The 57,671-nt window shown below is 36.5% G+C and carries 50 protein-coding genes (1 of these 50 running past the window's edge); 20 read left to right on the top strand and 30 right to left on the bottom strand.

Annotated elements, in window-relative coordinates; genetic code table 11:
• From ACFOUY_RS08435 to ACFOUY_RS08420, 4 genes are all read left to right on the top strand, one after another.
• Positions 1-1,250: the 3' portion of a TonB-dependent receptor gene (locus ACFOUY_RS08435; protein ID WP_378960066.1), read on the top strand. 1,192 nt of this gene lie to the left of the window's left edge; only the last 1,250 of its 2,442 coding nucleotides appear in the window; the start codon falls outside the window, past its left edge; its stop codon occupies positions 1,248-1,250.
• Between the two features lie 277 nt (positions 1,251-1,527).
• Positions 1,528-2,160: a thiamine phosphate synthase gene (locus tag ACFOUY_RS08430; protein ID WP_378960065.1), complete on the top strand. Its 633-nt coding sequence runs from the start codon at positions 1,528-1,530 to the stop codon at positions 2,158-2,160.
• A gap of 114 nt (positions 2,161-2,274) precedes the next feature.
• On the top strand, positions 2,275-2,835 hold the full coding sequence (locus ACFOUY_RS08425; RefSeq protein WP_378960064.1) for a thiamine pyrophosphokinase: 561 nt from the start codon (positions 2,275-2,277) through the stop codon (positions 2,833-2,835).
• Positions 2,832-3,326 carry a GNAT family N-acetyltransferase gene (locus tag ACFOUY_RS08420; protein ID WP_378960063.1) on the top strand — a complete coding sequence of 165 codons (495 nt, stop codon included), beginning with the start codon at positions 2,832-2,834 and terminating at the stop codon, positions 3,324-3,326. Before ACFOUY_RS08425 ends, ACFOUY_RS08420 begins: the two co-directional genes overlap by 4 nt.
• Before the next feature lie 157 nt (positions 3,327-3,483).
• On the opposite strand, the gene ACFOUY_RS08415 is transcribed toward ACFOUY_RS08420, so the two are convergent.
• The 5 genes from ACFOUY_RS08415 to ACFOUY_RS08395 form a co-directional block, all read right to left on the bottom strand.
• A complete protein-coding gene (locus ACFOUY_RS08415) occupies positions 3,484-4,791 on the bottom strand; it encodes a M20/M25/M40 family metallo-hydrolase (RefSeq protein ID WP_378960062.1) in 1,308 nt (435 codons plus the stop codon).
• A gap of 302 nt (positions 4,792-5,093) precedes the next feature.
• Entirely contained in the window at positions 5,094-6,920 is a 1,827-nt protein-coding gene (locus ACFOUY_RS08410) for a M61 family metallopeptidase (RefSeq protein ID WP_378960061.1), read from the bottom strand.
• A 785-nt stretch (positions 6,921-7,705) separates the two neighbouring features.
• Entirely contained in the window at positions 7,706-8,653 is a 948-nt protein-coding gene (locus ACFOUY_RS08405; RefSeq protein WP_378960060.1) for a nitrilase family protein, read from the bottom strand.
• Positions 8,654-8,718: 65 nt separating this feature from the next.
• On the bottom strand, positions 8,719-9,522 hold the full coding sequence (locus ACFOUY_RS08400) for a helix-turn-helix transcriptional regulator (RefSeq protein ID WP_378960059.1): 804 nt from the start codon (positions 9,520-9,522) through the stop codon (positions 8,719-8,721).
• Between the two features lie 169 nt (positions 9,523-9,691).
• Positions 9,692-10,816, bottom strand: coding sequence for a DUF4407 domain-containing protein (locus ACFOUY_RS08395; RefSeq protein WP_378960058.1), 1,125 nt, complete (start codon positions 10,814-10,816; stop codon positions 9,692-9,694).
• Positions 10,817-10,939: 123 nt separating this feature from the next.
• On the opposite strand from ACFOUY_RS08395, the gene ACFOUY_RS08390 reads away from it, so the two are divergent.
• Positions 10,940-11,257 (top strand): rhodanese-like domain-containing protein, encoded by a 318-nt coding sequence (locus ACFOUY_RS08390; protein WP_378960057.1) that lies wholly within the window; start codon positions 10,940-10,942, stop codon positions 11,255-11,257.
• A gap of 149 nt (positions 11,258-11,406) precedes the next feature.
• The gene (locus tag ACFOUY_RS08385) at positions 11,407-11,604 is read left to right on the top strand and encodes a DUF6358 family protein (protein ID WP_378960056.1); all 198 of its coding nucleotides are present in this window, start codon (positions 11,407-11,409) and stop codon (positions 11,602-11,604) included.
• On the opposite strand, the gene ACFOUY_RS08380 is transcribed toward ACFOUY_RS08385, so the two are convergent.
• Positions 11,570-12,613, bottom strand: a complete 1,044-nt coding sequence (locus ACFOUY_RS08380; RefSeq protein ID WP_378960055.1) for a dipeptide epimerase — start codon at positions 12,611-12,613, stop codon at positions 11,570-11,572. The genes ACFOUY_RS08385 and ACFOUY_RS08380 overlap by 35 nt on opposite strands.
• An 80-nt stretch (positions 12,614-12,693) precedes the next feature.
• Here ACFOUY_RS08380 and ACFOUY_RS08375 point away from each other — a divergent pair, with 80 nt between their 5' ends.
• Together ACFOUY_RS08375 and ACFOUY_RS08370 are read left to right on the top strand one after the other, a co-directional pair.
• Entirely contained in the window at positions 12,694-13,830 is a 1,137-nt protein-coding gene (locus ACFOUY_RS08375; RefSeq protein WP_378960054.1) for a hypothetical protein, read from the top strand.
• 229 nt (positions 13,831-14,059) lie between these two features.
• Positions 14,060-15,025: a hypothetical protein gene (locus ACFOUY_RS08370; protein WP_378960053.1), complete on the top strand. Its 966-nt coding sequence runs from the start codon at positions 14,060-14,062 to the stop codon at positions 15,023-15,025.
• On the opposite strand, the gene ACFOUY_RS08365 is transcribed toward ACFOUY_RS08370, so the two are convergent.
• From ACFOUY_RS08365 to ACFOUY_RS08355, 3 genes are all read right to left on the bottom strand, one after another.
• Positions 15,008-15,622: a rhomboid family intramembrane serine protease gene (locus tag ACFOUY_RS08365; protein WP_378960051.1), complete on the bottom strand. Its 615-nt coding sequence runs from the start codon at positions 15,620-15,622 to the stop codon at positions 15,008-15,010. The genes ACFOUY_RS08370 and ACFOUY_RS08365 overlap by 18 nt on opposite strands.
• A 5-nt stretch (positions 15,623-15,627) precedes the next feature.
• Positions 15,628-17,319 carry a M14 family zinc carboxypeptidase gene (locus ACFOUY_RS08360; RefSeq protein WP_378960050.1) on the bottom strand — a complete coding sequence of 564 codons (1,692 nt, stop codon included), beginning with the start codon at positions 17,317-17,319 and terminating at the stop codon, positions 15,628-15,630.
• Positions 17,320-17,388: 69 nt separating this feature from the next.
• Positions 17,389-18,120 carry a hypothetical protein gene (locus ACFOUY_RS08355; RefSeq protein WP_378960049.1) on the bottom strand — a complete coding sequence of 244 codons (732 nt, stop codon included), beginning with the start codon at positions 18,118-18,120 and terminating at the stop codon, positions 17,389-17,391.
• A gap of 60 nt (positions 18,121-18,180) precedes the next feature.
• Between ACFOUY_RS08355 and pepT the strand changes: the two genes are divergently transcribed.
• A complete protein-coding gene (gene pepT / locus ACFOUY_RS08350; RefSeq protein WP_378960048.1) occupies positions 18,181-19,434 on the top strand; it encodes a peptidase T in 1,254 nt (417 codons plus the stop codon).
• A 48-nt stretch (positions 19,435-19,482) separates the two neighbouring features.
• Here pepT and ACFOUY_RS08345 read toward each other — a convergent pair whose 3' ends face one another.
• Positions 19,483-19,812: a hypothetical protein gene (locus tag ACFOUY_RS08345; RefSeq protein WP_378960047.1), complete on the bottom strand. Its 330-nt coding sequence runs from the start codon at positions 19,810-19,812 to the stop codon at positions 19,483-19,485.
• Between the two features lie 225 nt (positions 19,813-20,037).
• Here ACFOUY_RS08345 and ACFOUY_RS08340 point away from each other — a divergent pair, with 225 nt between their 5' ends.
• The 5 genes from ACFOUY_RS08340 to ACFOUY_RS08320 all read left to right on the top strand — a co-directional run bounded on the left by ACFOUY_RS08340 (position 20,038) and on the right by ACFOUY_RS08320 (position 23,536).
• A complete protein-coding gene (locus ACFOUY_RS08340; protein WP_378960046.1) occupies positions 20,038-20,904 on the top strand; it encodes an aldose 1-epimerase family protein in 867 nt (288 codons plus the stop codon).
• Between the two features lie 133 nt (positions 20,905-21,037).
• Complete coding sequence (locus ACFOUY_RS08335; RefSeq protein ID WP_378960044.1) at positions 21,038-21,460, top strand: VOC family protein; 423 nt, start codon at positions 21,038-21,040, stop codon at positions 21,458-21,460.
• Positions 21,461-21,567: 107 nt separating this feature from the next.
• Entirely contained in the window at positions 21,568-22,566 is a 999-nt protein-coding gene (locus ACFOUY_RS08330) for a 2-hydroxyacid dehydrogenase (protein WP_378960042.1), read from the top strand.
• A gap of 105 nt (positions 22,567-22,671) precedes the next feature.
• Positions 22,672-23,256, top strand: a complete 585-nt coding sequence (locus ACFOUY_RS08325) for a sigma-70 family RNA polymerase sigma factor (protein WP_378960041.1) — start codon at positions 22,672-22,674, stop codon at positions 23,254-23,256.
• A gap of 10 nt (positions 23,257-23,266) precedes the next feature.
• Positions 23,267-23,536, top strand: coding sequence for a hypothetical protein (locus ACFOUY_RS08320; protein WP_378960040.1), 270 nt, complete (start codon positions 23,267-23,269; stop codon positions 23,534-23,536).
• Between the two features lie 306 nt (positions 23,537-23,842).
• Here the strand turns inward: ACFOUY_RS08320 and ACFOUY_RS08315 are convergent, their stop codons facing one another.
• Both ACFOUY_RS08315 and ACFOUY_RS08310 read right to left on the bottom strand, forming a co-directional pair.
• Complete coding sequence (locus tag ACFOUY_RS08315; protein WP_378960039.1) at positions 23,843-24,286, bottom strand: hypothetical protein; 444 nt, start codon at positions 24,284-24,286, stop codon at positions 23,843-23,845.
• Positions 24,287-24,398: 112 nt separating this feature from the next.
• Entirely contained in the window at positions 24,399-25,526 is a 1,128-nt protein-coding gene (locus tag ACFOUY_RS08310; RefSeq protein WP_378960038.1) for a sensor histidine kinase, read from the bottom strand.
• A gap of 92 nt (positions 25,527-25,618) precedes the next feature.
• Here ACFOUY_RS08310 and ACFOUY_RS08305 point away from each other — a divergent pair, with 92 nt between their 5' ends.
• Positions 25,619-25,765 carry a hypothetical protein gene (locus tag ACFOUY_RS08305; RefSeq protein ID WP_378960037.1) on the top strand — a complete coding sequence of 49 codons (147 nt, stop codon included), beginning with the start codon at positions 25,619-25,621 and terminating at the stop codon, positions 25,763-25,765.
• A gap of 28 nt (positions 25,766-25,793) precedes the next feature.
• Here ACFOUY_RS08305 and ACFOUY_RS08300 read toward each other — a convergent pair whose 3' ends face one another.
• From ACFOUY_RS08300 to ACFOUY_RS08290, 3 genes are all read right to left on the bottom strand, one after another.
• Entirely contained in the window at positions 25,794-26,540 is a 747-nt protein-coding gene (locus ACFOUY_RS08300; protein ID WP_378960035.1) for a LytR/AlgR family response regulator transcription factor, read from the bottom strand.
• A 316-nt stretch (positions 26,541-26,856) separates the two neighbouring features.
• Positions 26,857-27,468, bottom strand: a complete 612-nt coding sequence (locus ACFOUY_RS08295) for a GIN domain-containing protein (protein WP_378960034.1) — start codon at positions 27,466-27,468, stop codon at positions 26,857-26,859.
• 649 nt (positions 27,469-28,117) lie between these two features.
• On the bottom strand, positions 28,118-28,699 hold the full coding sequence (locus tag ACFOUY_RS08290; RefSeq protein ID WP_378960033.1) for a Crp/Fnr family transcriptional regulator: 582 nt from the start codon (positions 28,697-28,699) through the stop codon (positions 28,118-28,120).
• Positions 28,700-28,896: 197 nt separating this feature from the next.
• Here ACFOUY_RS08290 and ACFOUY_RS08285 point away from each other — a divergent pair, with 197 nt between their 5' ends.
• Positions 28,897-29,967: an SDR family oxidoreductase gene (locus tag ACFOUY_RS08285; RefSeq protein ID WP_378960032.1), complete on the top strand. Its 1,071-nt coding sequence runs from the start codon at positions 28,897-28,899 to the stop codon at positions 29,965-29,967.
• 424 nt (positions 29,968-30,391) lie between these two features.
• Positions 30,392-30,898, top strand: coding sequence for an RNA polymerase sigma factor (locus tag ACFOUY_RS08280; protein ID WP_378960031.1), 507 nt, complete (start codon positions 30,392-30,394; stop codon positions 30,896-30,898).
• Between the two features lie 116 nt (positions 30,899-31,014).
• Here ACFOUY_RS08280 and ACFOUY_RS08275 read toward each other — a convergent pair whose 3' ends face one another.
• The 4 genes from ACFOUY_RS08275 to ACFOUY_RS08260 all read right to left on the bottom strand — a co-directional run bounded on the left by ACFOUY_RS08275 (position 31,015) and on the right by ACFOUY_RS08260 (position 34,933).
• Complete coding sequence (locus tag ACFOUY_RS08275) at positions 31,015-32,088, bottom strand: PAS domain-containing sensor histidine kinase (RefSeq protein ID WP_378960030.1); 1,074 nt, start codon at positions 32,086-32,088, stop codon at positions 31,015-31,017.
• A gap of 34 nt (positions 32,089-32,122) precedes the next feature.
• Positions 32,123-32,770 (bottom strand): response regulator, encoded by a 648-nt coding sequence (locus ACFOUY_RS08270; protein WP_378960029.1) that lies wholly within the window; start codon positions 32,768-32,770, stop codon positions 32,123-32,125.
• Between the two features lie 183 nt (positions 32,771-32,953).
• Entirely contained in the window at positions 32,954-33,892 is a 939-nt protein-coding gene (locus tag ACFOUY_RS08265; RefSeq protein ID WP_378960027.1) for a manganese catalase family protein, read from the bottom strand.
• Between the two features lie 417 nt (positions 33,893-34,309).
• Positions 34,310-34,933, bottom strand: a complete 624-nt coding sequence (locus tag ACFOUY_RS08260; protein WP_378960025.1) for a hypothetical protein — start codon at positions 34,931-34,933, stop codon at positions 34,310-34,312.
• Between the two features lie 198 nt (positions 34,934-35,131).
• On the opposite strand from ACFOUY_RS08260, the gene ACFOUY_RS08255 reads away from it, so the two are divergent.
• Positions 35,132-35,704 carry a YciE/YciF ferroxidase family protein gene (locus ACFOUY_RS08255; protein WP_378960024.1) on the top strand — a complete coding sequence of 191 codons (573 nt, stop codon included), beginning with the start codon at positions 35,132-35,134 and terminating at the stop codon, positions 35,702-35,704.
• A gap of 103 nt (positions 35,705-35,807) precedes the next feature.
• Here the strand turns inward: ACFOUY_RS08255 and ACFOUY_RS08250 are convergent, their stop codons facing one another.
• From ACFOUY_RS08250 to ACFOUY_RS08200, 11 genes are all read right to left on the bottom strand, one after another.
• Positions 35,808-36,884, bottom strand: coding sequence for a phytase (locus tag ACFOUY_RS08250; RefSeq protein ID WP_378960023.1), 1,077 nt, complete (start codon positions 36,882-36,884; stop codon positions 35,808-35,810).
• Positions 36,885-36,886: 2 nt separating this feature from the next.
• Positions 36,887-38,149, bottom strand: coding sequence for a right-handed parallel beta-helix repeat-containing protein (locus ACFOUY_RS08245; protein WP_378960022.1), 1,263 nt, complete (start codon positions 38,147-38,149; stop codon positions 36,887-36,889).
• A gap of 24 nt (positions 38,150-38,173) precedes the next feature.
• The gene (locus ACFOUY_RS08240; protein WP_378960021.1) at positions 38,174-40,951 is read right to left on the bottom strand and encodes a TonB-dependent receptor; all 2,778 of its coding nucleotides are present in this window, start codon (positions 40,949-40,951) and stop codon (positions 38,174-38,176) included.
• A 261-nt stretch (positions 40,952-41,212) separates the two neighbouring features.
• On the bottom strand, positions 41,213-42,814 hold the full coding sequence (locus tag ACFOUY_RS08235) for a tetratricopeptide repeat protein (RefSeq protein WP_378960020.1): 1,602 nt from the start codon (positions 42,812-42,814) through the stop codon (positions 41,213-41,215).
• A gap of 335 nt (positions 42,815-43,149) precedes the next feature.
• Positions 43,150-44,391 (bottom strand): alkaline phosphatase family protein, encoded by a 1,242-nt coding sequence (locus tag ACFOUY_RS08230; RefSeq protein ID WP_378960019.1) that lies wholly within the window; start codon positions 44,389-44,391, stop codon positions 43,150-43,152.
• Positions 44,392-44,521: 130 nt separating this feature from the next.
• The gene (locus tag ACFOUY_RS08225) at positions 44,522-45,979 is read right to left on the bottom strand and encodes a SusD/RagB family nutrient-binding outer membrane lipoprotein (RefSeq protein WP_378960018.1); all 1,458 of its coding nucleotides are present in this window, start codon (positions 45,977-45,979) and stop codon (positions 44,522-44,524) included.
• A 16-nt stretch (positions 45,980-45,995) separates the two neighbouring features.
• A complete protein-coding gene (locus ACFOUY_RS08220; RefSeq protein WP_378960017.1) occupies positions 45,996-49,232 on the bottom strand; it encodes a SusC/RagA family TonB-linked outer membrane protein in 3,237 nt (1,078 codons plus the stop codon).
• 316 nt (positions 49,233-49,548) lie between these two features.
• On the bottom strand, positions 49,549-50,544 hold the full coding sequence (locus tag ACFOUY_RS08215; RefSeq protein ID WP_378960016.1) for a FecR family protein: 996 nt from the start codon (positions 50,542-50,544) through the stop codon (positions 49,549-49,551).
• Between the two features lie 101 nt (positions 50,545-50,645).
• A complete protein-coding gene (locus ACFOUY_RS08210) occupies positions 50,646-51,215 on the bottom strand; it encodes an RNA polymerase sigma factor (protein WP_378960015.1) in 570 nt (189 codons plus the stop codon).
• Positions 51,216-51,684: 469 nt separating this feature from the next.
• Entirely contained in the window at positions 51,685-52,440 is a 756-nt protein-coding gene (locus ACFOUY_RS08205; protein WP_378960014.1) for a hypothetical protein, read from the bottom strand.
• A 1,152-nt stretch (positions 52,441-53,592) separates the two neighbouring features.
• The gene (locus ACFOUY_RS08200; RefSeq protein WP_378960013.1) at positions 53,593-55,290 is read right to left on the bottom strand and encodes a hypothetical protein; all 1,698 of its coding nucleotides are present in this window, start codon (positions 55,288-55,290) and stop codon (positions 53,593-53,595) included.
• Between the two features lie 601 nt (positions 55,291-55,891).
• Here ACFOUY_RS08200 and ACFOUY_RS08195 point away from each other — a divergent pair.
• Together ACFOUY_RS08195 and ACFOUY_RS08190 are read left to right on the top strand one after the other, a co-directional pair.
• A complete protein-coding gene (locus tag ACFOUY_RS08195; RefSeq protein ID WP_378960012.1) occupies positions 55,892-57,343 on the top strand; it encodes an ATP-binding protein in 1,452 nt (483 codons plus the stop codon).
• A 28-nt stretch (positions 57,344-57,371) separates the two neighbouring features.
• Entirely contained in the window at positions 57,372-57,569 is a 198-nt protein-coding gene (locus ACFOUY_RS08190; protein WP_378960011.1) for a TOTE conflict system archaeo-eukaryotic primase domain-containing protein, read from the top strand.
• Positions 57,570-57,671 lie beyond the last annotated feature (102 nt).

The following is a 57,671-nucleotide window of genomic DNA, read 5'->3' as shown; positions in this document are numbered from 1 at the left end:
GTTATTATGAAGAATACAGAGCTGATAACAAGCTAAGCGATTATGGCTTAAACCCTGTGGTGATAGGAACAACAACAATATCAAGAACAGATTTAATTCGTCGCAGATGGTTAGACAATGATTTTTATGGTGTTACTTATGCTTTCAATTATGTCCCTGAAAAGAGCTTGAATTTTACTTTAGGCGGTGCATATAACGAGTACAAAGGTGCGCATTTTGGGCAAATTATTTGGGCACAATATGCATCTAACGGAAATATAGACAGGCATTATTACGACAACGATGGTTTTAAAACCGATTTTAACACCTATGGAAAAGTAAATTATAGTCCGATTGAGGCTTTAAGTTTATTTGCAGATTTGCAATACCGCCGCGTGTATTACGACATTGCCGGAACGGAAAATAAATTAAATACTTTAGCTATAAACGAAACCTTAAATTTCTTTAACCCCAAGTTTGGCGCAACATATTTCATTAATACGCAAAGTAATTTATACGCATCTTTTAGTGTAGCAAACAAAGAGCCTAACCGTAACGACTATACCGATGCGCCAGTTGGCGTTTCTCCAACACCAGAACGATTAAATGATGTTGAACTTGGCTATCGTTTTAAAAACACACAATTTAATTTAGGTGCAAATGCTTATGGTATGTTCTACAAAAATCAATTGGTAGAAACCGGAAAAATTAATGATACTGGCGGAAACTATCGCCAGAACGTGGATAAAAGTTATCGCTTAGGAATTGAGTTAGATGGTTCTTATACGATTAGCAAATCTTTTGCTTTAAATGCGAATGCCGCATTGAGCAGAAACAAGATTAAAAACTTTACCGAATTTTATGATGATTACGATAACGGCGGACAAGTGGTTAACAATTATGCTTTAACCAACATTTCGTATTCGCCATCGGCAGTTCTTTTTGGTGAGTTGGTTTATAAACCTGTTGCTGGCTTTGCTCTTGCTTTACAAAGCAAATATGTAAGCAAGCAGTATTTAGATAATACACAGAACAATGATAGAACCATTAACGGTTATTGGGTAAGCAATGCCCGCTTAGGTTACGACTTTAGATTTGCAGGTGTTAAAAACGTAAATTTGGGCTTACTCGTTAATAATCTTTTCGATAAGAAATATGAAAGCAATGGTTACACCTATGGTTATCTTTCTGGAGGAAGCAGAATAACCGAAAACTTCTATTACCCACAAGCCGGAACTAACTTTTTGCTAAGTTTGAATGTTAAGTTTTAATAAAGCAGAAAGATTAAAGACTAAAGCGAAAATCACACTGTCTCGTCATTGTGAGGGTTAATTTATTTCATAAAAATCAGTATAAGTGACGTTAACAGTAAGTAAACTAAGGGAATGAATGATTATGTTCTGTGAAGACACAGACCATGGAGCAGCTTAGATTTTCTTAGGTGCCTTAGATGGTTTAAAACATTATACAAAACCGTCATTGTGAGGCACGAAGCAATCTTTATTAATTGAGATTGCTTCGTGCCTCGCAATGACTATTTTTACAGCCATGAAATACATAGAAAAGCTTCAATACATCACACACGATATTCCACATTTAACCCACATTGAGCAGGTACAAAATGCTTGCGAAGCAGGTGCAAAATGGATTCAATATCGTTGTTTAAGCAAAGCTGATGATGAACTTTTAAAAGACATAAACGCCATTGCCGAAATTTGTGATGACTGGGGAACAACTTTAATCGTTACCAACCACATTCATTTAAATGGCAAAGCCGATATTCAGGGTTTTCATATTGAAGATATGACCGCAGATTTCATTGCATTGCGAAAACAAGTTGGAGAAGATATTACTTTAGGCGGATCTGCTAATACGGTAGAAAATTTAATCCGTTTAGCTAACGAAGGTGTTGATTATGCAGGACTAGGTCCTTTTTCTACAACCGAAACTAAACCCAATGATTTCCCACTTTTAGGAATCGATGGATATACTACTGCCGTAATTAAATTAAAAGAGCTGAATATCACATTACCGATTTTAGCTGTTGGTGGAATAAAAATTTACGATGTAGAAGCACTTATGCAAACCGGAATTTACGGAATAGCAGTTTCTGGATCTATAAACTTTGCAGATGATTTTATAGAAGCCTATCAGGATTTTTACGAAGCGGTGAAAGTCTAAGAATTGCTAACAAGTTTAATTACTTCAGGAGATTGATTTTTAAATCTCACAGATTAAGCATCCAAAAATCTAAAATCGTAATTCTAAAATCTGAAATTAGTTTATATTCGCAATATGTCTTCACACCATATTGTAAAAGAAAAACAAGAGCCAGCCTTATATATTGATGAGCTTGGAAATTTTAATGAGGAACTTTTAGGTCAGCTGTTAGAATGGAGCCCAACGCTTTTGGTAAGTGGCGAAAACTACGAGAAAATTATTTCTTTAGGTTTAAAAGTAGATGTTTTAGTTAACGGCAAAGAAACCGGAACCCAGGAAGACACCAAATTTGTTCATGGTTTGGTAGATGATTTAATGGTCGCCATGAATTATCTATACGAAGAGAAATTTCCGGCGGTTAATGTGATAACAACTAAATTCGACCTCGAAAAATTTGCGGGTTTTGAAGATAAAATTAATCTGGTTGTTTTTACCGAAAAATCGAAACACTACGCCATTAAATCTGGCTTTTCTGTTTGGAAACCTGCTGGAAGCGAATTTTTAATTCATGGTAACAGATATTTTGAAGTTACCAACCTAATGCAAAACGAGGAAGGTATTTTTGAAGTTGTTAATGATGGCTTTGTAGAATTCACCTTTTCAGGTCAACCGATTTTTATTAGTGAACCAATATGATTACCATTAGAAAAGCTAAAGAAGAAGATTTAGAAATCATCCGTGATATTGCTACCGAAACCTGGCCTGACGCTTATTTAGATATTATTGGGCAAAAGCAGATAGATTATATGTTAGATAAAATGTATAGTCGCGGCGAGTTACTAAAGCAATTAATGGATGGCCATATTTTCCTAATTGCAGAAGATGGTGGAAACCAATATGGATTTGCAGGTTACTCCATTATCGATCACGACGAGCGAATTTACAAACTACACAAACTCTACGTTTTACCATCATCACATGGCAAAGGCGTTGGCAAAATCCTAATCAACGAAGTATTTAATCAGGTTAAAGATGCCGGAGCTTCTGCTTTACAGCTCAACGTAAACAAAAATAACAAAGCCAAAGAGTTCTATTTAAAAGCAGGTTTTACCGTTAAAGAATCTGTAAATCTTGATATTGGCAACGGTTATTTTATGGATGATTATGTAATGGAATATAAGTTTTAGAATTCAGAGATTCACGATAAAATCGTGTTGTTGTTTATGCGCTCGGCAAAAACGAACGCAAGCTAGAAAACTCTCCTCCTGTATTCAGATAAAAGAAAGCCACAGATTATCAGATTTAAAGTAATCTGTGGCTTTTACATTTAAAACTATTTATTAATTACTGTTTCAGCTTAGGGATTCTTGTTGGCGTATCCGTTCCGTTTACAATTGAAGTTGCACTTTTTGCAATCGCTTTAATTGTAGATAAAATATTTTCTACATCTAAAGTGCTGTATTCATCTTTTACGGTATGATAAAACTTATCAATATCAATTTTATCCGTACTAATAGTATGTGCCGGAACGCCTAATGCAGCAAGCGTTGCATTATCACTACGGTAAAATAAATTTTGTTCTGGATATGGGTCTGGGTGGAAAGTAAACTCCGTTCCAGTTAAGTTTTTCTGTAAAATTTTTCCAAAATCAGAACGCTCATAACCGGTAATAAAGGCTGTATTTTTACCAAACTTGGAGTCTTTTCCAATCATCTCGATATTAAACATGGCAACAACATCATCAGGATTTAATTTTTCTGAAAAATATCTTGCACCAAAACCACCAATTTCTTCGGCGGTAAAAGCAACAAAAATTAAAGTACGTTCGTTATTTTTCTGCGCTTTGTAATATTTCGCTAATGCAATCATTGCCGTGGTTCCCGATGCATCATCATCCGCACCGTTTGCAATACTATCGCCATCAACCGACTTAGTTATCCCCAAGTGATCATAATGACCAGAAAACACCACCAATTCTTTTGCTTTTGATTTTCCGGGAATCATACCAGCAACGTTAAAAAGCGGCAATTTTTCTGTTTTGTTTTTTACCTCAACGTTAAATTCCTTCGCCTCATTTACCCCTAAAACAAAAACCATTGCATCTTGAGTAGGCGCTTGCATGTCTTTTTCATCTAAAATTGCTCCACGACCAGAAAACGATTTGTAACGTTTAAAATCAGCAGCAAATTTTTCGTTAACCAACACAATTTGCTTTTTACCTGCACGGCTGAGTGCACGATACTGAACGGCAAAGGTTTTAGCTGTATCTAATTTCACAACACCATCACCATTGGTTTGATTAAATGAAACTGAAGGCGATTTCCCCGTTACCAGAATATTTTCCTGAGAAATCGTTTGTCCATCAATTACCAGTTTTGTAGGCTCTGGACTTAATTTAATTTTGTAAAAAGTTTGACGGAAAGATTCAGCACCTGTTAGTGGTTTTAAACCAATCTTTTTAAATTCGGATTCGATAAAAGTTGCGGCTTTATCAATGCCTGGCGTAAATGTACCACGGCCTTCCATATCATCAGCACTCAACGTTTTGATTAAATGGTCGGTATATTCCCGGGTAATGATTTTATCGATGTTTTGAGCGCTCAACTGCAAAGTTGCCATGCTGGCCAGCGCAAAAAAGAAAAGTTTTTTCATTTGTTTAAATTCTATTTTTTTATTTGTGATAAATGGCTATCTCAAAAGTGATTTCTCAGATTTATTAGCAGAATAAATATTTCGACTGGCCCTCATTCCCGTAAAAACGGGAATCTTAAAGCGAAAGAAAGGTTAATATATACAGCCCAACTAAAGCACTAAGATACCCGATTAAGCTGAGCATGACGACACCGCCAGATTTAATCCCGATACAAATTTCGAATATGCTATTCTGAAACAGCTACTTCATTAATTATAAATTTAAGTTGTGCTAATTTAGGGTTTTGGTTTGGTTATTATTTTTATTTCACCTGAGAATTTAACCAGCTATCTCTAAAAGCCTGCATCTCTTTTGTTAAACTTCCTCCGGTTTTTTCTATGGAAACAATTTCCATTGCAGGGTTTTCTGCAAATGTAAGTTTTGTAGATTTTGCTTCTCCGTGGTAGCTATAATTTACATCAACTACATCACCTGGTTTATGCGAATCGGTTACTTTAGTTAACGTAGCCTGATCTTTAATTTCAACGCCATCAATTGTTAAAAGGATATTATTAAAATCTAAGCCCGCAGCGTATGCAGGCGTTCCAACGGTGGTTTGCGCCAAAATGGCCTTTCCATCTTCGAAAGACAATCTCCCTAAGCCTGTATAAGCTTTTCCGGTACTTGCCTTACGTAAAACATAACCAGCATTTCGCAAAAGCTTCGCATAATCATTCTTTTCGGTTCCGTAAATATATCTTTTAAAGAAATCGGCTGCAAAAGCAGGGTTTTTAGTTAAAATACCTAAAGTTTTCTCCAAGTCAGGAACTGTATATGCAATTTCTGGTTTGCCATAAGCTTTCCACAAGGCCCTCATGTAATCATCAAGCGTAAGCTTAAAATCAGAACGTAACCGTAAATCGAGCGCTAAAGCTGTAGCTGCACCGTAGGTGTAATAAGAAAGGAAAATATTGCCCTTGTTTGTCTGGTCGATTGCAACACCTGCATCTGCAAAAACCGCATATCGACTAGCCTCTATCGGCGAATAATTTTTTGCTCCTGGCGAATTTAAAACTGCGTTAACTAAACCGTTAAAGGTTTGTGCCGCATTATCTACTGTTTTAAAACCTGCTCTGGTTAATAGTAAAGAGCCGTAATATTGGGTAAATCCTTCGGCCAACCAAAGTTCGTTGCTAATATCAGAATGGGTAAAATTAAAAGGCTCTAAAGTTTTCGGGCGAAGGCGTTCTACATTCCAACTGTGGAAATACTCGTGCGAGAATGTGCCAAGTAAATTAGACTCGTAACCTTCGATTTTTGGTGTACGCTGAACAATCACCGTAGAATTCCTGTGTTCCATGCCATCGCCTGCATAATCGGGGTAAACATCATGAAGGAAATAATAATTTCCATAATCGTAAGTCGGAAACTCGCCCCACACTGCTAAATGCTCATCAACCATTTTCTTAAGCATTTCTGCATAATTATCAATGGTTTTCTGCTCATCTTTCGAATGGGAAATGATATGAATGGTTTGCATTTTCCCGTCTGTATTTTTAACCTGCCAACTTGCCGTTTTATAATCGGCAATTTCTGTCGGGCTATCCATAAAATACTGAAGGTTGGCCGCATAATATGTGTTTTTACCCATCGGCTTTAACTGTGTGGCAACCTTCCAATTTTCTTTTTCGTTATAATTAAATTTCACCAAACGTGGTCTGGCATCCATACCTATAGGAAAAGCAAAGGTTGCCGGAATGTTCATGTGTGCATGGGTTTCATCAAACCCTGCATAAGTTCCATCAATCCAGTTTCCGAAAAGTGTGTAGGTAATCTTTACACTTTTACCATGCTCGACAATTTCATATTCGTCGCCTGCCGGCCGATTAATTTTAAGAGCTTTGCCATTTACATCAAAGGCTTTAAGGTTGTAAACATTTTTTCCAAACTCATGTGTTGCATATCTTCCGGGCGATGAGCGGCTCATTCTAACTTTTAAAACGCCTGCCGGAACATTCGGAATTTGCATCGTTATTTCTGCTTCGTGGTGAACAGCGTTTGGGAATGAGATGCTGTAACTGATTTCATTTTGAGCGAAAACGCCAAGCGATAATAACATGACCGCAGCGGTTCCTAAAATTTTCTTCATAAAAAGGGGGTTTGATGGGCTTAAATTACAAAAAATGGAAGATGTATTATGTAATATGGTTGATGTAAATGGGATTGATTTAGAAACTATTAAATATTGGTGAATAATTCATTTCATAAAAATCATTTGTGAATGATATTCTCAAAAAGTCGTCATTGCTGAGGCACTAAGCGATCTCATTCAAAGGATATATTGAGAAGAAATTGCTTCAGCCGACAAAAAATCTGCTTCACAATGACGAGACTAAATATAGTCAATAGTGGAACGATTTATTAAATTGAAATACTTTTGAAGTATTAAATATAGTCTTACCACAATTGAATATTTAACAGCTTTAACTTTATCAAATACGCATTATCAAAAACCTAATTTCTAATTTGATTAATGAAATGGGTTTAAGAGAAATTAATAGTTCTGCTAATTTATTAAAAAGCCAGCAACCTGTTTCTAATGAATGGTTAGAAACCAATATTAATAAAGCAGGGAATAGTGATAAATTATAATTCGATCCATTTGGAAGTACTGGAACTTACGAAGAAGATAGCAGTAAAATCAAAGCAAAAGGTGCAAGTATCCACCTGGTCACCTGACTAACTGTCAAATATGATAGCGAATACCCTCCATTTTAGATCAAATAAACAATTCCGCCCAAGACATCCTGTACTACAGATTCTAAGTAGCCGCATCCAAGCCTTCATCATCTTTAAGGCATTTTATAACTAACGGATAAGCTCAATAAGATCTCCATATTCTACAATTTTAGTGTTTTGAAAAGCCACGAAGAATTACTTTTTCAGCCAGGCAACCTGCTGATCCGCGGTATGTGGTGAGGCTAATATTTCCCCGTAAAGCTCCGGCCTTCTGGCCTTTTTATATCGAAATCCACCTGACATTTTTAGATCATCTTTACACATCTCAGCGACAACGAACTCATTTTCCATTGTTCTGCATTCAGCTAAAATTTCTCCGAAAGGGTTTAGAATCATCGAGCAGCCATTTTTTAATTGGTCATCATCCATGCCTATCGGATTACAAAATATCGCATAAATTCCATTGTCGTAAGCGCGAGCAGGAAGCCATTTCATAAGCCAATTCCGCCCTTTATCACCATCAAATTCTGATCTTAGTATGGCAGCATTCTTGTCCTTTTCCTTCCAAAGGTCCGCATCTACAAATCCTGCACCAGGGCGAGGAGATGGTGTACACATTGTTACATGAGGCATAAAGATTATTTCTGCACCAAGCAAGGCCGTTGCCCTGACATTCTCTATTACGTTATTGTCATAACATATTAAAATGCCACATTTCCAACCTTTGATTTCAAAAATTGTATATGCTGTACCTGGCAATAGGTTAGAATTGATGAAAGGATGAAGTTTTCGATGTTTAGCGATGAGCCCTGTCTCATCAACGCAAACATATGCTTTAAACATATTTTCATGATCATCCTTTTCAAAAAGCCCAGCAAGAATTGTGATTTTATACTTTTTCGCCATCTCAACTAGAGCGGTTACAGAAGGGCCGTTTGGTATCACCTCTGATAAGGCAAGCATTTCGCTCCGGCTAAGTTTTCTTGCGAATGAATAGCCCGTTACAGAACATTCATGAAAGGCAATAACCTCAACCCCCGAGGCTGAGGCTTTACGAACCATTTCTTCGATTACAGAAAGGTTATAAACCTTGTCGCCGCTAGCATTCTCGAATTGGGCAGCAGCTACTTTTAAATTTTCCATTATACTTTTTGTACAAATTTACCTAGTACAAAATTACGGGTATTGGATGTTTCCGACAAAGCGAGTTAACCTCTGAAGCTAAAAAGATTTATTGCCAATGGATCAGAGGAGGCTAGATATTTTAAGGGTGAGGTACCCGTGATTTCTTTGAAGCTGTTGTTGAGGTGGGCCTGGTCATAAAATCCTGCTTCAAGTGCTGCTTGTACCTGAGTATATACCTGGTTGGGGTCTCTTAATAGTTTTAAATAATGATTTATACGCAGTATCCCACTTAGTTTCTTTGGAGAAATGCCTATAAAACGATCAAACCTCCGCTCCAATAGCCGCTCACTTACAGATAGGCCGCGCAGTAGCTCATTGATGCTGATTTTCCCATGACTCTGCTTCATAAGATATAGGCTTTCTCTCAGCAATTCATCGGTTGGCGGCAAGTTTGATAAGAGATCGAAGAAAAATTTTTCCAACTCTTTTATAATTTCATTCTCATCACTTAACCCTTCTACAGCCGTTTTTAAGATGTGAGCACTTGTACCCAACAAAGTACTTAATGGTAAGATGCAGTTTTTCAGCACGTTAGGCTTTATCCCACTCAAAAACGCGAGCGCGTAAGGCTGAAGAACAATAACTATCATTCCGCAGGCTGGCGGTGGAGGGATAATAATAGGATGCTCCATTAACCCATAAGCAACGGGTTCGCCCTTTTGAAGTTCTTGATTTTTAAGGAATGGAAGCCGGGAATAAGATAGTGGTACAACGATGCCTGGACTGCCATCCGAAAAAAATCTCATCACAGAATTGCTTATAGAAGGGTAATAGATTAAAAAATGCCTTATAATAAGCTTAAGGCCATCTGATGGAACTATTTGCATATGATAGATTAATTTTCATCACCAGGCTTGCAAAATTTTCAATTTGCTGAAGCTCTTAAGTGATTAGTAGTTTATATAGCTCAACAAAATTTCGGCCATAGTATTGTTGAGCTTCTAATTTATCAAAAAATGGTCTTTTTCTAATAATACAACTAAATATAGATTCCTACTACTCCTTATCCCAATCGTATTTCTCCAAATCCCGATATGCCCTGCCTTTTAATATTTCCTTTTGTTTTGATGACTCCGAATCAACCCGGGTTTCGTGAATGTTATCGGCAACTTCCATCCTAAAATCTTTATTTTTCTTTGATTCATAAATATCGGCTTCATCGCCATCTGCCGTAACATAATCATAAGGGCCACGAGCGCTCATCAGTTTTACAAAAACAGGCAAACATTCGAAGAAAATAAATAATAAGCCTATAAAAGTAACTGCAAGCGCTGTATTGTTATCTCTTGTACCGTCGGCATTAAATTTCAGCTGACCTAAAGCCCAGTTTCTATCTGCAAAACCAGCAATATTTGCCAAACTATCTAATTGTGGTTTTGTAAAAAGCTTTTCTGCAAACAAACCATCGAACTGTTTTCGTTTATCAATAAAAGATTCAGATTTATTGATGTTGGCTTTCAAACTATCAAGCTCTATCGTTCGTTGTTTTATTTCTTCTTCTTTACGTTTCGCAAATGGGCCATAACCCAAAACACCAGAAGTTTCGGTTGTTTTATTTCCAAAAATCTCGAAATTTAGCTTTTGTCTATCAGCCTTTATACCTTTTTCCAACGAATCTCTGGTCGCTTTTTGTTGGTTCAAACGCCCAAATTCAACCTGATACTTATTTTGAAAAGCCTTATTTAAAGTGTCAATTTTGGAACGCTGGCCGTTTAGGTAACTCACCTTTAAACGCTCTTTAATTTCTTTATCAAAAATCTTCAGCTCAATTGGCCTGGATATTACGATACCAATCATAATCGCCAGCAGAATTCGTGGTGTAGCTTGTAAAATTTGTTTATTGGTTGATGCACTTTTATTTAGGCTGGATACGATATATCTATCCATATTAAAAATTGCAGCGCCCCACAAAAAGCCAAAAATTAAAGCAAATATTACCGCTAAGTCATCGCCTTTAAAAACGAAATACATGGCATATCCGCCAGATAGAGCGGCAAATAGGCCTGTAAAGAAGATTGTGGCTCCAATGCCTGCATATTTATTTTGTTCGGTAGAATACTTTTCCAGTGTCGGGATGTGAGCGCCGGAACAAAACCAGAAAAAGCGGTTAAGTTTGTTCATAAAAATTATTTATAATTAAACGCCTGAGGATTAAATATGTTACAGAATATATTAAAATTATAAGGTGTTTTTTAATCATTTACCTTATGCTGTTTTTTCTATCTTTGTAGAAATAATTTTCACATGAAAGAAGTATCAGTACAAGAGTTAAAAGCTAAAATCGATAATAAAGAAGATTTTCAGCTGATTGATGTTCGCGAGACATTTGAATATGAGGTTTCGAACCTTGACGGAGAAAATATCCCTTTAGGTGGTATTTTAATTGAAGCTGATAAAATTTCGAAAGATAAGCCAGTTATCGTACAGTGCCGTAGTGGCAAAAGAAGTGCTGCTGCAATTATGCAATTAGAATCGCAGTACGGTTATGAGAATTTATATAATTTAAAAGGTGGTATTTTGGCTTGGCAAGAAGCTTTTGATCCAAATATGCAGGTATATTAAGAATAACCAATAAATAAATTCCAATTATCAAACTATGCAAGTTGTTAAAGTAAATTCTTAAACATTCTTTCGTTATACAATGTTTGATAATTGGTTATTTAGATTTGGTGATTAAACAATAATTTTAACACAAGATAAATCCTCTAAGTGTGGGCAAAAAATTCGCATTAAATATTTTCTACAATCTTGGTATCATCCTATCAATTTTTGGAATAATCTGGTGTTATAACAACAATAAATATCTTCCGGGTGCTTTTTTAGTAGGAACTGGCGCTTGCCTTTTCTATTTTAAAATTCAGTTAATGAAAGATATTAAGAAGTCGTATAAGGAAAAAGATCAGGACTAACCCCTTCTAACCCCAATCCGGGTAAATTTTTCAAAATATACTTGCCTTCTTCAAAAGCTGGATTAGCAAAAGGATTATTTTTGGTTAACCATGGCCCGTCCAAATCTGCCCAGTTACAAAGTGGTGCTAATGCCGCCGCTGCTAAAGTTGCACAACTGGTTTCGCTCATGCAGCCAATTAAAACTTTCATTCCGAAAGAACGAGCCTTCAAAATCATTTGATGACCTTCGTACATCCCGCAACTCTTCATCAGTTTTACGTTAATACCATGATAAGCACCTTTTAGCATATCCATATCGGCGAGTCTTTGTACAGCTTCATCTGCCAATAAAGGAATCGGACTTCGTTCCGTTAGCCAGGCATTCCCATCCAGATTATGCTTATCCATCGGTTGCTCTATTAAAACCACGCCTTTATCATGTAGCCAATAAATTAAATCAATTGCTTCAATCTTATCTGTCCAACCCTGATTGGCATCAACATAAAGCGGCACATCCGTCATCGTTCTAATGGTATCAATTATCTCCTTATCGTTATCTCTGCCTAGCTTAACCTTAATAACTTTAAAAGCCTCTGCATCCTTTAGCTTCTCTCTGATAACTTCTGGCGTATCGATACCAATTGTGTAAGAGGTAACGGGCATTTTTGCCAAATCTGCACCGTAAATTTCATAACAAGGTTTATTCAAAATTTTTCCGTTGACATCATTTAATGCAATATCAATTGCCGCTTTTATTGCAGGCTGACCAGGAGCAAGACTATCGAGATAAGAAATTATCTCCCCGAAATTAAACGGATATTGAATTTTATTCCAATCTACAAGCTTTAAAAATGCATTTGCACTCTCATAGCTTTCGCCCATATAAGGCACCATAGATGCTTCGCCATAACCAACAACATCTTCATACTGAATTTTTAAAAGCATCAGTGGTGTGCTGGTTCTGGTAAATTTAGAGATAGAAAAAGGATGTTTTAATTCTAATTCAAACTGCTTGCAACTTATCTTCATTATCAATCGTCTATTAAATAAATAAGGCGTATTACGCTTTACAAAGGTATATTTGTTTATTAACGCAAACCAATCCTGCCATGAAAAATATTTCAAGATTACGGTATTTTATTTATTTATCCTTCATAATTATTGCAGGATGTACCACAGGAAAAAAAGCCTTGCAAAAAGGCGATTATGATGCTGCTGTTTCTAAAGCAGTAAGCCGTTTACAAAGCTCACCAAAAAATAGCGAGTCGTTAGGTGTTTTACCAACAGCGTACAACTTTGCCCTGCAAGATCACCTAAGAAAAATTGACGAAGCCAAAGCGACAAGCGATATATACAAATGGGAAACAGTAATGTATAACTACCAAAAAATTAATCAGCTTGCCGATGAAATTAATAGTTGCCCAGCTTGTTTAACTGTAGTACCAGCCCCATCAAAATATGTTAGTGAGTTAGCGGAAAGCCGTTTAAGCGCTGGTGTAGCAAGGTATAATTCAGGCATAAGGCTTTTAAACTTAAATACTCGTCCCAGCGCTAAAAATGCATATTACGAGTTCGAAAAGGCTAAAAATCTGGCGCCAGATTATAAAGATTCGGAAGCTAAAATGGATGATGCTTATTGGGCAGCAGTAACCAGAATTGTAGTGCAACCCATCATCATTAATAGTAGTTATTACAAACTTAGTGGCGATTATTTTCAACAACAAATAGATAATTTTATAAGTAATTACTCCAGAAATAAATTCGTTATTTTCTATTCGGAACAACAGGCAACAAAGCAAAAAATTGTTCCAGACCAGATGCTAAGCTTAAATTTTGATGATTTTGTAGTCGGACAAACTTATGTTAAAGAACGTGTTGAAAGATTAAAAAGAGATAGCATAGTTATTGGAGAGACGCGTGAAAGAAAACCAGTTTATGGAACGGTAAAAGCCACTTTAAGCATCTTCGAAAAAAACATCTCCTCATCAGGCTTATTAGATATGACGATAACCGACTGGCAAAGCAAAAAAATAGTTCGTCAGCAAAAATTCCCTGGAACTTACGTTTGGCGAGATAGCTGGGCGAGTTATAAAGGCGACGACAGAGCGCTGAGCAAACAACAATTGGCCATGACAAGGAGAAGAGAAGTTGCCCCACCGCCACCAGATGTTCTATTTTTGGAGTTTACCAAACCGATATATAGTCAGTTGGCAGGTGATATTAGTTATTATTACAATAATTATTAGGGGAAATAACTTTATCGTTATTGCGAAGCACGATACAATCTTAAACTGTTAATATTACAGCAATAATTATAGAATTGCTTCGTGCCTCGCAATTACGAATTTTTAACCCCTCATTCTGTGTCATCACAGACAGAAACCTAAAACAAACGTTAAAAACCTTTAGTAATCCAAACGTTAAAAAAAATCATCGTTGTAAAGCCCTAAAAATATAATAGCTAATATTGCAGCGATGAACACCGGCTTATACAATCCTTTCCAGAAATTTGATTTTTTATATAAAACCTGCTTTTTAAGCGGCGAGACATTTAAATCTCCTGTCCTTCAAGTTCCACTACTACCGAAATGGCTATTGGAACAGGCAGGCTTAACAGGAGAAGAACAAATTCAGTTTTTAGATGAAAGCATCCGCTCTTATAACACCCTTGTTATCCCGGTAAACAGCGAAGTAAACGAACAATTTTTAAATCCACTGGAAGAAAAAATCGAAAATGCTTTCATCGGTGGTTACCAAGCGATTTCGTCTTTAAATGAACTGGATTTATTTAACTGGCTTGGAAAGTTTTTATACGGCTTTGTTTACATCGAAATGCATTCGGCTTTGCGCAAAGAAATGACTGCCGATGGCTTAAACATGTCGCAATCTTTAATGATGAAATTTGCAAATCTGAATTTCATGATACAGAATTTATACACCAGTTTAGTGTTTGAAGAATTCAATCCATGGTCTATCGTAGTTGTAAAGTTAGAAAATGAAGAAACACCATTTAGCTTCCGCGATGAGATTAATACCCTGACTTTTTCCTTAAAGTTTAAAGATTTTGGCATAATTGCTTGCCTGCAAGATAACGGAACCAACAAACGTTACCATCAGGACATTATTAATGAAATAAAAGGAAAAGCTTTAACAGCCGAGCAATTTGAAGAACTAACCGCTCGTTTTTACTATTCAGCTTATCTGTTTAACCGTTTACCCGAATATACCTTTATGCCTGTTGAAGGCACAATATACATCGAGGCTATGCCACTTCGCGGAAATATGAGTAAACCCCTTTTTGATATTTGGCAGCACAAAGTTTACGCACATGTTTTAGAAAACTTCTGGAAACCCTGGGGCTATGTTAAGTTCGAAATCATCAAAAACCCCGATGAGCCAATGAGCTTCTTTGAAAATCCTTGCCTACCTGCCGCCGGTTAGCATGCCAATAAAATTCTGAATTATCCCGGGAACAAAAATTATGGTGAAAATTAATCCGGTTAATGCGCCAAAAAAGTGTGCATCGTGGTTAATATGGTCTCTAGAATTACGGGATGCATACGCACAATAAATCAGATATAAAACCCCAAATACAACCGCAGGAATACCTATCGGAATGAACATGATGTAAATTTTTGACATCGGGTTAAATAAAATGTAACTGAAAAGCACAGCGCTTATCGCTCCAGAAGCACCTAAACTATTATAATGAAAATTATCTTTTTGTTTAAAAATAGTTGGTATATCACTTAAAACTAAACCTAAAAAATAAAGTAAACCAAACTGCCAGCTCCCCATTAAACGCTCTAATGTAAAAGCAAAAGCATAAAAAGTAAACATGTTAAAAAACAAATGCATCCAATCGGCATGAATTAAGCCACTAGTTATTATTGTATAAATATTGCTTCCCTTAGCAACACTGTAAGGATGCAACATAAATTTACCATAAACGCTGTTATCATAAAACGCGTAAAGACTGGTAACTATGGTAAAAACAAAAATTATTGAAGCAACTGGTGCTACGTTTAAATATTCCATTTAGTTTATTTTAAATCGAGTTTTGTATTAGCTATTAAACGCGAAATTGGGTAACGATTGTGTGTTTTTTCGTAATAATCAGAATTTTTATAAACAAATTCTAATTGTGCTGAGGCGCTTTTAGCAAAAGCACTATCCACAGATTTTTTTTCATCTAGTTTAGCCTTTAACGCTGGGTTCTTTTTCAATAATTCAGCAGCAGTATCTTCAAAAACGTAAGCAGAATAATGTTCTTTCATATCCAGAATAGAGTCGAAAAAATTCCAGTTAAAAAAAGAATCCGTTGCCTGTGGCTCTAATGTTTCTACAATATAACGATTGGTAAACTGATTAACATAAACCACCCAATCACCGGCATAATATTGCAGGGTTTGTTCAACAGGATTTACCTTAACTGCCGAATGCAAGTAATGTCCTTCGTATGGTCTGGTTCCGGTTTTAAAATCACCAATGTAATAACTTTCTACTTTAAGTTTTGCATCTGTTTTCAGTTGTTCTACTTTCACATTATTCAACTTCAGCAATGCGATAACTTTATCCCACGCTTTCGGGATAATGTAAGCAATGGGTTTCTGCACACTAACCGAAGGTTCAAACTTATTCCATTCCTTTATTTTTTTAGTAAAGGGCTTAGTCCTATTGTAATATAAACGATTTATACCGCTAATCTCACTTGGTTTTTTACCTGCTTCAAAACCTTTAAAAGGAATACTATCGCTTTCATTTTTATTTAAAGTCCATTCTAATGGAAATTCCTTTTGTATAGCAACAAATTCATCTGCTTTGTGTTTATTTTCGCCGATAACTTTTGCATCACGTTCTACAATATCGATGTAGGTTTGTAGTAACTTATAAGTTGCATCAACACGCAAATCATACGATTTTAACATGTGCGTTTCTGGCATAAAACCGATGGTATTATGTAAAGTTGTATAACCTGTGGAGTATCTTGGCGATTCGATAAAACCAGTAATTCCGGTTTCGGGAGTTTCACCAATCGAATTTACATAAGGAATCATTGGATAACCTCTCTTATCCATTTCCTTGTATAAATCTGGCACCAAAGTTTTGGTTAAATAACCCGAGAGAATATGATTTAACTTATCTTTTTGGGTAGGAATTAAAGTCATTACATATTGATAGTCGGCACCATTACTGGTATGTGTATCCACAAATATTTCGGGTTGCCAGGTATTAAAAATGAGCTGGAAAGCTGCCGAATTTTTCGAATCTGTTTTAATAAAATCACGATTCAGGTCGAGGCTTTTACTATTCCCTCTAAAGCCATAAGCAACAGGTCCGTTTTGATTGGCCCTGGAAGTTCCGGTTCTGTTAAAACTTCCATCAATATTATAAATCGGAATAATGCAGATAACCACATCTTTTGGAAGTTTATTAGCCTTTAACAAATCACGGGCAAGCATCATCGATGCATCAATACCTTCTGGCTCTCCGGGATGAATACCATTGTTAATCAGCAAAATTCTTTTATTACTTTTTCTAATTGCAGCAGGTTCAAAAACCTTATCTCTTGATAAAACCAGAAGATGTAATGGCTTCCCAAAATCAGTACTCCCATAAGTTAAAAGTTTAGATTGGGGATAGGCTTTTGCCAAAGATTTATAGTAAGAAATTGCGTCGTTGTAGGTAGTGGTTTCCTTTTTACCGCTTTTCTCGTATGGGGTTTGTTGTGCCATAATATTAAAGGTTGTAAATAGCAGAAAAAAGAACAGAATTTTTCTCATCAGATTACACAGAGCTACAAATTAAAGCGTTTTTTTATAAATTTTAACATTACCAAAATAATATTTAAAGCCAATACTGTAAACATTATAGGTATCCGGATCACGGTTTTTAAACATGGTTTCAGGGTCATTATATCCGTCCAATCCTTCGCCAAAAGTAAAGTTGCTTTGGGCATTTACATTAATAACATAACGCATATAACCCCAGCCATCATTTAAATAAAAATTAATGCCTAAATTTAAAGGAACCCAAAAGTTGGTGCTTTTATCTTCCCCTGGAAATGGGCCATAACCTCGGTCATAAGCTGCCCAAAGTGGCTTGTAGCGTACAATATCTGTAATGTTATTTTTAATAGCACCAACACCAGCACCTAAATACAGGCCCCTTATTTTGTGTAAAAAATCCGTTTTATTATAATCGACAAACTCTCCAAGCATAAATTTCATATTAAAATTTACGCCACTGTATTTATTAACAAACTGTCGGTTATGTGGGTCGGTAACAATATCTCCACCCTGAACCAATCCATATTGAGCCTCTAATCCAGCCGTAACAAAAGGCGTTAAATTATAATCTATTGAACCTGCTATTGTATGACCCCAGTCACCTTTATACACATCTGTTCTAGAAAAATTTGGCCCGCCATTTAATCCGATTGACCATTTAAAATAATTAGATTGACCGTCGGAAAATTTAGCAAGCATTAGTAAGATTATAGTTAGGGATATAATTTTCAGGCGGTTATTCTTCATACGGTTTTTTTACAAAAATAATATGTTTATTCAATATCCATAACTTTTACCTTTGTTATTATGAATACCTATCAAAACTTTAACAAGTCATTAGAGCACAGATTTATCAATTATGCAAAAATTGATACACAATCCGATCCTGAATCTCCAACCTGTCCATCTACGCTAAAACAAAAAAACCTTGGCGAACTCTTAGTTAAAGAACTTTTAGAAATTGGAATAAATGATGCTGAAATTGATGAAAATGGCTATGTTTATGCAACTATCCCATCAACAACAACTAAGAATGTTCCTGTAATTTGTTTTTGCTCACACATGGATACCTCGCCAGATTGTAGCGGAGAAAATGTAAAACCAATTATTCATAACAATTATCAAGGTGAAGATTTAGTTCTACCCGATGAGACGAGCATTGTAATTAAACTTGCCGAGCATGAAGACCTGCAACATCAAATTGGGAATGATATTATAACCGCAAGTGGTACAACGCTGCTTGGTGCAGACAATAAAGCTGGAGTTACGGAAATTATGGAAGCAGCTAATTTCCTTATTAAAAATCCGGATGTAAAACATGGTACAATTAAAATTCTATTTACCCCAGATGAAGAAATTGGAAGGGGTGTAGAAAAAGCCGACCTAAAAAAACTGGCTGCCGATTTTGCTTACACCATTGATGGAGAAACATTAGGCTCTATTGAGGATGAAACATTTTCTGCCGATGGCGCAACTTTAACCATAAATGGAGTAAGCACCCACCCTGGGTTTGCTAAAAACAAAATGGAAAATGCCATAAAAATTCTTGCAGAAATTTTAGATGCCTTACCAAAAGATAAATTAACGCCCGAAACCACAAGTGGAAAAGAAGGCTTTATACACCCTGTTAGCATTAAAGGACAGGTAGAGCAGGCAGAAGCACAATTTATTATTCGTGATTTTACCGATGAGAAACTAACCGAACATCAGAACCTTCTTAAAAAAACCACTGAAAGTATTCTAAAAAAATACCAAAATTCTACTTACATATTAGATATTAAAGAGCAATACCGAAATATGAAACAGGTATTAGACCAATTTCCCAAAATTGTTGATTACGGCGTCAAGGCGATTGAAAGAGCTGGCGTAAAAGCAAAAAAACAAAGCATTCGTGGTGGTACAGACGGCTCGAGATTATCATACATGGGCTTACCTTGTCCAAATATTTTTGCCGGCGAGCATGCATTTCATAGTAAACAAGAATGGGTAAGTGTACAGGATATGGAAAAAGCTGTTCAAACAATTATTAATATTGCTTGCATTTGGGAAGAAAATAGTTAATCAATTTTAAGCTGGTAGTTTATTTAAATTAATACCGCCAGCTTAAAATTAATACGAGGCCTGCCCAATATCCAAAAGGTTAATTTTGCCTTCTTTATTAATCCCAAACTTAAAAAAGGCTTTAAAATCGCCCCACTGATTGGAGTGAAAACCACCATAAACATCCAGGCCGTTATTTTCTACTTTGTCTATGCTTGTAAATTTTTCCTTGCCCAAAGCTTTTTTAAAAAAATTATTAAACTGCATCTGGTTTCCATCATCATACAAAACAACATCTTTGGCGAAAAGTAAAAACCAGCTTTTCTCATCTCCCTTTTGAAAAGCCTCTATAGCGGCTTTAACCTTCCTGTTTGTAAGCTTATTTAAATCGATAGCCATTGTATTTTAGATTAATATGGAGCGTAAAGTGTATAACTATAATGAGTAAAGCAAAATCAATACCTACTTTTAAAACCTAAATTTTAAAAAATAGATTTGCAGCGACATTTATCAAAAATAATTAAAAAAACCAGTTAACTAAAAACAGCATTGAGAAAATTACTTTTCTCAATTTTGATAAAAGATAATTGATTTGTTATCAACAATTACTACTTTTAAATGTAAATGATAACACTAGAAAACGACTTTATTAAAGTTAATATCGCAAATAAAGGTGCCGAGCTTCAAGGCTTATACAGTAAAGAAACCAACATAGAATATTTATGGAGTGGAGATGCAAATTTTTGGGGCAAGTATAGCCCGGTTCTTTTTCCAATTGTTGGCTCTTTAAAAAACGACAGCTACATTTATAAAGATAAAACGTATAAACTTCCAAGACATGGTTTTGCCCGCGACCATGAATTTAAAGCAGAAAAAATAAGTAATGCAGAGGCTGTGTTCACTTTAACCCATAGTGATGAAACCTTAAAAATTTATCCGTTTCAATTTGAATTAAAACTCAACTATCAAATCATCGATAAAAAGTTGATTTTGAAATATACCGTTACCAATACCGGCACGAAAAAAATGCTCTTCTCTTTAGGCGCTCACCCTGCATTTGCCGTACCAAACACACCCAACACAACTTACGAAGATTATTATCTGGCGTTTAATGATGATGTGAAACTAACCTATTGGATACTCGAAGAAGGTTTGGTTGCCAATGAAACTGAAACCATTGAATTAAGCCGACATACATTAAAATTAAAGCACGATCTTTTTTACAACGATGCATTGGTTTTTAAAACTTTGCAAAGCAATTGCATCAGTTTATTAAATACCAAAAACGATTATGGCCTGCATTTTCATTTCGATGATTTTCCATTTTTTGGCATCTGGGCTGCAAAAGACGCACCATTTGTTTGTTTAGAACCGTGGTGTGGCGTTGCAGATAGTATAAACCACAATCAAAAATTAGCTTACAAAGAAGGTATCATTAAATTAGATGCTGCCAGCAGCTGGAAGAGATGCTGGGAAGTAGAGTGTTTTTAATTGCCGCTTCAACCTCAAAACAGAACAGCCTAGTTCTGCCGTATGCTAAGTACTTATTACCCTTAATGTGTCGCAAATACACCCGTTTTTTAGCGTGTGGCTTATGTAATTTAGCTTAACAAAACTAAAAAGCATGAATAAATTCCATCCATACCTAAACTTCGATGGCCAGGCCGAAGAAGCTTTTAATTTTTATAAATCAGTCTTTGGAGGAGATTTTATATTCCTTAAAAAAATGGGCGAAGCACCGGGCTCAGAAGAGTTATGCGAAGATGAACGTAACCGGATTATGCACATTGCCTTACCAATTAATGAGCATACTATTTTAATGGCCTCAGATTGTGTACCTTCAGCAGGGCATGTACTTAACTTAGGCAATAACATGTACATCAACATAGCAGCCGAAAGTCGGGAAGAAGCCGATAGATTATTTAATGGCTTATCCGCAGAGGGTAATATTGAAATGCCCATGGAAGACCAGTTTTGGGGAGATTACTTCGGTAGTTTTAAAGATAAATTTGGAATACAATGGATGATTAATTTCGGCTCATATTAAAAGAAGAAGGCTTCCAGAAAATATTTGAAAGCCTTCTTCTTTTAAATTAATTGCAATGTTGCAACCCCCGTTTAATCTTTCCGTTTAAAATGAGTATTTTGGCTAACATGAAAATCTTATTTTTTTCTGCCAAACCTTACGATAAGGTTTTTTTTGAGCGCCATAACCACTACGCTTTTGAAATGGAATTTTGGGAAACCCATTTAGGACCTCACATTGCCAACGCGGTAAAGCCAGGTACAGATGCCGTTTGTGTTTTTGTAAATGATAAGCTCACAGCCGAAGTTATTAAAACCCTGGCAGAAAGAGGTGTTAAGGTTATCGCACTTCGGTGTGCAGGTTTTAACAATGTCGATCTCGAGGCTGCGAAAAAATACAGCATTCGTGTTTGCCGCGTTCCGGCATACTCGCCAGAAGCGGTTGCAGAACATGCAGTTGCCATGATCTTAACCTTAAATCGTAAAACCCATAAAGCTTATAATCGGGTAAGGGAACAAAATTTTTCATTAACAGGTCTTATGGGCTTTAATCTGTTTGGCAAAACGGTTGGTGTTATTGGAACCGGGAAAATAGGTACCACATTCTGCAAAATTATGCTTGGTTTTGGATGTAAGGTAATTGCTTCCGATCCTTTCGAAAACGATGAACTAAAATTACGGGGCATCCAATATTTACCATTTCATGAGGTAATTAAACAGGCTGATATTATCTCACTTCATTGCCCGCTAACGGCAGAAAACAGCTATTTGATTAACACTTCAGCTATATCTGCAATGAAAAATGGTGTCATCCTAATTAACACCAGTCGTGGTGGTTTAATCAATACTAAAGATGTTATAGAGGCCCTAAAGAAAGGAAAAATTTCGGCCCTTGGAATCGATGTTTATGAGCAGGAACAAAAACTTTTTTTCAAAGATTTATCGGGTAGCATCATTACAGATGATGATATTCAAAGGCTAATCAGTTTTCCAAATGTTTTAGTTACCGGCCATCAGGCTTTCTTTACCGAGGAAGCACTTAGCGAAATAGCAGAATCAACGCTTCTTACAGTCTCATCACTTTTATCAAACAAAGTAATTGAGGAAGATTCAGTTCTATTGGTTTAGTCTTTAAAGTTTTATTTGTTGAGTTGGACTGTAATAAGCCTATTTTAAAGATAATTTGTAAGGAAACAGGATATATCCCGACTAACACCAAAATCATTTAATATAATGCAAACCGAGCCCGAAAAATTAACGACTTGCAATCCTCGAAACTGGGTAAAGAACTATGCCGATTATCTTTATAATTATGCCATAACACGCATTAACGAGGACGAATTAGCCAGAGATTTAGTACAGGAAACTTTTTTGGCCGCATTAGAGAAAATAGAAAAATTTGAAGGTAGAAGCAACGAGCGAACCTGGCTTACTGCAATTTTAAAAAACAAAATTATCGATGTTTACCGAAAAAAATCTTCAGCACTCTTAAAGCAGGGAATTATCGAAACCGAAAACGATAATACTCAAGATTTTTTTAACCCAGATGATGGCCACTGGAATGATAAACACAGACCGCAGGCCTTCGGTATAGAAGACTTCGATATTTTAGGGAAAAAGGAGTTTAACCAGATACTTCAGCGCTGCCTATCCAAATTACCGAGCCTTTGGTTATCTGTCTTTACCATGAAACACCTTGATGATGAAAGCGCAGAAACCATTTGCACAGCACTTAAAATTTCTTCTTCAAATTTCTGGGTAATTATACATCGGGCAAAAGTAAATCTGCGATCTTGTCTACAAAAAAACTGGATATAACATTAAAGGAATGAACAAGCTAAAAAAAATACAATACAACTGCAAAAAAGCCACTTTTTTAATAGAGAAAAAACAAATTGGCAAAATTACCCTTCGCGAGAAAATTGAACTATCCATACATTTAGCAGGATGTTCAATTTGCAAAACATTCGAAAAACAAAGCCTGGTGATTAACCAAATGGTAAAATCGCTATTTAATTCCTCTATAAATCACAATCTAAAACTTGATGAAGATTTCAAAAGAGATTTACAAAAGCGCTTGGATGAAAAACTCAGCTAACTTTAATCAATTCCCGTTTGTTTTCTGCCTTTCTTAAAGAAATAACTAAAGTCAAAGCCAAACAGTAAGGCCACAATTATCGAACAACCAACTACGGTAATAATACTTAACGAATACCGATGTTTTGGAATATTAGCCTATATGCTAACCTGGAAATAAATCCAAGAAAAACTAAAGCCGGACTTTAGAAAGACCCTAATCCAACGCCATCCTGGGAATGGCGAAAAACACAGGGAATTTTAAATTTAAAAGCAGGATAGCTTTTTATAAGGCTACCCCGCTTAATTGAGGCGTATAGCGAGAGCGCTAAACACGTATATCGTTAAAACTATCCAGATATAGATTTAGTACATGCTTAATATGTGCTACTTCGTACTCCAGATGCGCCCGTTCCAAGGGCTTTTCATGAATGGTAAATAATTGCATAATAAAATCCTTATGTGCTGTTAAAAGACTAATAATTTTATCAATCTGATCGCCATTACAAAGCGGCTGTAGAGGGCCATCCACTCCTTTTAAATTCGTCCATGCCCCTTTTCCCCCTCCTGTCCAAATTGATTCGGAGCAGAACAAAAACAAAAAGTTATCAAATGCATTCAGCATGGACACATGGCGGATAAAATAAGCATGATGTGCATTCATCCGTTGGGTCTGTTCCGACTTCCAGAAAACATCAAAAGATTGGCGATATGAACGAGCTGTAATTGCAGATTCCAACAAGACTGAATATAAAGCAACACTAAACTCCATTTGGCTTTTCTTTTGAAGACACTGCTAAAATGAATATAACTGCCAAATAATAGATTATTCTTATACAGAACGGTGTATTTTCTATATAAAGTAGGGAATTTACAGGAAAAACTTAGTTTAATTCGGGCGTTAATAAGCCTTTTCTTACCAGTTGATAATTGATGCTTTGAACAGGAACCATAATTTTTGCGTTGAATATATTTCCTTCTATTCCAAAGCTGGTTTTTACTTGCTGCCCGTAAGCAAAACGTAAGCGCTCATTTATATTTCTAAGACCAGAATGATTAGAATTACTTTTAAAACCAATATTTAGTGCGTTGAAGGTTTCTATTACCAAATGATCGTGCTCTACAGCCACGTAAACCTGTACACCAACCTGCTCGTCGGCAACATTACCATGCTTAAAAATATTTTCAACCAAAGTCATAAGTACCAGCGGAATAAACCTAAGCGCTCTGGCCTCTTCAGCAAAATCGAGCACAATGTTTAGTTCCATATTTTTTCTTAACTGATATAAATAAACCAGTTTTTCTACCTGCTCTATTTCATCCGATAATAAGATAAAATCGTCTTGCTCGCTGGAATCAACTGCATAACGCATCATTTCGGATAACTTTATGATGGCATCACCAGCTTCGGGCGAATGAACATTAACGTTATGGTACACAAAATCTAAGGTGTTAAACAAAAAATGAGGGTTTATCTGCACTTTAAGAAAATCGTTATGCGCTTTAGATAAAGCACGCTTAGTCCTTTCATCTTCAATAATTAAATGTAGCCTTCGCTCTTCCAGTGCTGTACTTATGTTTTTCTGTTTAATAAAATTCATCATAAAATAATAGGCAACCGAAATGCCAAACACATAAACCCAGCGGTACAAAATTCGCGAAGTATATATACCGTTGAGCTTGGGCTCAGCCCTACCCTCCAAAAAACCGTAATGAATCAACAGGTAATCTACCGCGAAGTTTGCCAGTAGAAAAAGCATAAAAAGCGCAACCAGCGCTAAAGGTACCCGCCAGAAAGCCGATAAAAGATATTTCAGGCTCCAGGGATAAACATATTCTGCAGCCAGGTAAAACCAGCCAATAAGCAAAAAATAATGTACAGCGTAATTTAACGGTGTGCTAAAGGTACCCTGCATTCCCCAAATCACCAGAATTTCGTACGCAATAAAAAGCGCCCACACTAAAATGTGTAACCACCTTCTTTTAAACCATGCTGAAATACTTTTATTCACGTAATTAATAATTTCCAAATAGAATACCTAAAATACTGTATAACAACTTATTATCAAGCGAAATAGCGCTGTAGCTTTCTAAAAAAAAGACTATGAAACAGCCAAAAATCACTCTGAATCACAAAACTGTATTTATCTACAAATCTGTAAAAACAGCAGTTAAATCATTTCCTTCAAATCCAACCGATCCAACCACAACAACTGCTACAGTGACCACTTCTGGCATCCTGTTAAGGTAAATTAATTAACCATAAAAGCCAAACCTGGTTAGCGGCGTTTGGCTTTTAACAGTTTCGAATCTACAAACTCATTAAAATACTTTTTATAATATTCTCCAACTGTAATTTTGGTCCCATTCTGCATCTTTATGCAGTTTCCTTCCACGTATTCGATATAATCTTTAGCTAGGATAAAGCTTCGCTGAAACTGCACAAACCTATCAAAGACCATTAACTTCTTGGCTATTTCTGTGAGCGAAATATAGGTGGTTACACTTTTCTCTAACGTATGTATTTGTACATAATTTAAACGGCTTTCTACAGCCACAATATCTTTATAAAAAATCTTAAGCAACCTCAGGTTATCCTCCTTGCTCTTTACAAACATAAAATCGTCATTATCTGCCAGCTCACTCTCGCTCGCGTTCTTTGGAAAAAGCTTATTAATGGTGCTGATAAATTTACTCAACGAATAAGGTTTTAATAAAAAAGCATCAGCTTCGAGTTCAAAAGCGTCATAAGCATACTTACTATGTGCAGTAGTAAAAACCATTTTATTTGTTTTATCGCGTAACGATTTACCCAATTCTATACCACTAATACCCGGCATATCTACATCCAGTAAAATCAAATCAACAGCCTCACCCGCAACAATCTCTATCATAGCCTTAACCGGATCGGTAAATGTTTTCACCAATTCCAAATCAGGCATCGCTTCAAAATAACGCTTTAACCCATCAATGGCATGAGGTTCATCATCAACAATAATACAGCGTAACTTCAATTCCTTTTTCATCAGAGTTTAAAGATAACACGTTTCCATTTTATCAGCGTAATTTTTAATTGTTTTTCCTCAAAATTGGTCTATTTAGATAGAAAAACTGCCATTTTATCCTGAATATTTGCAAACCAGAGGAATTTATACCGCTTTAAGCCTCTATCTGCCTATCGTTACCTTTCTCCTTTAAGAGAAAGGGTTCAAGAGCGGGGTATGTTTCCGTCATCTCGGCCGTAGTGAAGAGATCTTTGTTTTATAAATTAGGCTAGAATAAATTTCCTAAACAAAAAAAGCTGCCTAAATGGGCAGCTCTGATTATCTTAAAGATAGGTTTCTATTTTGCTAAAGCCATTGCATTTTGTTCGGCTTCCATGATTGCCTGAGAGGTAAACGATGCTGATTTAAGAGCAGCAAAATCTGCCAACTTTACATTTTTCATGTTGCTTGCTATCATAGTACTTTGATCTGCAGTACCATTTAATTTCAGTACAGCATCATCGTTAACGATGGTATATAAACTGCCTGCGGTTGTTTTAATCTTCGCAGTAGCACTTTGGCTCAAAAACAATTGAAGGTATTTCACATCGAGATTATTACTGGTCACCACCACCGATTGTCCGTGAGCTTCAATTCTTTCTAAATCTTGTACGGTAATATTAAGTGTTACCTGTGCTGATTCCATCGAATTGATAAATAAGGTTTTGCCATCAGTTGATATTGAAGTTTTGGTAGCATCATAATTGCTCGTACCCTCAATATTTTGTTTGTCGCCTTGCGTTAAGATAACTTTTACATTTCCACTTACCCAAATCCTGTTGAACTTTGAGAGTGAAGAAGTTTTTGTTTCTGCTTTAACTGGCTCAGCGGCAAAAGTTGCCATTGCTGATGAAGTAAATACCACTGCTGTTAATGCTGCTGCGAATAATGTTTTTGCTAGAGTTTTCATATCTTTTATATTTTAAGTTTTTGCTATTGTTTTGTTATTAAGACGCAAAGCACCAGCAAACGTTGCAGGCAAAAACCTTGTAATATACCAGCATCGGCAACAACTAGACCAACGCCTGTAATTTCTCGACGAACTGTTGTGAATTCCCTAGCCAGATTCGCGTAAACCTATCGTTTGTGGCTATACTTATGCTTTTTATCGGCTTTTAAAAAATGTTGTGATTTTTAACATATTATAAACTGCGTGATTTTTTGAACATACCAGACTATACCCGATTGGGGAGGCTTTAGCACAAACAACGGCCATTTATACCCTATAAGGTATATTAGTTTGTTTTTTTATTATCAACATTTGTAAAAACAAGGTAAGCTAGTTAAACTTTCACAGGAAGAACTAGCATTTAAAGCGAGAGTAGGCCTTCGTTTTCACAGAGAACTCGAACAGGAAAACAGACCTTAAGGCTAGATAAGGTGAATCAGGGACTTGAATTATTTTGTAAACACGTTGGCATAACAAATATGGAGGATAGCCACGGGATTAGGTCAAAATTATTGTTGGCGATAATTGCATGGTATCCTTCAGACACCAATGGGCAGATTGGAACTAAATATTATTCAACACGGTGAAGCAAATGTTTTGAAGGATAGGACTACTTATTATGAGCCAGATTTCTCTTGATTCGGCTCAGGGTTTCGGGTGCAATGCCCAGGTAAGATGCCACCATGTTCTGCGGAATTCGACTGATGATTTCGGGGTTCGAAGCAATAAGCTGCAGGTACTTTTCAGTTGCGGTGTGGGTAATCGAACTCATCAAACGTCGCTCTTTGGTAACAAGACTGTTCTGAAACAAGATCCTAAAATAGCGGTCCATGATGGGTACTTTTATTGTCAGCGCATCATAATCAGCCCTTGTAATCATCATTACTTCCGAATCTTCGATGGCATCAATATTAAATACAGCGGGCTCTCCCGACAGGAAACTGTTAAAATCAGATAACCACCATCCCTCCCAACCGAAAATGCTCATGTGCTCTTCGCCTTTTTCATCCACATTGTAGGTTCTGATTAAGCCTTTAGCAACAAAAGAAAGATACTTGCAAACATCCCCTTCCTGAAGCAGGTATTGCTTTTTTCTCAATCTCTTTTTAACAAAAATTGTCTTTATAAATTCTTTATCAGCGCTGCTTAGCGATACCTTTTGCTCAATATGTTTAAAGAGTACTTCGATCATTATGGGTTTTATTCTAAACAAAGGTAATTTTTCAGAAGTAACTTGCCTAAGGTGTTTGCCAATAACTTAATCCAGATCAAGTGCATTATTTGACTCAAGTCATTTGCTAACCCCTAAGCCCTTGGTATTTTTGTAAAAAAAATGTAATCACTCACTATAATGCCAATAAAGTTTGGCTGATTAGAATTAAATATATTATGATGGATAAAATAGCACTAATAGTTGGAGCCAGCGGTATCATAGGAAGTAACCTGGCCGAAAAACTAATCTCTTCTGGATGGGAAACCTACGGGCTAGCCAGAACACCAAATACCGAAAATAGTGGGCTTAAGCCAATTTCGGCTGACCTTTTGGATATCGAAAGCCTTAAACTGGCTTTGGCAGCGGTTAAACCAACCCATGTTTACATTACCGCCTGGATGCGCAATGATACCGAGAAAGAAAACATTCGGGTAAATGGATTGATGGTTCGGAATATACTGGATGTGCTGTCTGAAAAAGGCTCTGTTGAACACGTTGCACTGGTAACTGGATTGAAACATTATTTAGGGCCATTTGAGGCCTACGCAAAAGCCGGTTTTTTGCCGGAAACGCCATTAAGAGAAGAGCATCCGAGATTGGATCTGGAAAACTTTTACTATGCGCAGGAAGATGAGGTATATGCTGCGGCTAAGCGGGATGGTTTTACCTGGAGCATTCATCGCCCACATACTGTAATTGGCAAAGTGACAGGAAACGCCATGAACATGGGAACTACCCTAGCTGTTTACGCAACTATCTGCAAAGAGAAGGCCCGTCCTTTTATCTGGCCTGGTTCATCGGCACAATGGAATGGTCTGTCGGATGTTACCGATGCGAGGTTACTTGCAGATCATTTAATTTGGGCATCTACTACCGATGCTGCACGTAATGAAGCTTTCAATGTAGTTAATGGAGATGTATTTCGTTGGAGTAGGCTATGGAAACGCCTAGCAACCTATTTCGACATCGTTGCTACAGGATATGATGGACAAATTCATTCACTTGAAAAAGAAATGGCCAATGATGTAGAAATCTGGCGTGAAATTGCAGAAAAACATCGGTTAAAAGAGCATGATCTGAGTCGGGTGGCTACAGCCTGGCATACGGATTTAGATCTTGGGCGGCCGATAGAGGTAATGACCAATATGTCGAAAAGTCGAAAACTTGGATTCCTGGTTTATCAGGATACTGAAGAAACATTTTACGAACTTTTTGAGCAGCTGAAGACCGCTAAAATAATCCCTTAGTACTAATTAGCGTTTTTAAATTACTGGTTGCTCTAATTATTAGGTTGAGGGGCTCGTGAATAGAATGATAATCTTCAAAGCCAATATCATTTAATGATTATGCACCTGTACCTCAGTAAAAAAGGGATTTCAATGAAATCCGCAGGTACTCTTTTTCATTCAGATATTCATTTAAACCAGCATAAACGGGCTACTGTTTGTGCTGATCTAAAAATACTTATTGTGGACAAGCCTTCAATATTCCAAAGGCCATCTGGAAACAAAAAAATCTGGGATTGAAAGTTACTGTTGCTTCAGGCAAACATCAATTTAGGTAGAAATACCCGCTATGTGAGATCTACCTGAGAGAAGTTAGTCGGGCAAAATTTTGAGGCGTAGTGGTATATGATTTGTTTTAAATGACTAACATTCTAAAACAAAATTTATGACACAGAAAGAATTTAGCGAGACCATTAATTTCCATTCGTCATCACTCCGATTGCATGCACTCAATTTCACCAAGGATCCCGAAGATGCAAATGACCTTTTGCAAGATACCCTTTTGAAAGCCACCAGGTTTGTTTCTAAGTTTGAGGATGGCACAAATATAAAGGGATGGCTTTTTGTGATCATGAGGAACACCTTTATTAACAATTATAGAAAGTGTTTAAAAACACGTGAGCACATTACTCAAGAGGAAGAAATCACATACGCTAATCTCTTTCACAGTGCTGAAACAAATGGATCTGTAGGGAATTTTGCAATTCAGGACATTAAGCGGGCCCTGGATCTTCTGCCTGAAAAATACTCTTCGTCATTCATCCGTTATTTTGAGGGATATAAATACCATGAGATTGCTGACCAAATGCAAATTCCGTTGGGTACGGTTAAAACTTATATACATGAGGCCAGACTGTTACTGAAAAAACACCTAAAACAATACCGTTCATAAACATAAAAAGAGGAAAGCTGTCCTAAAATTGCTTTCCTCTTTATACGCTAACGATATAAGAAATCTGTTTACAAAGGGGAAAACTACCTATTTTTGCAGGTAATATACCTGAAATACTATTTTTTTGGCAGTTCTATAAAAAAGGTAGTACCCAACCCCTCTTCGCTAATAAACCAGACTCTTCCGTTATGCAGATCAACAATATCCTTAATAATATTGAGCCCAAGTCCACCTGATTCTTCGCCTTCAAGGCCTTTTCTCAATACTTCCCGGCTATGTTTAAAAAGATTATTTCTAATTTCTTTAGGAATTCCTATACCATCATCACTTACAGAAATCATCACTTTGCTTCTACGTTCCTCTGCATAAACATGAATGTTTCCGCCAATACCGGTAAATTTGATGGAATTGGAAACCAGATTATTGATTACCTGTAGAAACTTCATACTATCCATGGAAAGAAAGATTTTATCTTGCGAACTGGAGAAATGAAAATTTCTAATTTCCCTTAAATGAGACCTCACATAAAATCTTACTACATCTTTCAGCTCCCAAACTATATCTGTTCGTTCTTTTTTTATGGCAACCACAGAAGATTTCAAAAATTCATGATTGACCATACTGCGCACTAATTTCAGATTGCGTTCGCACATCTCAATAATAAACTTTAGCGCACTCCTCAAATCCTTTTCTTCGGTTTTCTTGAGATTGCTTTCCAATGAGGAAGCTGCCATACGTATCATACCCAGGGGTTCTTTTAAGTCATGGGAAAGCACCTCTAATGTGATATTTTTCCGGGCGTTTATCTGCTCGATATGAATTTTGTTATGTCGTGAAACAGTGATATCTTCAATGATGGCGTAAATGTAACGAGCATCTGGCGAAACGGTTAAAGAGCTTTTCAGGTATTTTTCTCCATCCTTTAACAACAAACGGAAAACATACTTCTTTGCTCCACGATCTTCAAGAAGTTCTTGATAAAAAGATTTAACATGTTCCCTGTCTTCAGGGTGAATTTGACCCATTAATAATTCTGAGGCACTTTGTATTTCACTTACTTCAAGTCCGAAAACGCTGAATAATCCAGGGTTGGCATATTTCAATAACGATTCGGAAATATCATATACGAGATAACCATCAGATGAAACACTTCCCATTTGGCAAAAAATCTGATTTTCTATCGTCAACATTTTTAAATATTTTGAAATTTCCCGAAATTAAAGATCAGTTGATAATTCCTTTAGCGAAGGCAAAACGCATAAGTACTGCGGTATTCTTAGCTCCTGTTTTATCGATAAGGTTTTGGCGATGCCCCTCAACGGTTCGTCGCGAAATAAACAGCTTATCTGCCATTTCCGCATTGGTAAGACCTTCCCCGATGAGTTGCATTATTTCGATTTCTCTGGATGAAAATTCCAGACCATTAAATTCTGTTTGGGGTAATTTATTTGAGTTCAGCACGCCATCAACAATCTTAGTTGACAATGCTGCACATATGTAACGCTCTCCAAGAGTAACCCGTGATAGGGCAAAAAACAATTCTTCAGCATCCACAGATTTGGTTAGGAAGCCTTTAGCCCCTGCCCTTATTGCATCGAACAGATGGCTCTCATCTTCAAGCATTGACATGATAAGAACTGGAATACGGTATTCCTTATTGCTTAATTCCTTAATCAAGGCGATGCCATCTAAAATGGGCATTCCAATATCAGAAACAATTAAGTCGGCGTCTAATCCATCCTCGAGCGCATTAAGTACTTCCAAACCGTTGCTGGCGTCAAAAACAATCTTATACTCGTTCGTGGATTCCAGCAACATTTTAAGTCCATACCTGATAACCTTGTGATCTTCTGCTAAAATGATATTTTTCATTATTTGTTAGGCGTGATCAGGACAAGGCTTTTAGTCTTGTCATAATAGTCAGGCCATGAGAATAACAATGATTATTCCATAAGGTTTTAATAAAACATTCAATTTATAATACGGAGCTATTAATTGTAATTTATACTGAAGAGATCAGTAGTGTGATTCTGATCTCTTCGGTATGTAAGCTTTTTATAAATCACTGTATTCACTCCACTGTGCAATACCCTGCTGTTCTGCTGCCTCTACTTCTGCACGTTTTGCTTCGCTTAGCTCCATATTTATCTTATCAGTCTTCTCAAGTTCTTCTGCTTTACGGTCAGGGAGATCAGTTAGTCCCTCTGTTTCTCTAATAAAGGTTGAAGGATCGTTAATCAGTTCCCATTCTTTCCCCATTCCAGGCATTTCTCCAGTGTTCCATGGCCCTTTAAAAGAATTTTCGGGAGATAGATTGAAATATTGCTGTGTAAATCTCGGATCTGCCTGTAATACTCCCGGAGGGAAGTTGGGTTGGATTGTATCTAATGCGGCTTCAAACATTTTATAATGTGCAACCTCCCTTGTCATTAGAAATGAAAGTGTTTCTTTTACATAAGGATCATCAGTAAATTTCATCAGGTGCTCGTATACTAATTTCGCCCGCGATTCTGAGGCCAGATTAGATCGTAAATCTACCGTCAAATCTCCATTTGAATGAATATAAGAGGCGCACCATGGTATTCCCTGGCTGTTTGCAAGCCTGGGGCCACCGCTACTTAGCATCACAAAGTGTGGGTTAGCAGTTAATGCGTCATGTATAATATTTTCTTTGGCAGCCTTACCGTCCAGAACCTGCATGATTTCTGAAGCATCTGCAGCATCCTTTAATTCTCCATTTATTCCTTTTAAGAGCATTTGAATTGTTGCACCAACTATCTCCAGGTGAGAAAATTCTTCGGTAGCGATGTCCATAAGCAAATCGTACTTATCTGGATGTGGTTGCTTGGCGCCAAATGCCTGGGTGAAATACTGCATTGCTGCTGCCAGTTCACCGTTCTCTCCACCGAACTGTTCTAAAAGAATATTAGCAAAAACTGGGTCTGGCCTTGAAACCCTTGCGTTAAATTGAAGGTCTTTTGAATGATGAAACATAAGTTTTGTTTTTTAGTTGTTTAAGAAACCGAATTCGGATTCTACACTAACCACATTAAATTTTGCCTTTTGGTTTGAAGTAAACCCAGAACGGGTAGTAGCGTTACCAAACAGGTATTAAACTCGGGTCACTACCTGTTTGAATGCATACCCTTATTGGCCAAAGCACAAATTAGTTTAAGCTTTATTCAATTTCTGTAAGTCAGTATACGGGGTATGTTAAACAACCAATCATGGAATCGCTTACCGGGTTGCCTCTTTGGCAATTAAAATGATTAGGGTGTTTATATTCGAGTAGAAATAGAAAATTTAGGCCGAAGGAATGATGATTTTTTACAAAAGAAAAGGAATTCAACTAATAGGAATATCTAATCAAAGATTTAGAATAGTATTAGGCTAAACGCTTGCCAAAACATTCTACTCCTTTAAATCAATGGCGCTTAATATTCCGGAAACTAAAAGATGCCATTGAATAAAGGACATCCCTATGCCACTTCCTCCATTTACTAAAATATTCCTGGCCTTATCAAGCAAACCATCAACTTCCATGTTTGGTACTTCATTGCGCCCATGCACCTCTATGCTGAGCACATCTCCTCTTCTAAAAACCATAAATGTGGAAGTAGACCTATCGGTAAAAAAATGAGAGACTTTACCATCAATTACACCTGGCATACTGCTCGGCCTAGCTACAAATAGTGTAAAATCGATATCCGAATCTTCATCAGTAAATACTTCCATATGTTCTACAAATACCCAATCAAAGCCTTTTCCTGTTGATGTTCCCGGGCCTGGTATATCAATCTGAATATAATCGCCCTCGTGCACCGCCCTGTTTAATTGTATTCCATTTCTATCGCAAAGCATAAAACTGCTGGCTTCAATAGTAGAGATGTTTTGCCATTCATTAACATCTAACAAATGCCTGGACGCCATTGCATAGGCCGCTTTAGCTTCCATAGCTGAAGGAAATATCTTCTCTTCTTCGGCATCAGTCTGTTGACCGATTTGCTGGCTGGGTATGAGTTCCTTCTTTTCCATGCTGATCTTTAAATAGAAAATCTTAATAGTATCGGAAATGTTTTACATTTTTTTAAATAATCTACAAATAGGTAATCGACTTTAAATGATATAAATACCTATAGCCATTTATAATATTACCTGTTTGTTCTTTTTTTTAAACCATTCCCAAGCAACAGAGTTCTAGAAGAAACAAAATCATTAATTAATAAAGACAACATGGCAAATACAACGACAGCAAAAACTTCTGCTAAAACAACAGAAAAGAAAACCATCAAAAAAACAAGTGGCAAAATTGAGTCATCAGAATTCCATGAGTTTTTTGTAGACGAATTGAAGGATATTTACTGGGCTGAAAAGCACTTGGCTAAAGCTCTTCCTAAAATGAAGAAAGCTGCAACCAGCCCGGAACTCGCAGCGGCATTTGAAAAACATACCCAAGAAACTCTAGAGCATATAAATACTTTGGAGCAGGTATTTGAACTTCTTGATGAAAAGCCTGCAGCAAAAAAATGCGATGCTATGGCAGGACTACTTGAAGAGGCAAATGGTATAATAGAGGACACTGATTCTGGTACAATGATTAGGGATGCGGGACTTATACTTGCTGCACAAAAAGTAGAGCATTACGAAATTGCAACCTACGGAACTTTAAAAGTTTTTGCAGATAGTTTGAACAGAACTGATGTAGCAGACTTATTAGGCCAAACAGTGGAAAATGAAAAGGCTACAGACGTAGCACTTACTAAAATTGCTATGGGCTCGGTAAATTCCGAGGCAGCAGCCGAATAGTATATTCTTGCAAGTATCCACCAAAGGCATTATGCAATTGGTGGATATAAGCTATACCCAGTTTTTTTTACCACTATATAAAGTTTGACTTTAAAATAAGTGGTTAAGGATTAATCTTTAATTTTTTACCTGCAATATCTTCCCACCGATAAAAATGAAAGGTTTTATCATTGCTCATTGCAACGAGTAAACCATGCTTAAAATCTGAATTCAAAGGCACCGAAACCACATCTATTCCATCGGTCTGATTGGCCTTGTATTTTATCGTAGCCACCAACGGATGCTGATTTAGAGTACCTTTCTTGCCCGTTCGGCTGTAAACTTTCAATTGTTTTGCACCTTGATCAGAAACGAGAATATATCCCTTATTTCCTGCAGTTTTATAAATGGCGATGCCTTCGTTATCTACAGAAAAATCTCCTTGTCCAAATAAAGAAAGTTCCTTATTACCTTTGGTTGGATCGGCATAATATTTTCGTACGCCAACTTGTTCATCGCAATAATAAACATAGCCCAATTCATTATCTACTGCTATTGCTTCTATTTCTTTTTTACCGCTGTATTTTCCGAATTTCCTCACTAATGCTGCTTTAACAATCCCACCACCGTCGTCTGATAATTGATATTGCCACAAATAGCTACCATCTTTAGGACCGGTTTTACGACCAACAATTGCATACATTTTTCCATTCGGGGCGGTATAAATAGATATCCCCATTAAATCTCTAAATTCTGGTGCTGTTTCTCCAACAAATACCGGAATTCCACCATTATCTACAGGCTTCATATCTGGCAGTGAATAAATTCTAAGCTTATGGGTGTACCGCTCTGTAGTTACTGCGATATCCGTTTTTTTGCCACCCAGCATTAATCCATAAGCAATATCAACATTATCTGGCCTCTGGAGGCCCTTAACAATTTTTGAGGGTATAATTTTTCCTTGAAGATCAAAAACATATAAGCCGCCATTAACATCCTTATCGGTACCAATAACTAAAGATTTTGAAGGGTCAGCGGGGTTAATCCAAATTGCAGGATCATCGGTATCAAAACCAACCGGATCGGAAACATGAATAGGCTTTACCTCGGTGCTATCGTATTTTTGTGCAATGCCATTGCAGGAAAAGCAAAGGCTTAAGATTAAAATACCGGCAATCTTTTTTATATTTTTATTTTTCATTATTAAATTTTAGTGCCATAAGCGCCTACAAAAGTAGCTGGCGCAGGAGAAGTGTAAGTTATGCCATTCTTCATTACAATTCCTGCAGAATGATGGCGGTTAAAGTTGGTTATACCCTTGCCTAAAGCAGGTGAGTTTCCTTGTAAATGAAAATCCCAGGAAGTATTAAAATCAGCATTGCCTACAGCCGTATTTACAGGATAATTTACAAACTTAGGATCATTAGCACCAGCAACTGTGCTAATTACATCGTTCTTTCGTCCAATAACATCATTTGTACCAGGTTGAAACTGATTTACGGTGAGCTGATCGTATCCGTAATACCAGTTATTGCTATAAGCAGAACGGCTGTCTTCAGGTTTTTTTGGATCTCGCTTAATCCCGAAACGTGTATTGGCGAAAAGGTTATTGTATAAATCCGCACGTACTGTACTTTCCAACCAAACCGAACCACCCTTTGCTGTAGGTCTTCTCCAACCTGTATTTACCATTGTATTATTGTAAGCAATTATATACGCCTGTGGTGTTTTATCGCCGGTGTTTGATAATTTCAAAGCATTTGTGTTTGTGCTGTATATTAAATTGTAAGCTACATCAGCCAAACAACCAGATTTAAAGTTCATGGCTTCGCCACCAGTTACGCCAGTGGTGTAAAATACATTATTGGCAAAGATAATTTTTCCACCTTCTATATATGTACAATCTTCTTGAAGGTTTCTGAATATCGAATTTTGTACCACAAGTTTACCTTTAGCATTAGCGAACCAAAGTGCCGGGAGGTTTTCTCCTGCAACTGCTTTATAAAGCCCCATCTTGACCGAAGTTGATGCATCTGAGGTAGTTGAACCGGCATATTCAATAACCGCATGATCCAATACCAACTCTTCGCAGGTTGGACCAGCCAAAATGCCTCCCCAAAGTTTGCCAAACTTTTTCTGTGCGGTTTTATAAAACTCATTTACGGTAAACTTAATCGGATTATCGGCGGTACCTAAGGCATATAAATTGCCTTTAACAATAATTTCTGGTTTTGCCAAGGTATCCATCAATACCGTAACGCCCTCTTCGATGGTAAGCGTTTTGCCTTCCGGAATTACAATGTCGCCTTTAATGACCTGAGTACTTCCCTTAGTCCAAACACCTGAAACTTCCCCAATTGCTGAACCTTGAACTATAGTGGTGTCTACATCAACATTAGCCTTTTCGCATCCTGCCAACGCCATTAGCGTTACCATCAATAATTTTAAAATCTGATTCGATTTCATGATTTTTTTTATTTTAAATTTCAATTAGTTAAACTTATATCTTAAGCCAATCAGATAATTCTGACCATAGTAATCACTTCTAACCAAGGTATTTCCATCCTCTACCAATTGCTCATTGATTTTATTATTTTCGGGATTGGTACCTTTTATGAATAATTTGGCAGGCGTATTTAAAATATTATTTGCCTTTATAAAAATGCTGATGCCGCCCTTAAATCTTTTCTCTGCTGAGGCATCCATCTGGATGAAACCCTCCTGCCACAAATCATTATTTAAGAATTGAGAAACGGTATTAATGCGTGGGCCTGTATAAGCACCGGCTACCTGCACATCCCAGCCTTTTTTGGTGTCTTTAAACAATAAGGATATGTTTGCAATATGCTCCGATTGGCCATAAAGTGGTCTCTTCTGCTCTACTGAAACTGCTTGTATATCACCAGTTAGCGGATTAATTACCCTTGTTGTTTTTGGCGTAGTAATACTGGAGTGGGTGTAGGTATAGTTTGCCTTGATCCCTATTTTGCTGAAATATTTAATATAATCAACCTCTGCACCGTAGTTATTAGCTGTACCGAAGTTTCCTGGTGTATAATAAATATCCTGTCCACGGGTTGCATCTGCCTGAAAAGTATATTCAATCGGGTCTTTAATCCTTTTATAAAACGCACCTACTAATAGTTGCTCAGAAGCTCCAGGAAATAGTTCGTAGCGTAAATCGAAGTTATCTGCTAAGGCACGTTTTAAATTTGGATTGCCTCGTTCCTGAAATTCTTCATTTACCACCTTGCCTGGAACAATTTCATAGAAACCAGGACGGTTAAGTGCTTTATAATAGGAGGCATGTAATTGCGCCTTATCACTTAAAAAATATTTTGCTGTTAAACTTGGCAACACATCGGTGTAAACCTGCTGCCCATTTGGAAATGTTTCTCCGGCGGGAAAAAGTAAATTGTAACTTTGAATGGTATGCTCTACCCTGGCACCTCCAATAAGCTCTAGTTTAGCTGAAATGTATTTAAACATACCGTAGCCAGCGCTTATTTTCTCTGATGCATCGTATGTTAACGAATTGGCTACAGCACCAGTAGGGTTGCTTACCACTAAATTTAAGTCAGTATAATTCTGATAATCTACGCCATAAATCTTATTTGCATCACTAGCTGAAGGCGCAAGATTGTAGTTGTTAAAGAAACTGCTTCGCTGTTTATCTCGGTATAATCCACCAGCTAAAACATCGAGCTTATTTTCACCAAAAGTAAAACGGTAGGTCAGATCTAGGTATCCTGCCAAATCCTCATCTGTATTGCGTTCCCATCTACGGGTAACAGGATTGGTATTTACCAGGCTCAAGCGTCTGCTTTGAAAATTTTGCTCAATACCATTTAAGCTGATGCTGGTATTTTCCGGTACATCATTTTTAGCCGAGGAGTAAACCGCCGACCACTGCAGCTTTAACTTCTCATCAAAAAATTTATGGTCGCCATGCAAAGTACTGTTGTAAATTTGCTGTTCGGTTAAACGGCTGCGGGTATTGTAAACCAATTCGGCATTGCCTAAAGTTGGGTTATAAACACCATTATAAGTAGTTGTTACGGCATCTCTAAGTTGTTCATTTTTTAAGTTTACATAAACATTGTAAAGACTTAACTGATGATTTCTATTAAATACATAATCCACTTTTCCGTGTAAGCCCGTACGTTGTTGTTGTTCAGAAAATGCTCTATAACTTTTGTTTGTAATGACTGAATAGGCATCGGTTCCATTTACAGCGGTGTTGTAAAAAGTACTATTGCTTCCACGATAGGTATTTTGATAACTTCCTGCTAAAACAACTCCTAGCTTATTATCTAAAAACCTTTGGCTTAATGATAAACTACCAATTAAATTTGGTGCCGGATTTTTAAATTTGTAATCCAGTGTTCCTTTGGTAAAATCGTTTTGCGTTGCATTATAGTTTTTACCGTTTACCTCGTATGGCGATTTATGTTGAATATCCGAAGAATTAAAGCTGGTAAACTTTCTATCGATAAAAAGCCGGCTATAACCCGAAGAGAGGTTAGCATCTAACTGAAATTTACCAGGTGCATTTTTCATCACCATATTGATTCCGCCTCCAATTGCATCTCCCTCGAAATTAGGTGTAAGGGTTTTATAAACTTCGAGCCGGTCCAATAAATCCGAAGGAAAAAGATCCAGCGGTACATAGCGGTATTTATTATCCGGACTGGGAATCTTCACCCCATTTACTAAAGTATAATTATAGCGTTTATCCATACCTCTAAGTATGGCGTATTGTCCATCTCCATTACTGTTTCGCTCAATGGAAACCCCGGAAATGCGTTGCATTACATTGGCAACCGTCAAATCCGGCGAAATCTCAATTGCTTTGCCCGATACGATGTTCATGATTTGGGTCGCATTTTTTTCTAATCTGCGGGCACCCTGATCTGTTGAACTTACAGCATTTGATTTGATGGTAACATCATCAAGGCTTTTAGAATCACTTTCCATATAAAACTTTAAGTGTTCGTTATCCTCTTTTTCAATTGTGAATGTTTTGGTAATCGTTTTGTAAGTAATATAGCTTACACTAATTTTTGCTGAACCAGCAGACAATCCTTTAAACTCAAAGGTTCCATCAAGGCCAGTATTAGTTACCCGTCTTGGATTTTCCAATATTACGGTAGCACCAACAATAGCCTCTCCGGTTTGCTTATCGTAAACGTGCCCTTTTATTTTTGTTGCGTTGGCTGTGCCCGCACAAAAAATGAGAAAAAACAGAATTTGTAAAAGTTTATTCATTTCGTTTGGTAATGTCTTTATGTTATCGACACAGCAAAGGTGTAAACGGTGGATGATAGTCGGAAATTTTCAGGGTTACATAAAGGCAACACCGTTACAAAAGGCATATATAAAAAAGCAACAAAAAATTATAAAATACTGACTTATAGTATTTTAGTTTTACATAAAAACGCCGTTATGCTTTTATTACCGTTACATTAACAAATTGTTAAGTAGTAAAAAAGACTAAAAAATATGATTTTTAGGCTTTTGATGTAACGCTTAAAGAGATTGAATAAAAGCAGATAAATTATCGCCTTGTGCTAAATTTAGCTTCTTTCTTAACCGATATCTTGACACTCTTAAACTGTCAGTTGATATGCCAAGTAAAGTTGCAATGTCGCCAGAATCAAGATTCATTTTGAGCAGCGCTATTAAACGCATATCAGCAGAAGTAAGTTCGTTGCTAAATTTTTTAAGTTTTTCAAGAAAGTGGTGGTGGACTTGCTCAAAGGCCAGGGTAAATTCTTTCCAGTTTCGCTCGTGGTTAAAACTTTGATTAATCTCTGTAAGAATTTGATTCATTTGTTTTTTCTGATCACGCTTATCATCCTTTACCATAGCTTGTAGGGTATTGCGGAGATTTTCAAGAAACTGATTGTTTTTAATCAGGTTTAAGGTATGCGTAGAGAGTTCGCGGCTTTTAACTTCTAGTTGTTGCTTTAGGTTTTGCTCTTCAAGCTGCAGGTTCTTAAGTTCTAAACTGGTTAGCTCATATTCAATTTCCTTTTGCTTAGCCAGCAATTGCTGATCTTTTAACTTAAAACGTTGTCTGCTAAAAATAGCGAAACCTAAAACAACCGTTAACAAAACAACAATAGTAGCCGAAAACGCAATAATCCGATTTACCTTTCTGTCGTTCTGCAAGCGGCTAATTTCATCCGACTTTTTATTAATATCGTAAAGTACCTGCAAAAATGCAACTTGCCTTGCACCATCTTCAGAGTACAGATCGATGGTATATTTATAACCTAATTTAACATAATAATAAGCACTATCCATTTGATTTAGAAGTTCGTAGGTTTTCCCTAAATCCCTGCAGCAAGATGCCAGTTGATATATATTTCCATGCTTACCGGCAAGTTTCATGGCAGTTTGCGTTTCGGCAATACTTTCTCTATACCTGCCCGTCTTTCGCAAGATATCACCTAGATTGTTAATCACCTCAATACTGCCAATCTCATTGTGTGCTTTTTGAAATAAGGATAATGATTTTTTAAAATGCTGAGCTGCCAAATCATATTTTTCTAAATCTTCATATATGCTTCCTAAATTTTCATAAATTTTAGCCGTTGCACTTACATCGCTTGTTTTTTCATTTGCTTTTAAAGCCAAGTTCTGGTAATAAAATGCGCTATCATATTGCTGCCGTTTTTCATAAAGCTGACCAATATGGCCAAAAACCGTCGACTGCCCTTTTAGCTCATCTTGCTTTCTGTAAATATTTAGAGCCAGGCTATAATTCTTCATCGCCTTATCCGGCTTTTTAATGTAGTAGTAGAGTACGCCAATATCGCATAGGTTAGCTGCAAGCGATAAAGGTTTATTGTTATCGAGAAAAATTTTGTCCGCTTTTAAAAAAAAATCCAAAGCTTGTCTAAAGTGCCCCTGATGATAGCACACCTTACCCATTTGCTGCAAACATTTACCTTCTAAAAAGATATCGTTATGCTCTATTGCTCTTGCATAGATTTTTTTAAGTTCAACAAGCGATTCTATTGGCTTTTTAATTTGCTCCCCCGAAAAAACCTGCAATTCCCTATCTTGAGCATAGCTGCTAAGAGATATCAAAAGAAAAAAAACTAACTGAAAAAATTTTTTCATGCTGAATATTATTATCCAGCAAAGAAAACCTGTATGCGTTAAGTTAATGTTAAGACATGAAATAAAGAGAAATGCCTATGCACATCATGAATCAAACAAATCCATAATTTTAACTTTAAAGCTTGAAAATAATGAATCCTACTTATCTGACTAAAATTCGAACTTCAAAAAAATGTAACCATTTAGGTAAAAAATACCAGCTAGAATAGACTATCTGGTATTTAAACCATTTTGAGTTAATGATTAAAGCTATATCAAGTAATGAGGGTATCAATTTTCGAAAGAAAGATCAGCAAGCTGGGATGAAATAGTAATTTGTCTTTAAAACATCTTTATCATTTGCTTTTGGAATTAAGCTGAATCCATTTGTTAACCGTATTTTCGGGAGTTTCCAGCACTATCTTGTAAAAATCCGACGGATATTTTTCTATATTGATAAATGCATGTTTTTGCGTAACAGCAACTTCTGCCAGAAGATGATACTCATCTTTTCCTCCAGTTTTAAAATGATTTGTTGTGCTGAGGTATATTTTTACTTTACCATTATTTTTTAATGCTTTCCAATTTAAATCGATATTGCCGTGTACATAATTTGCCTCTACTTGAGCGATTGCAACATCACCAATAAATGGCGTACCGTCTACTTCTTCTTTTACTTCTTTTGGTAGATTGATGTTCATAAATCTGGCGATAGATGGCATAATATCTACAATTGCAGGGCGATAATAAGTAGCATAATTATTTAAGGGTTTATAATTCGACACCATCCATGTAGAACGTTGCCTTGCACTCTGACCGCCATGGTTTTTTCCTGTTTTTTCATCCCTACCGTGGTCGGTGGTAACAATCATTAGCCAATCTTCATTATTCTTTTTCTTCCTAAGTTGTATGGCATCATAAATTTTTCCTAGCTGAACATCTAACTTTTTAACTGCACTTTCAAACTGCGGACTATCACCATACATGTGTCCCATATCATCGGTATATTCTAAGTAAATCCAAGAAAGGTCTGGTGCATCTTTTGAAATTGTTGTGGCTGCATCTTCAGCTACCTGTTCATCTATCTTATGCATAAACTCTCTATTTCTGTCATGCTTAAACCGAACAGTATCTAACTCATAGCCATCGAAATAAGCATCAACCTTTAAGTTACCAGCCGCTTTTAAATTATGTCCGAGTAGTTTGGTTCGGTTATCAGTCCAGCTAGAAAATATAGCCGTTTTTTTATTTGGATATTGATTTTTAAGCAACCTAAAAATATTCTGATAATTGTAGTTAGGTGATTTTATATCATTGTCCGGCACATTATGTTTGTTGACCCAGGTACCTGTAAGCAAGCTATTGTAACCTACCGCAGATATGGTTGGTGTTTGGCTATAGCTATCCTTTTCACCACCAACAGACATTCGCGTGTAACTTCCATCGGCTATAATTTTTTTAATATGTGGTAAATCCAAACGTTCAATTAAATCAGCTGGAATACCATCGGCTATAACAAATACGGTTTTTTTTACCTTTTGAGCACTGGCCTGTACAGCTGAAAATAGTAAAACAGCAACAAAAAATTTCTTATACATATTGAAAATATAAATGCATCAATTAAAATTAATAAAAGGCTGTATCATAAATTAATCATCTTTAAATCTTTGTCGAAATCCTTTAACAGACTCAAGGAGGAGATTTGGTATGTGATACAGCCTTATTTTATTATGGCCTGATAGACCACATTACGCCATTAATATCATCACCGCTAGTGTATTGCGAACTTATTGAACCACTAACATTGACTTGATTTAAGCGCAGTTCTGATTCTGGGTACATCCAACGTTTAGGAATGCGCTTGTTGTTTAACACACCAGCACCGCTAAGATCAAAAGTTGGAATTCCCGTTCTTCGCTGCTCATAAAAAGGTTGCCAATCGCTATTCATAAATGAGGCAATGTATTTTTGAGTAAGAATGTTTACCAAAGCACCCGAACCTGCAGCTAATTGAACTGTACTTTGAGACAAATAGGTATTAATTGCCGTTTGATTAATGTTATAAAACAACATAGATGCCTGAATTCCTTTCTGATAATAATCGTTTGCATTTCCAGCTATCCAACCTCTTGTAACTCCTTCAGCCAATATAAATTGAACTTCTGCATAACCAAGGGCTATGCTTGGCTCGTTCACCGGATTATTATAATATCGTGGATTTATTTTAGATAATTCTCCAGCAACACTTCTGGCATTATTTTCATTAACGGGTGCACTACCTTTTGCGCCACCATAAGCATTAAAATCGGTAGCAGGAAGGCTCGAAAATTTAGGCGCTTTATCTGCAAATGAAAATAAACGGTTGTCTTTTAATAATTTTAATAAATCAACAAACGTTTCTTCCATATAATAAGCGGTTTGCATATCGTTACTGTTGAAATAAGGATAACGGTTATTCAGCAAATCATAAAACTTCAACTGTGCATTATCGGTATTAGATTCCATGATGGGATACGTAGCTGGTGCATTCACAATTTCGGCAAAACGCTTTTTAACTTCCAGTTTGGTATCGTTTTCTTTTATGGATAAACTTAAAAGTACCCTCAAAGAAAGGGAATTAATTGCCTTTTTCCATTGTTGCATATTTCCATTGTAAACGATATCGCCCGCAACATTTGGCGTGGTAGAAGTTATAAGTCCGCTGGCTGTTTTTAAATCATTTAAAATGCCCAAATAAATATCTTCCTGCTTATCGTAAAGAGGTGTTGTGATACCCTCATCACCCTTTAGGGCCTGCGTGTATGGAATATCGCCAAACATTTGGGTTAGCTGGAGAAAATACCAGGCCTTATAAAATTTTGCAATCGGAATATATTCGGGTTTATTTTGGTTGATTGCAGCTTGCTCCATTTTAATTACTTGCCTTAAATTGTTATAGCCGTTGTAACTTCCGCGTGTCCAGCCATAATATTGTTCCAAAGAAACCGCATCGGTATAAACCATTTGGCGTGATGCATAAGCAACAGTAACATTTGATGCCTGGAAAGCCGTTTGTTCGATAGAATTCAACAACAAATCTGGCGTAGCAATTGTAGATTTATTTGGGTCGGTTTGAAACTCACTAAACTTTTTACACCCTGTTTGCAGAATGACGATGAGTACAAGTAGTGATAATAAATTTTTCATATCTATTTGTGATGAATTAAAATTTCAGATTTACGTTAAAGCCAAATGACCGTGTAGATGGTGTTTGCAAATTATCAGTAGCCGGGTCTGGGTCTACGTTTGGCATTTTAGAGAATAACAATAAGTTTCGCCCAACCAGCGATACATTTAATCCTTTTATAAACGATTTACCTAAAAACTTAGCCGGCACCTGATAGCTCAAGGTTGTTTCGCGAAGTTTTAAAAATGTTTGTGAGAAATAATTGTAATTATTGTATGCTCCATTGCTGGTATTTGTCATGTAATCAATATAATTTACCGCCTTGGTATTTGGCGCATAAACCCTTGTATCAGCAATTATATTGCCTGTTGCATCGTAAGTTGCCTGTCCACTGGTTACCACCACCCCATCGCCAATAAAAGTTGATAGTCCATTGTTTGCATCAACCCTGTATTGGTTTAATGTGCCTTTATTTGTTCCACCCCACCACATTTTTTGGTTGGTGGTAGAATACATCATGCCGCCAATACGGCCATCAACTAAAAATTTTAAACTGAAGTTTTTGTAGTTAAATGTATTTTCGATACCATAAGTCCAATCTGGGTCTTGGTTACCGATATACCTCGAAAAAGTATCATTCAGCGGGAATCCATTGCTGCCATAAATAATCTGGCCTTGATTATTGGTTTGATAAACGGTAGTAAAAATCCTGTCCATTCTATCACCTACCTTCAAAAAGTTAAGCGTTTCCGCCCCTCCATAAATCTCTTTCAAATAACGGCGGTACTGACTAAAGTTTAGCGAAACATTCCATTCGAAATTGGCAGATTTTAAAGGAGTGCCAGAAACTACAAACTCTAATCCTTTACGTTGATAAACATTTCCGTTTGCCAACTGGCTGTTATAGGCTGTAGTAATAGACACAGGAATAGATACAATGTTGTTAAAATCGCGGGTTTGATAATAGGTAGCCTCCAGGCTTAATCTGTTTTTAAGAAATTTAGCATCTACACCAATTTCCCAGCTATCAGATGTTTGTGGTGATAAGTTGCCGTTTAACACGGCATCACCAAAAGTTAAAGAAGGCAAATTATTCCAAATAACACCCTTGTTAAATGACGGTAGATAACTATATGTGTAAGCGTTATCATTTAAAGTAGCACTTGACACCCTAGACCATGAGCCACGGGCCTTTAAATATGAAATCCATTTTGGCAGTTTAGCAAGTTGAGATATCACGACCGATGAACTTACTGATGGATAAAAAAAGCTGTTATTTGCTATTGGCAGTGTAGAGATTACATCATTTCTACCTGTTGCAGATAAATAAATACCGTTTAAAAATTCTAAATCTAAAACGGCATAAACGCTACTCGTACGCCTTTCTTCAATAAAATTTGTGCCTTGTATGGGATTTGCTGAATTGCTTAAATTATAAAAACCTGGTATGGTTAGCCCATCAGTATTGGTAGAGCCGTATTTGTTATTGCGATAATAATTTGAACCACCCACCTGCGCATGCAACTTAAACTTTTCGGTAAAAGTATGGTTGTAATCTGCAATAAGGTCGGTAGCCAAGTCTATATAATTCCCTGTAGCAACTGTAAACTGACCTCGTGATTTATTTCCATAACCAATATAACTCATTGGTTCTTTATAAGTTCTGTTTAAGCCGTATCCATTTATACCATTTCTAAACTGGATGTTTAAAGCCGGACTGATTTTGTAATTTAAGTTCAAGGAACCAAATGTATTATCCTTATCATATCCTCTTAAATATTCGTAAGCCTGAAAATAAGGGTTGTTGTAGTATGAAGTATTGTAGTTACGCTGCTGAATACCTTCCTTTCCGGGCACCCAATAATTTCTTAAATCTGCAACGCTAACATCTGCCCCAGTCCACAAAACTAAATTGTACAAATAATTTGTGGGTCCATAACCTGTTTCAGGAAAGTTTTTGGTAAACTGGCGATTGTAGTTCAAGCGGGCATCTATGGTAAAAGCATCTGATAATTTATAATTACCCGAGATGCTGAAAGAAGAGTTATTCAGATCGGTATTTGGCACGATGCCACGCTGGTAGATGTGTGATGCCGATGCACGGAATGAGCCTTTGTCTGAACTTTGAGTAATGCTGATGTTGTTGCTTGAAATCAAACCGGTTTGGAAGAAATCTTTTACATTATTTTTTCCTCTTGATATGAATGGCAATGGAACAAGTTTGCCGGTAAGTGGATCTATGGGACTATTAAACTGTGGTGTTTCAAAAAAGCCACTTGGCGTCGCTGCCGGTTGATCTAATTTTGGTCCCCATATCCAACCAGAACCTTCCGGACCACCGCCAGAACCATCAACATAGGTGTATTTTCCTTTAAAACCTGCACCATATTCGGTTTGTACATCTGGTATTCTGATAAAACTAGGTTGAATTTGAGTTGATGAATTTACATCGATACTCAAGTCTTTACCTTTTCCTCGTTTTGTGGTAATCATAATCGCACCGTTCTGACCAATTGAACCATATAATGCGGAAGCACTTGCTCCTTTAAGTACGGTTAAACTCTCAACATCATCAGCGTTAACTTTGTACAAATCGGCCGATTGGTCTGGAATTCCATCTATTACAATAAGGGGTTTTCTTCCACGAAGTGAAATACCTGGGTCTTGAAATAAATCTGTAGAATTGCGAATGTTTAAGCCTGCAACCCTACCTGTTAATGAGTTAATGATGTTTGGTTCGCGAGCTTTTACCAGGTTTTCGCCTTGCACTTCCTGTACTGCGTAACCCAGTTTAGCTTTTTCCTTTTTTATACCTAAAGCGGTAACTACAACTTCAGAAAGTGTTTGATCATCATCAGCCAATTCGATGCTGTAAGTATCCGTTTCGGTTACTACAATTTCTTTTGTGGTATAGCCAACGCTGGTTAATACCAAAACATCACCATCCTTAACTTTAATAGAGAAATCACCTTCCTGATTGGTAACGGTACCTGTATTTGAACCCTTTACTAGCACAGAAACACCTGGAATACCTTGCTTTTTATTATCGGTTACATGTCCACGAATAATTCTTGCATCGGCAGATTTAACGATTAAAACAGGTTTAACAATAATTTTATTATTAACCTCATTGTAAGTAAAGGGTATGGTTGACGAGATTTTCTGCAACACATTACCCAAATTACTGTTTACAGCATTAATGCTTATTTTTTTTTGAAGAAACCCATTACGATCAACACAAACGATGCTATAATTCGTTTGCTTTTGAATCATATTAAAGATTTGCGAAAGCGATTGATTGTTAGCTTGAATAGAGCATTTTATGTTGTTTAAGTTTTCTGTTGCTGACCTTTTATTTGAGGCAGAAACTTGATAGCAGATACTGGTTAACAGCAGTGTTAGGATTAACAACCTGCATTTCAAAGAAATTAAAGACGATTTGTAAATCTTTTTTTTCATAAATTAGGAATTCGTTAAGTGAATTTTGAATAGTTTGTATGGCGAATTTTTAACCGGCATCTCGTAAATGCCGGTTATTTTTTTGAGTTCTGCCTTGCATCACTCAATTGTTTTGTAACCCTGTTTTAATTCATTTTTTGTTAATTATGTATATTTTATTTCCATCATTGCGATAGCTTAAATTTCCTGTTGAGCAGATAATTTCAAGCACGTCATTTAAAGGGTCATTTTCAAAGCGTGCAAAAACCCGTGTATCAGCAGTCGATTCATCATCAAACACCAACTTAACGCCATACATTTTGCCGATTTTTTTTGCCGCATCGCTTAGCTTTTCATTATTAAAAACTAAAGTCTTGGTCATCCAGCCCATTACATTGGCACTATCTAAAACATGTTGATAAACCTGGTGGCTGGAACGATTTAACACCAATTCCTGCCCGGGTTTCAACTTGTATTCTTCGTCATGGTCATCAATTACGTTAACATTCACCTTTCCTTCAAATAGAGATACAGCCGTTAAATTTTCATTTTTGGAGGCATCAACATTAAAATGAGTACCCAGCACATTAATGCTTAAATCATCGGTACGTACTGTGAAAGGTTTATGTGGATTTTTACTCACTTCAAAATAAGCCTCACCAATTAATTCAACCTGTCGATGATACTTTTCAAATGCAGCAGGATATTTTAATATACTTTTCGGACCAAGGATAATCTTCGTCCCATCAACCAGATAGAATGTTTTTATCTCTCCGGCTTTGCTCACCTTTTGCAAATAAAGTGGTGATGCTGGGGCTAGATCATTAGATGAAAGCATGAGCAATGATACCATGCAAACTACAGCTACGGTCGCTGCAAGCATTGACCATTTCAAAATAAACTTTTTATTGCTGCGCTTTACATTTACCTCTTGCTCATCAATAATATGGTTGAGCTTTTTCAATGCCTTCAAACTTTCTTCCTTATCAGCCAACTTTACATCAAACCAACTCGCTTTAATTTCTTCAAACGTTTGTTCATTTCGAGGCGATGCTGTTATCCAATCAGCTAAAAATTCATTTTCTTCTGTACTGGTATGTTTGAGCAGGTATTGGGTAATTAATAAATAGATGTCTCTCTCTTCCAAAATAATATGTTGATTGTTGGAAAGACGTATTTGAACAGGAATATCCTTACAAGGTATATTCGATTTAATGTAATGGTAATATGGCTAACACTAAATTAATATTACAACTGCGATTTGTAGTGCCCGTAATGTTCCTTTAAAAACTTTATTGCCCTAAACATGTGTGTTTTAACAGAGTTTCGGGTTAGATTTAATAGTGATGCAATTTCATCATAAGTGAGGTTATCTTCCCTATTCATTTTAAAAACAAGTTGGGTTTTTGTAGGGAGCAGATTTATCATCTCCTCTATACTACAGCTAAGCTCCTTGAAAATCAATATATTATCGGGCGACTGAGAAGCATTGGTTTGTTCATTAAACTCCATCTCGGTAGGATCATAAAGTAGAATTTGTCTTTCCCTATAAATATCCTTTACCTTATTTTTTAAAGCAGTAAAAAGAAATGCTGATAATGAACTATGGATGATTAAGTTATCCCTTTGGTTCCAAACTTTCAAAAAAACTTCTTGTACAAGGTCATCAGCCTGATGGCAAGTGTTCGAAAGTAAAGATTCCCCATACCTTACCAAACCAGAATGATACTTCAGAAAAATTGCATTAAAGGCCTGCCGGTTACCTTTACTTAACTTATAAAGTAGTTCAAAATCATCTAATTGATTGGTGGTAATCATGTTCCCAAAACTATGATCAGCTTATTAATTCCCCGTTAAGGAATTATTCAGAAAACAATATATATTCTTATTGTTTCTCTTAGCCAAGTCTCCGACAATCTATTTGAAAGCAATTCCTGGATTTGCTGGGCAATCGAGATGTTTTTTTTGTTTATCGTTTTTTTGTTGAAATTTACTCAGTTGCAAATAATTTTCTTGCAGATAGAAAATAGTGGCAACTATATGTCTACTTACAGGGCCGAAATAATAGGGGCAATCACATTGATGCCCCTTAATAATTTGGTTTTTCAATTGTTAACCGAACGGTATAATCTTCCCTTCCAGCAACAATGGCTTCATATTCTCCAATTGAGATTTCTGAAAAATCAATGCCAGAATGATTTCTAAAATAAGCGAGTGCTCGTTTTAAAATGGCTTAATCAAGGATTTGTTCAAATTCGTTTATGGGTATTTGCATAGCCTCAAGCTTTTACAAAGCCTTGGAGACAGGTTCTTTTTCCAAATCGTAAACCCATGTTGACAACTCTACTTGAAACCATTGTTTAAACATTTTGTAGTTACGGTTTTGGGGCCATTTCTTTTTATTACTATGCCTATCTTCTAATTCGAGCACAAATAGCCTATCAAATTTCTTTCTAAGCCAGGCTTCCACATCATCAATATCTTCACTTATCAGGTAAGTTTTTGTTTCTTTGACTTCATGAACATCTTCGGGATACAAATTAGAAAACCAATCCAAAAAAGGTTGCAATGGTCTTAGTATGATTGCGCTGCGATTAATGTAGTTTTCTTCGAAATCCTCCTCGCTATACTCCTCTTCTAAATCCGCCAGCATCGAAGCTAAATAATCCTCTTTCCCCTGGGTAACTACAGATAAAACAGGATCTCCAATAGTTTCTTTGATTTCAAAATCTACAATAAAGTTATCATAGTCCTTAAATTTTGTTACTTTCGAATAAATCATTCTCTTTAACAGATCCAAATTTACCTCTGTTTTCTTAAAAGAACTCATAATCGCTTCACTTTCTCCCTTTGGCAACAGGACTTTCAGATTGCCGAAATTCCAGGCACTGATGGCAAACTCAAAAATGTCTTCATAATGTTCAATGCCATCAAAATCAGCCATAAAAGGTTCTATAAACTGTTCCAGTAATTTTGAATATTTTACACCCTGGTTTTGGATAATAGTTTTATTTCCAAATAAACTGATGACTTTGTTCTTCATATTAATTTGTAATTATTAATTCGCTCTAGAAATATTTATCAAAAATAATAAACCTTTTCTAATGACTGTAAAAAACTTCTACGTGGCTTTATAAAGCCTAAAGTTGTTCAACGAAAACCCTTTTCATAAAATTCTTCTGTATTTTTACTTGGTCGTAAAGCTCTTTAAATTGGTCGTCCAAATTTTTCAGGTATTTATTAAGTTTAAACCGAAACCCGCGTTTTCTTGGATAATCTGCATTCAGTTCATAACCGACGAGAAAGCTTTTCCCGGGAAACTACCGTATAAAACTTTCCTGTTTCTTCAGTGGGAATAGCTGCCTTATAAAATTCTAGCCCAAGGTAAAAGGCGCCTTACTATTCCTTCCTCCAAATCAAATGTAGCGCGCGAAGGTGGCTGTAAGTTCTTTGAGATTTCCTATAAACGTTCATCATCATACCGTATGGGTCGCAAGGGATAAGAGGTAAGCTCTCCGCAACCTTTTTTAGCATTCTTATATCGGACATCTTCATATCTTTCCAACTTATTTAATTACCATTTGATGTCAGGAAAATCCCTGGTTTCCAGTTCATGAATTTCACATCCATGGGCCCAAGCCGAATTATTCAAATATGAATTATTCGTTTGTGTTCAGGCGAACAACTCGAAAAATAACTGTGGAGCAATCGAGCTATCATGCAAAACCCTGTTTTCCCACCGGGCATAAATACAAAAGTCACTTGCAGTGTTTGGTGAATGATAAGGTTCATTTCAAATCCAACGCTCAAGACCACGACCTAGACTCGGCACAATATCGACCGCACCCACGGCATCATACTGAAGTAAAGCCTGCTCAGTCAAGTATTCAAGCACCTAAAGATTGGCTTAATTCTTTCGATTACTCATTGAAAATCCACCATTTCCTCGAAGCAAATTTATAAAAATCCACATATCAATCCACATTAACTGAGAACCATAATAATGGTGACACTGTTCATTATCAAAAGAGCCCTGTTGGATAACTTGCGTACACAGCTTATGCGTTTCTCTAATTCTTTTATAGAAATTGCAAATATTTACTTTAATTCTATATCAAATTATTAACCTTTTTAGATAATTTACTTTCTGTTCTGACTATTTTTCACCGTTTAACCTCAGAAAGTTCTAGAGGAATTAACTGGTCGATGACTTTCTAGCCACATATTTTACGAATAAATTGGCCCATGTCCCATAAACCTTTTCTCTCGCCTTTACTATAAGCGTTAGATTTTCTACCCCATATTTCAAAGCCGCCATTTGATAGATCTTTTCCAATATCTCTTCAAGCTTAGCAGGATTGTCAATGTTCAGCCGCTTATCGCGTTCATTATCAATTTTGGTAATAAGCTTTTTCATAAAAGCTTCCGCAGAATAAAGGATTAACTGCTTTGTGTACAGTGCAATACTATCATAATCTGCATTTTCATCCAGATATGCTAATAGCCCCTTAAAATCCCCTTCCGAATCTCGCAGCGCAAGGGAAAAATCCGCAGCATTTTTATCAAAGACCGCGAGTTGTCTTGCATTTGCCAAAACCTGATTTCTCCATTTTTTAAATTGGGCATCAGGTTCAATACTGGAAAGAACAAGGTTATAATTGTCAAAGTTAGGCTTGTACAGCAGTTCCCTTGAAAGTACTCCAACCAGTTTCTTATCATCTTTTGTTTGGATATAAATCTGTTTCAATCTTGCGATATAATCTAAATCGTAATAGGAATCAGTATTTTGGTCGACTTGCTCAATACAGTAAGTTTCTGCAGTATTCAACTCTCCAAGCTCGATTAGAGCATCTATTAGTCTAATGTTGTATGCAATAGCATGCCTGATTGGCCGGAATATATCCTTATATTCAGGAAAGTTCTTATTGAATACAACCATGTGCAGCAACAACTCCAATAATTCTTTTGATTCCGCGACTCTTTCATCTTTCCTAGTATGATAAACTCCCGCTATAATCCCTATTATCTTCGAGCGCATCTGGGCTGAGCTTGAATTAAATATATGTACGAATATATTTGTGTATTCCCGGCGAACCCCGCCATGACCATCAAGAAAAAATTCTTTCGAAAAATAGGATAGGCACTTTGTGGAGGTCTCATCATCGCGAATATTTAATATAACTTCTTCTATCTGAGTTAAGACTTGTTTGAAATAGGTTTCAAACCTCTTGCTACTGGTTAGTATTCGATATTTGAATTCAACCACAGTGTCAATTAGGGCATGAATTTGCTGAAAAAAATCTTCATTGGCAGGCTCAGCAAAATATTGTTCCAAAATTGGCTTATGAAGTTCGGTCCACAGATCAATGATCTTTCTCACTTCAAAAACTTCGGCTTTTCGTCTTTTACCAATCACTGCCTTCACCGTATCATGGGTTAGAGCAATAATTTCCTCTGGTGTATAATTCTCGGATTTATCAGAGAATTCATTCATGAAAGCAATACTCAGATCCTTGTTTTTCTTTAAGGTCTTTAAAATCCAAGCCTTAATTTTCTCGGGCTCAGCTTGCTCCAAGGCCTGTTTTACAGGATCGATCTTTTTGGTGGCAACGACCTTAGCGACTGGTTTTATGCCTTTGGCAATAAAGGCTAAAAGTGCAATCTTATGATGGCAGAATGAGAGATGACTTTTACATTCACAACTAGAGACAATCACGGTACCTTTTTCTAACTGTAGCCTCACATCATAACTTTTATCAAGTTCATCAACATAGGATTCAAAATCGCCAGAGTTAACTTCATCACACTCTCTGACGGCGCACCGCTGTGATTTTTTGATCAGCTCACTATCCAATTTGGTTTTAAAATTCTTGCTGGTAATTTCGTCTTTCATTGTTCAAGTACAGATGTACTCAAAAATAGGCTTTTCAATGATATTTCATAAAGGTAAATCTCCTTCTACTGAAGGTACTTAATTGAGGTGCTTAAAGGAATCTCTTATTGAAAAGCTGATTCTTGCTCACTTCTGCCAAAAGCCATAATTTACATATTGCCTGTCGGTTCATTTTAAACTGGAAAGAAACTCTCGTGACTTATTTGAAGATGATATCTGATGGGAGGGAAAGATATGGCATCGATTCAGGCAGCTGATCATTGATGTACCACTTGTCGTAATATTCATCGATAATAAACCATTTGTAAGTGGTTCCGACGAAGCCAGAACAATCTTTATTTAAACAACCTACTGACTAACAATTACTTGCAAAAAAACAATTACTCCTCACTAACGATCCAAAATGACTGTTATTGGGCTCAAATGTTATCACTCAAATTTACGAAATGAATTCGTTTAACACAAGAAAAATCATCTAAATACAACCAGCTACAAAATATTAAGAAAATTAATAAATGATTTTCACGAACATTTCAGTAATAACAACACATACATTTACCCTAATTCTATTACAATTATCAACTATATTTATCCTAATTCTGTGACAGATAAGCAATTAATTAACCCTAATTCTGTGACGAAATATTCATTAATTAGTCCTAATTTTGTAACAACAAGTAGTTTTGGAATTAAAGTTTGTCAAATGTTCGATAGAATAATATTTACAGAGTTAGAAAAATGGCTTACCAAATCAAATCGTAAGCCATTAGTGATACGAGGCGCTAGGCAGGTGGGTAAGACCACCGTTGTTGGGCAATTTTCAAAAAAATTTAAGCAGTATATCTATCTCAATCTGGAGCTTGCTGCTGACAGAAAGCCTTTTGAAGAGTTCACAACGATCCAATTACTCGTGCAGTCTTTGTTTTTTACTAAAAATCAGTCACTTACCCAAAGAAACGATACACTTTTGTTTATCGATGAAATACAGGAAGTGCCTGAGGCCTTAAACATTCTACGTTATTTTTATGAAGACGAACCAGGGATTGCTGTAATAGCTGCGGGCAGTATGCTCGAAACTTTATTTGATAAAAATATTAGCTTTCCAGTCGGAAGAGTAGAATATATGGTTTTAAGACCCGTTTCTTTTCCAGAGTTTTTGAGTGCTATGGATGAGCGGGAAGCGATAAATTATTTACAACAGGTACCCGCACCATCCTTTACACATGATAAACTCATACTGCTATTCCATACCTATGCACTTATAGGGGGAATGCCAGAAGTTATTGCAGCGTATAGCAAAAACAAAGATCTACTGGAATTGTCATCAATCTTCGATTCGTTGATTACGGCATATATGGACGATGTTGAGAAATATGCTGGCACAAATGCACAGGCATTACATATAGGTCACGCGATAAGGGCATCATTTGGACAGGCTGGTGGGCGTATTAAGTTTGAAGGTTTCGGAAATTCACCCTACCGTTCCAGGGATATGGGAGAAGCATTAAGGACGCTGGAAAAGGCTTTGTTAATTGAGCTTATTTACCCATCAAGTGATGTAAAACTGCCTTTGCTGCCAAACTTTAGGAAATCTCCAAGGCTTCAGGTGCTGGATACTGGAATGCTTAATTATTTTGCTGGTATACAGACAGAGATTTTAGGAACTGATGATTTAAATAAAGTTTATCAAGGGACCTTAATTGAGCACTTGGTTGGTCAGGAGTTATTAGCGACGCAGTTTAAATCCTTAAGTGCACTCCATTTTTGGGTACGGGAGAAGACTACTTCAAGTGCAGAGGTGGACTACGTTGTACCTTTTGAAGGGCAACTAATTCCGGTAGAAGTGAAATCAGGAGCTGAAGGTAAATTAAAATCTTTGCATATGTTTATGGATCTGTCCCCACATAATATGGCCATCCGATTTTATGCAGGCTCGCTGCACATTACTGATGCCTTTACCCCCGGCGGCAAGAAATACAAACTATTGAATCTCCCTTATTATCTGGTATCTCAAATCGAGAATTACCTAACCTGGTTCAAAACACAAATCTAGATTAGCAAGTTTACACGAATTTACGTAAATGGAAAATTTGACTCAAGAACAAATTAATTTGTATAAGTCCTTATTTAAGGGAAGAGAAGATGTTTTCGCATTGCGATGGGAAAAAGAAAAGAAAAGCGGATACTCACCAGCTTATTCGTATGACCCATATCTGTATAAAATTCACAAAATGAAAGGTGGAAGTTTTCATCATAAAAGCGTTTTTTTTGCTTTATAAATCATTGTTGTCCGATAAAAATAAACGGGATAGCCTAAGCCACCCCGTTTTTTATACCTTTAAGTTACGACACCAAAAAGTATGCTTAAAGGTACAACATTT

Origin of the sequence: Pedobacter jamesrossensis (genome assembly GCF_042650905.1) — a bacterium.
In the GTDB taxonomy this organism is placed as follows: domain Bacteria; phylum Bacteroidota; class Bacteroidia; order Sphingobacteriales; family Sphingobacteriaceae; genus Pedobacter; species Pedobacter jamesrossensis.
The sequence above is the reverse complement of the archived record's forward strand: the minus strand, read 5'-3'. Positions and strand labels throughout refer to the sequence as shown.

Bases quoted from the DNA above. Each gene is read 5' to 3' on its own strand.
- ACFOUY_RS08430 (WP_378960065.1), top strand. From the start codon at position 1,528: ATGAAATACATAGAAAAGCTTCAATACATCACACACGATATTCCACAT.
- ACFOUY_RS08425 (WP_378960064.1), top strand. From the start codon at position 2,275: ATGTCTTCACACCATATTGTAAAAGAAAAACAAGAGCCAGCCTTATAT.
- ACFOUY_RS08420 (WP_378960063.1), top strand. From the start codon at position 2,832: ATGATTACCATTAGAAAAGCTAAAGAAGAAGATTTAGAAATCATCCGT.
- ACFOUY_RS08415 (WP_378960062.1), bottom strand. From the start codon at position 4,791: ATGAAAAAACTTTTCTTTTTTGCGCTGGCCAGCATGGCAACTTTGCAG.
- ACFOUY_RS08410 (WP_378960061.1), bottom strand. From the start codon at position 6,920: ATGAAGAAAATTTTAGGAACCGCTGCGGTCATGTTATTATCGCTTGGC.
- ACFOUY_RS08405 (WP_378960060.1), bottom strand. From the start codon at position 8,653: ATGGAAAATTTAAAAGTAGCTGCTGCCCAATTCGAGAATGCTAGCGGC.
- ACFOUY_RS08400 (WP_378960059.1), bottom strand. From the start codon at position 9,522: ATGCAAATAGTTCCATCAGATGGCCTTAAGCTTATTATAAGGCATTTT.
- ACFOUY_RS08395 (WP_378960058.1), bottom strand. From the start codon at position 10,816: ATGAACAAACTTAACCGCTTTTTCTGGTTTTGTTCCGGCGCTCACATC.
- ACFOUY_RS08390 (WP_378960057.1), top strand. From the start codon at position 10,940: ATGAAAGAAGTATCAGTACAAGAGTTAAAAGCTAAAATCGATAATAAA.
- ACFOUY_RS08380 (WP_378960055.1), bottom strand. From the start codon at position 12,613: ATGAAGATAAGTTGCAAGCAGTTTGAATTAGAATTAAAACATCCTTTT.
- ACFOUY_RS08375 (WP_378960054.1), top strand. From the start codon at position 12,694: ATGAAAAATATTTCAAGATTACGGTATTTTATTTATTTATCCTTCATA.
- ACFOUY_RS08370 (WP_378960053.1), top strand. From the start codon at position 14,060: ATGAACACCGGCTTATACAATCCTTTCCAGAAATTTGATTTTTTATAT.
- ACFOUY_RS08365 (WP_378960051.1), bottom strand. From the start codon at position 15,622: ATGGAATATTTAAACGTAGCACCAGTTGCTTCAATAATTTTTGTTTTT.
- ACFOUY_RS08360 (WP_378960050.1), bottom strand. From the start codon at position 17,319: ATGGCACAACAAACCCCATACGAGAAAAGCGGTAAAAAGGAAACCACT.
- ACFOUY_RS08355 (WP_378960049.1), bottom strand. From the start codon at position 18,120: ATGAAGAATAACCGCCTGAAAATTATATCCCTAACTATAATCTTACTA.
- pepT (WP_378960048.1), top strand. From the start codon at position 18,181: ATGAATACCTATCAAAACTTTAACAAGTCATTAGAGCACAGATTTATC.
- ACFOUY_RS08345 (WP_378960047.1), bottom strand. From the start codon at position 19,812: ATGGCTATCGATTTAAATAAGCTTACAAACAGGAAGGTTAAAGCCGCT.
- ACFOUY_RS08340 (WP_378960046.1), top strand. From the start codon at position 20,038: ATGATAACACTAGAAAACGACTTTATTAAAGTTAATATCGCAAATAAA.
- ACFOUY_RS08335 (WP_378960044.1), top strand. From the start codon at position 21,038: ATGAATAAATTCCATCCATACCTAAACTTCGATGGCCAGGCCGAAGAA.
- ACFOUY_RS08330 (WP_378960042.1), top strand. From the start codon at position 21,568: ATGAAAATCTTATTTTTTTCTGCCAAACCTTACGATAAGGTTTTTTTT.
- ACFOUY_RS08325 (WP_378960041.1), top strand. From the start codon at position 22,672: ATGCAAACCGAGCCCGAAAAATTAACGACTTGCAATCCTCGAAACTGG.
- ACFOUY_RS08320 (WP_378960040.1), top strand. From the start codon at position 23,267: ATGAACAAGCTAAAAAAAATACAATACAACTGCAAAAAAGCCACTTTT.
- ACFOUY_RS08315 (WP_378960039.1), bottom strand. From the start codon at position 24,286: ATGGAGTTTAGTGTTGCTTTATATTCAGTCTTGTTGGAATCTGCAATT.
- ACFOUY_RS08305 (WP_378960037.1), top strand. From the start codon at position 25,619: ATGAAACAGCCAAAAATCACTCTGAATCACAAAACTGTATTTATCTAC.
- ACFOUY_RS08300 (WP_378960035.1), bottom strand. From the start codon at position 26,540: ATGAAAAAGGAATTGAAGTTACGCTGTATTATTGTTGATGATGAACCT.
- ACFOUY_RS08295 (WP_378960034.1), bottom strand. From the start codon at position 27,468: ATGAAAACTCTAGCAAAAACATTATTCGCAGCAGCATTAACAGCAGTG.
- ACFOUY_RS08290 (WP_378960033.1), bottom strand. From the start codon at position 28,699: ATGATCGAAGTACTCTTTAAACATATTGAGCAAAAGGTATCGCTAAGC.
- ACFOUY_RS08285 (WP_378960032.1), top strand. From the start codon at position 28,897: ATGATGGATAAAATAGCACTAATAGTTGGAGCCAGCGGTATCATAGGA.
- ACFOUY_RS08280 (WP_378960031.1), top strand. From the start codon at position 30,392: ATGACACAGAAAGAATTTAGCGAGACCATTAATTTCCATTCGTCATCA.
- ACFOUY_RS08275 (WP_378960030.1), bottom strand. From the start codon at position 32,088: ATGTTGACGATAGAAAATCAGATTTTTTGCCAAATGGGAAGTGTTTCA.
- ACFOUY_RS08270 (WP_378960029.1), bottom strand. From the start codon at position 32,770: ATGAAAAATATCATTTTAGCAGAAGATCACAAGGTTATCAGGTATGGA.
- ACFOUY_RS08265 (WP_378960027.1), bottom strand. From the start codon at position 33,892: ATGTTTCATCATTCAAAAGACCTTCAATTTAACGCAAGGGTTTCAAGG.
- ACFOUY_RS08260 (WP_378960025.1), bottom strand. From the start codon at position 34,933: ATGGAAAAGAAGGAACTCATACCCAGCCAGCAAATCGGTCAACAGACT.
- ACFOUY_RS08255 (WP_378960024.1), top strand. From the start codon at position 35,132: ATGGCAAATACAACGACAGCAAAAACTTCTGCTAAAACAACAGAAAAG.
- ACFOUY_RS08250 (WP_378960023.1), bottom strand. From the start codon at position 36,884: ATGAAAAATAAAAATATAAAAAAGATTGCCGGTATTTTAATCTTAAGC.
- ACFOUY_RS08245 (WP_378960022.1), bottom strand. From the start codon at position 38,149: ATGAAATCGAATCAGATTTTAAAATTATTGATGGTAACGCTAATGGCG.
- ACFOUY_RS08240 (WP_378960021.1), bottom strand. From the start codon at position 40,951: ATGAATAAACTTTTACAAATTCTGTTTTTTCTCATTTTTTGTGCGGGC.
- ACFOUY_RS08235 (WP_378960020.1), bottom strand. From the start codon at position 42,814: ATGAAAAAATTTTTTCAGTTAGTTTTTTTTCTTTTGATATCTCTTAGC.
- ACFOUY_RS08230 (WP_378960019.1), bottom strand. From the start codon at position 44,391: ATGTATAAGAAATTTTTTGTTGCTGTTTTACTATTTTCAGCTGTACAG.
- ACFOUY_RS08225 (WP_378960018.1), bottom strand. From the start codon at position 45,979: ATGAAAAATTTATTATCACTACTTGTACTCATCGTCATTCTGCAAACA.
- ACFOUY_RS08220 (WP_378960017.1), bottom strand. From the start codon at position 49,232: ATGATTCAAAAGCAAACGAATTATAGCATCGTTTGTGTTGATCGTAAT.
- ACFOUY_RS08210 (WP_378960015.1), bottom strand. From the start codon at position 51,215: ATGATTACCACCAATCAATTAGATGATTTTGAACTACTTTATAAGTTA.
- ACFOUY_RS08205 (WP_378960014.1), bottom strand. From the start codon at position 52,440: ATGAAGAACAAAGTCATCAGTTTATTTGGAAATAAAACTATTATCCAA.
- ACFOUY_RS08200 (WP_378960013.1), bottom strand. From the start codon at position 55,290: ATGAAAGACGAAATTACCAGCAAGAATTTTAAAACCAAATTGGATAGT.
- ACFOUY_RS08190 (WP_378960011.1), top strand. From the start codon at position 57,372: ATGGAAAATTTGACTCAAGAACAAATTAATTTGTATAAGTCCTTATTT.